Origin of the sequence: Microbispora sp. NPDC046933 (genome assembly GCF_040644635.1) — a bacterium.
GTDB lineage: Bacteria > Actinomycetota > Actinomycetes > Streptosporangiales > Streptosporangiaceae > Microbispora.
This window is the reverse complement of the sequence record NZ_JBEYWW010000018.1, coordinates 115,387-172,917: the sequence shown is the minus strand read 5'-3', so window position 1 is coordinate 172,917 and position 57,531 is coordinate 115,387. Positions and strand designations below refer to the sequence as shown.

Sequence of the window (57,531 nt, the reverse complement as noted above, 5' to 3'; positions counted from 1 at the left end):
GTCTTCCTCAAGGAACTGCGGGCCACGCTGCGGCCCGGGGACACCCTGTTGCTCGGCACCGACCTGGTGAAGGACAGGGGACGGCTGGTCGCGGCGTACGACGACCCGCAGGGTGTCACGGCCGCCTTCAACCGGAACGTGCTGCACGTGCTCAACCGGGAGCTGGACGCCGGCTTCGAGCCGGAGGCGTTCGAGCACGTCGCCCTGTACGACGAGGACAACGACTGGATCGAGATGCGGCTGCGGGCGACCCGCCCCATGGAGGTCCCGATCAGGGCGCTCGGCCTCACGGTCGTCTTCGCCGAGGGCGAGCAGATGCGCACGGAGATCAGCGCCAAGTTCCGCAGGGAGGGCGTGCTCGACGAGCTGTCCCGTGCCGGGTTCGCGGTCTGCCGCTGGTACACCGACAGCTCGGGCGACTTCGCGCTGACCCTGGCCGCGGTGCTCGCGTCCGCCGGGAGGTTCGCCAACGGTTAACCGGACAGGCCGGAGGATGTCGTCGTCCTGCCACCGCGAGGGGCTGAGATCGCCTCGCTACGGTCACCGCACTCGGGTGGCCACGGAGAAAGGACCACGATGTCCCAGGGTCTGTCCCGCCGCGGGTTCCTCGCCGCCGGCGCCGGCGCCGCCGCCACGTCGCTGCTGCCTGCCTCGGTGCACCGGGCGATGGCCATGCCGGTGCCGCGCGGAGGCCTGTCCGCGATCAAGCACGTCGTCTTCCTCATGCAGGAGAACCGGTCGTTCGACCACTACTTCGGCAGTCTGCGGGGCGTGCGCGGCTACGGCGACCGCAACGCCGTCAGGCTGCCCGACGGCAGGCCGGTGTTCGAGCAGCCGGACGGCGCGGGCCGGGTGCTGCCGTTCCCGGTGCGCGAGGCCGCCGACCTGGTGGGCAGGGACCTGCAGTGGATCTCGGCGCTCGCGCACGGCTGGAGCGACGGGCAGGCGGCCGCGGCGGACGGCTGGCACAACGGCTGGATCGCGGCCAAGAGCCCGGCCACCATGACGTACTACCGGCGTGAGGACGTCCCCCTGCAGTACGAGCTGGCCGACACCTTCACGATCTGCGACCACTACTTCTGCTCGGTGCTGTCGTCCACCAGCCCCAACCGGAACTACCACGTGAGCGGGCACACGGGCTACGAGCCGGGGACGACGAAGCGGGCGATCGACAACTCCGCCTACAACGAGGACTCCCACGCCGGCTACACCTGGGCGAACGCCGGGGAGATCCTGGAGGCCGCCGGGCGCTCCTGGAAGGTCTACCAGGAGTGGGACAACTACGAGGACAACAACCTCGAGTTCTTCGCCGAGTTCCGCCGGATCGCGCGCAAGGCGCTGCGCGGCGACCACCTCAGCATGGACTCCTTCTACTCCGCGCTGTTCCGGGCGCCGGAGGCGCAGCGGGAGCAGATGCTGGCGCGGCTGGAGGAGGGGGTGGCGGCGCTGACGCCGAAGGAGCGCTCGCTGTACGACCGGGCGCTGCGCCGCCTGCGGCCCGACACGCTCGCCGCCGAGTTCCGCGCCGACATCGAGGCCGGGCGGCTGCCCGAGGTCAGCTATCTCGTCCCGTCGGCGGCCGACTCCGAGCACCCCAGCGCGTCCTCGCCGATCCAGAGCGCGCAGATCACCTACGACATCCTCGACGCGATCGCGTCGAACCCCGAGGTGTGGCGCTCGACGGCGCTGTTCATCACCTACGACGAGAACGACGGCTTCTTCGACCACGTGCCGCCGCCGCGGCCCCCGGCCGAGCAGGCCGACGAGTTCTACGACGGCAAGCCGATCGGCCTCGGCATCCGGGTGCCGATGATCGTGGTCTCGCCGTGGACGATCGGCGGGCACGTCTGCTCCCAGATCTTCGACCATTCCTCCACGGTCCGCTTCCTGGAGACCTGGCTGGGGGTGCGCTTCCCCGACATCTCCGCCTGGCGGCGCACCGTCTCCGGCGACCTCACTTCCGCGTTCGACTTCACCTCTGCCGGTCCCCGGCCCACCCCCGCGCATCCGGGCCCGGTGCCGGCGTTTACCGGCCGCTGGCGGCCCTCCCCGCCGGCCGACCAGCGCATGCCGGTGCAGGAGGAGGGCGTGCGCCCGGCGCGGCCCCTGCCGTACCAGCCGGACGCCTCGGCCGTGCTCAGGGGGCAGACGCTGCGGCTGACGGTCGCCAACGACGGCGCGCAGAGCGTGCACCTCGCGCTCTACCCGTACGCCGGGGAGCTGCCCGCGCCGCTCCACCTGGACGTGCGCGGCTCGGCCACCAGGCTGGTCCAGGTGCCGGGTGACCACTACGACCTGGTGCTCACGGGCCCGAACGGCTTCCGCCGCGAGTTCGGCGGCTCGCTCGCGGGCGGTGCGGCCGGGGTCGAGGTGTCGAGCGCCGTCCACGGCGAGGCGCTGCGGCTGGACATCGAGATCGCCAACAACGGCCGCCGGGAGGTGCGCCTGCACGTCCGCGCGCTGGCCTACGACGACAGGGAGACGGAGGTCGTGCTGCGGCCGGGCGCGCGGCGGCACCTGCCCTGGCCCGCCCGCCGGGCCAGGGGCTGGTACGACATCCAGATCTCCTGTGCGGACGACCCGTCCTTCAACCGCCGCCTGATGGGCCACATCGAGAACGGGCGGCCGAGCGTCACCGGCTGAGCCGCGGTGCGCTGCCCGCGAGCGAGGAGCCCGCGGGCAGCGGCAGGCGCAGGACGAAGCGGGCGCCGCGCGGGGAGTCCTCGACCCGCAGCGTCCCGTGGTGCGCGTCCGCCGTGATGCGGCACAGGGCGAGGCCCAGCCCGGTGCCCTTGGGGTCGCGGCGGCGCCCGTCCTTCAGACGGACGAACGGCTCGAAGACCCGCTCGCGGTCCTCCGGCGCGATGCCGTCGCCGTCGTCGAGCACGGTGACGACCGCCTCGTCCCCGGCCCGCCCGACCGTGACGTCGACCCTGCTGTGCGCGTGGCGCTGGGCGTTGACCAGCAGGTTGGTCAGCACGCCGCACAGCTGGACCCGGTTGCCGAGGACGGTCACCTCGTCCTCGACCTCGACGTGCACCGGCACGCCGTCCGTGCGGGCGGCGGCCTCCTCCCGAGCGAGGACCCCGAGGTCGACCGGCTCGGGCTCGGCCGTCGCGGCCGTGCGGACGCGGGCGACCGTGAGCATCTCGTCGATGATCGCCTGGCAGCGCTCGGTGGTCCGCACCGCCGTCCGGATCGTCTCGTACGGATCGGTCTCCTCGCGGTAGAGCAGGGCCTCCTCCAGTTGCGTGCGCAGCCCGGCGAGCGGGGTCCGCAGCTCGTGGGAGACCATCGAGGCGAAGTGCCGCTGCTGGCGCACGGAGGAGTCGAGGCGTTCGAGAAAGTTGTTGGAGGCCCGCGCGAGCTCGGCGATCTCGTCGCGCCCGGGCGGCTGGGGGACGCGCAGGCTCAGGTCGCGCACGCTGATCTCGGTCACCCTCTCGCGAATCTCCCTGACCGGGCGCAGCGTGCGGCCCGCGGCGCGCCAGCTCGCCCAGGTCCATCCGGCGGTCATCAGCAGCACTCCGATCACGATGAAGAGTTCCAGCCGCCGCGTGGCCAGGAGACCGGGCTCGGTCCTGCCCGCGTACACGGCGTGCGGCTCGCCGTCCCAGAACAGCCGGGACTGCACCGGCAGGACCCGTACGGCGGTGAGCACGACGCATCGGCCCTCGTCCGGGCACTCGATCCGGTACTGCAGGCGGTCCTGGCCCGTGGGGAAGGGAGAGGTCAGCGGGGCCCGGCCGCTCGCCGCCCGGCTGGCGGTGATCACCCGGTTCCGGGAGTCGACGAGCTGCACCAGGTCCTCGTGCGTGGCCGGCGGCTCGGGGATGCCGTTGGGGCCCATCGAGGCGATCCAGTCGGTGGCCACCCGCTGGGTGTCCATGAAGAGATGGCTGTGGATCCGGTTCCGGACGGCGATGTCCAGGCCGAACCCGATCACCGTGAGGACGACGAGGGAGAGGACCGCGCTCATCAGGGCGGTCCGCGCCTGGATCGAGCGCGGGCGTAAAAAGAAAGGCATGTGCCGGCCCGCCATGACCCCTCCATCCGTGTCCGTAATGCAATGCTCAGGAAAAAAATGTTAATAAGGGCTATCCGGAAACCGGGCCGCCTGAACACGTCGGACCGCAACCCTTGCGATAACAAGGCGAAGTGTTGACCCTTCCTTTGCCTGATCAAGCATTTGTGCTGGTAGGGAGCCTGGATGACGCATTTTTGGAAGGGGAAGAAGTTTCTCCTGTGAAAATCGTGGCGGCTCCGGCCGCGAAAACGAGACAGGCGGCGACGACGGCCGCGACCGTCGGCCAGGGGACGACCAGGGGAACGGCCGCGCCGGACGTCTGCGCCAGCCCGGCGCGCATTCCGAGCAGCGCGGGGACGGCCACGGCGAGGCCGAGCACGGTGCCGATGCCGGTGACGAGCGCCGCCTCGGCCGCGGCCGCCGCGGTCACCTGCCGCCGCGTCGCGCCGGACAGGCGCAGGACCGCGAACTCGCGTGCGCGCGCCGACGCCGCCATGACCTGCGTGTTGACGATCGCCAGACCCGAGTAACCGGCCGAGACCCCGACCAGCAGGAGCGTGAACAGCCAGACGAGCCGGTCCTCCTCCGCCTGGTCACCGGCCGCGCGGTCGGCGACGCTCACCGTCTTCGCCCCGGGGAAGACCATCCCGGCCGGCCGGGACACGTACGCCTCGGGGGTCAGCGCCGACGGGTCGTGCGCCCGGACCGTGTCCCGGGCGAGCAGCACCTCCGCGGGCGCGCCGGGCAGGACCGCCGCGATCCGCAGGCGCACGGCCCGGCCGTCCTCGAAGGTGAGGGGCACGACGTCGCCCTTCCGCCAGCCGTGCTCCCGGGCGACCCACTCCGCGACCGCCGCCTCGCCCCCGGTGAGCCGATCGCCGCCGAGCGCGGCGAGCGGCCGGTCGCCGTAGACGGTGGTGGGCAGGGGGGCCGTGATCTGCGTGGAAGCCGACGCCGCCGCGAGCGCCGCGTCCGACAGGCCGGGGGCGCCGTCGGGCACGAGCACCGACGCCGCGGGGGTGCCCGCCGCCCGCCCCGCCGTGTACGCCGCGGCGGTCGTGCGCACCATGCCGGTGACGAGCACGGCGAAGCCCACCGTCAGCAGCACCGGGGCCGCCGTGGCGGCGGTGCGCCGCACGGCCGTCATCGCGCTCCGCCCGGCCAGCATGCCCACGGCCGACCGGGAGACCGGCCATGCGAGGACACGCAGGAGCGGCGGGAGGACGACCGGCGCGAGCAGGGTGAGCCCGGCGATCAGCGCCATCGCGGCGAGCAGGACGTCGTTCACCAGGGCGTCCTCCCGGGCGGACCCGCTCGCCACCGCCAGGGCCAGGCCGCCCGCGACCGACACCACGCCCGCGATCCACCGCACGCGGGTCATCGGCGTGCCGCCCGCCGCGTGGTCGCGAAGGGCCTCCAGCGGGCGGACCCGGGCGGCCCGGCCCGAGGCCGACCACGCGCCGAGCAGGCCCGCCGCGATCCCGGCCGCGACCGCTCCGGCCACGGGCAGCGGGGCGAACCGCACGCCGAACGACTCGGGCTCGAAGCCCGCCGTGACGAGCACCCCGCCCACGGCGGGCGCGACGGCCGCGCCCAGCAGCGCCCCCGCCGCGGCGGCGACGGCTCCCACGGCGAGCGCCTCGCCGTACACGACCAGCCGCACCTGGCGCGGGGTCGCGCCGACCGCCCGCAGCAGGCCGAACTCCCGGCGCCGCTGGGTGACCCGGAACGCGAACGTGGAGGCCACCACGAACACCGACACGAACCCGCCGAGCAGCGCCATCGCGGTGAGCACCTGCATGCCGATCCATCGGGTCCGCGCGTCGGCGGCGGGCTCGGCCGCCGCACGGTCCGGTCCGGCGAGCACCCGCGCGGACCCGCCGACGACACCGCGTACGGCACGCTCGGCCGCCGCCCGTACGGCGGACGGTTCGGCCCCCGGCCGGGTGAGCAGGCCGATGACGCGGACCCCACCCCCGAGGCGCGCGGCCTCACCGTCCGAGACGTACGGCCCGGGGCCGTCGGTGAGTCCGCTGACCGTGTAGGGCACCGGGCCACGCGCCGTCAGCACGGTGACGGGCGAGCCCGGCGTGAGCCCGAGCGTGTGGTCGAGCACCACTTCTCCGGCGTGAACCGGCGGCCTGCCCGCCACCAGCCGGTGCGGCGCCAGCGCCGCGGTGCTCCAGCCCCGTGCCTCGTGCCCGCCGGCCGGCCTGCCCCGGACGACGGCCTGGGCGTAGAAGGCGCGGTCGGGAACGGCCGCCGCGACGCCGGGCACCGACGTCAGCGCGCGCACCAGCGCCTCTGCCGTCTCCGGGGACCAGGGCCGGTTCTCGGCGAAGGCGTTCTCGTCCCCCGGCACGCCAGGGGTGCGTACGAGCAGCGGCGCGGCGGCGTATCGGGTGGGCACCCGCGGGCCCGCGGACGTCAGCAGCAGCGCGCTCGCGGTGAGGACCGCGGCGCCGAGGCAGAGCGCGACGAAGGTGCCCGCGAGCCCGGTCCACCGGCCCCGGAGGAGAGGACAGAGCAGAGAACGGAGCAGAGACAGGCTCAGCACGCCTCCTCCAGAAGGGCCATGCGGGCGGCGATCTCGGCGGCGCTCGACCGGCCCAGCTCCCCGGCGAGCCGGCCGTCGGCCAGCAGCACGACCCGGTCCGCGTACGCCGCGGCGGCGGGGTCGTGCGTGACCATGACGACGGTCTGCCCGTGGGCGTCGACGAGCGCGCGGAGGAGGTCCATGACCACGCGGGACGCGGCGCTGTCGAGCGCGCCGGTCGGCTCGTCGGCGAAGAGCACGGCGGGCTCGGTGCTCCTTGACCGGGTGATCAGCGTGCGGGCGATCGCCACCCGCTGCCGCTCTCCGCCGGAGAGCTCGGCGGGCCGGTGCCCGGCCCGCCGGTCCAGGCCGACCTCGGCGAGCGCGTCACGCACCTCGTCAGGCCCGGGGCGGCGCCCGGCCAGGCGCAGGGGGAGCGCCACGTTCTCCTCGGCGGTGAGCGCGTCGACCAGGTTGTACTCCTGGAAGACGAAGCCGATCCGTTCCCGGCGCAGCAGGGTGAGCGCCTTCTCGTTCAGCGGGCCGAGGTCGGTGCCGCCGACCAGCACGGTGCCGGACGTCGGCCGGTCGAGCCCGGCGGCGCAGTGCAGCAGTGTGGACTTGCCGGAGCCCGAGGGCCCCATCACGGCGGTGAAGGTCCCCTGGCCGAAGCCGAGGGTCACGCCGTCGAGAGCGGTCACCGCGCCGGGCCCGGTGCCGTACACCACGCGGACCGTGTCGAGCAGGACCGCCTGCCCGGTTGATTGGGTGATGCCGGTCTGTGTCATGCCGGTTCGTGTCATGTCGCTGAGCCAACCGGCGGCGGGCCCGCGAGGCACTGGCACTGGGGCGAGAACCAGGGGTATCCCCAGCACTACCGACACCGGCGCGCCCAGCGGTTAGCGTCGGTGCCGTGGCCGCCCCACTCCTCGCCCCCGCCCCCGTAACCCTTGTGCCCCGGACCGCGCTGGACGCGCTCGGCGGGCCGCCCCAGCGCTTCCTGGCCTCGGCCTGGCCGTGGAGGTCTCTGGCGTACCTGCTGGCCGGGGTCGTCCCCGGCCTCGCGTTCGCCGCCGTGCTGGTGCCCGCCCGTGCGGTGGGCGGCCCGGCGGCCGCACCGGTGTCTCTCCTGGTGGCCGCCGTGCTGCTGCCGCCCGTGGCCCGGTTCGAACGGTGGCGGCTGCGCCTCGCGGACCGGCAGCCCGTACGCGGACTGCCGGACGGCTGGTGGCCGGGGTGGCGGGAGGCGGGGCACGCCCTCGTGGCGCTGGTCGCGCTCTGGTGGGTCGACCTGCTGGTGGCGGCGGCCGCGATCGCCGGGCCGGTGGTGCTGATCCTCTCCCCGGTCGTGCAGCCGACCGCTCCCGAGGGCGAGGCCATGCTGGGGGAGACCTTCGTCGGCTCGGCGGTCGGGCTGCTGCTGGTGCCCGTCGCGGCGTACACGATCAGTGCCTGGGCGGGCGCCCGCGCGGCGATGGCGCGGGCGATGCTCGTCCCGCAGGAGGCCGAGACGCGGGAGATCGCGCGGTCCCGGGCGCGGCTGGTGGACGCCTTCGAGGCCGAGCGCCGCCGCATCGAGCGCGACCTGCACGACGGCGCGCAGCAGCGGCTCGTCGCGCTGTCGATGAAGCTCGGCCTGGCCGGGCTCGACCTTCCGCCCGGCTCGCCCGCGGCCCTGAAACTGGACGAGGCGCGCGAGCTGGCCGGGCAGGCGCTCGCGGAGTTGCGCGAGCTGATCCGCGGCGTCCATCCGCAGGTGCTCGCCGATCGTGGGCTGCCCGCCGCCGTACGCGACGTGGCCGGGAGGTCGCCGGTGCCCGCGCGGGTGGACGTCGCGCTGGACCGGCGGCTGCCCGAGCGGGTGGAGGCGGCGGCCTACTACGTCGCCTGCGAGGCGCTGGCGAACGTGGCCAAGCACAGCGGGGCCGGCTCCTGTGCGGTACGCGGGCGGCTGCGCGGGGGGAGGCTCGTGCTGGAGATCGCCGACGACGGGCGCGGGGGAGCGGACCCGGCGCGCGGCACCGGCCTGACCGGGCTCGCCGACCGGGTGGCGGCTGTCGGAGGCACGCTCACCGTCGAGAGCCCGTACGGCGGCCCGACCACGGTCAGGGCGGAGATCCCGTGCGCGTGGTGATCGCCGAAGACTCGGTGTTGCTCCGGGAGGGCCTCGCCGGCCTGCTGGAACGGTTCGGGCACAGCGTCGTCGCGGCCGTCGGCGACGCCCCCGCGCTGATCGCCGCCGTCGCCGCGCAGGACCCCGACGTCGTGGTCGCCGACGTGCGCATGCCGCCCGGCTTCAGCGACGAGGGCCTGCGGGCCGTGCTGGAGCTGCGGGCGGCGCGGCCGGCCCTCGCGGTGCTGGTGCTCAGCCAGTACGTCGAGCAGACCTACGCCGCCGAACTGCTCGACCAGACCCGCTCCTTCGGTGGGGGCGGCGTCGGCTACCTGCTGAAGGACCGGATCGGCGACGTCGCGCAGTTCGCCGACGCGGTGACGACGGTCGCGGGCGGCGGCACGGTGATCGACGCCGAGGTCGTCCGGCAGCTGCTGCGCGGGCGCCGCGACCCGCTGGCCCGGCTCACGCCGCGCGAGCGCGAGGTGCTCGCCCTCGTCGCGGAGGGACGGTCGAACGCCGCGATCGCCCGCGCGCTGTTCGTCTCAGAGGCGGCCGTCGCCAAGCACATCGCGAGCATCCTGGCCAAGCTCGACCTGCCTCCGGCCGCCGACGACCACCGCCGGGTGCTCGCCGTGCTCACCTACCTGCGCGCCGCCGTGTGAGCGGTTCGAGACGCCGGAGCCGGACCGGCTGCCGGTGGGAGGAAAGCGGCATCAACTCAGAAGCCCAGGGACGGCGGTGCCGAGAGGATGAAATGCCTGCGAGCCGCCACAAGTGAGTAAGCCAGGCCTACTGCCCAGCCGATGACGGCAGCCGACATGACACCGCTGATGCCGAAGGGCCCGCTGAGGAGATAAGCAACCGGAACCTGGACGAGAACGAACGCCACGATCGTACACACCAGGGGGACTGTGGTCCGCTGATAGCCGTTCAGGCAACCATGCACGATTACCATGATCGCGTACAGGGCGAAGAATGGATACGTAATCACGATATAGCGCTCGATGAGCTGCCGGACCAGCGCATCATCGCTGAAAATCGCCGCAATCCCGGTTCTGCCCAGGAGTAAAACCAGGGACACGAGAATGGAGAGTGCCAGCCCGAGGACCACAAGCTTCCGTAGCGCGCGTGTGATCCGTTCGTGCTGCTCCGCCCCCAGGTTCTGCGCGACGAAGGCGGCGAGCGCTCCCGAGAGGTCGAGGAAGGCCATCGAGGTGAACAGCTCGATACGGCCCACCACGGTGAAGGCTGCCAGGGCCGACGGCCCGAAGGGCTGGATCACCCAGACAAGGACCATGATCCCCAGGGACAGTGCGACGTGCTGGGTGGCGAGCGGCATTCCCAGCCGCAGTGCTGCTGTCAGTTCCCTTCGCGGACTGCTGCCTTCCGCTGGAAGTGCGAGGGCATGGCGCCGCCTGGCATAGACGATGCCGCCCGCTCCGGCCATGGACGCACTGGCGGCCGTGGCAAGGGCCACTCCCCGAAGCCCCATATCGGCGGGACCGACGAGCAACCAGGCCAGCCCGACATTCAGGACGCTGCTCAGGCCAAGGATCCAGAACGCTCCCCTGGAATCTCCCAGGCCTCTCAGGTAAGCGCTGATCGCGGCGATCCCGAAGACTGCCGGGAATCCCAGTGAGAGAAATTGGAAATAGCGCTCGGCTTCACCCGCGACGGGATTCTGGATGCCCATCGCGGAGAACAGCAGGCCCGCGCCGGCCATGGCGAAGACCAGGCATCCGGCCGACCAGACCACAGTGAAAAGGAGGAGTGCTCGGGCGACGGAGCGCACCTCGCCAGATCGCTCCGCGCCCGTGAGGTGGGCGAGTCGTATGGTGAAGGCCATGCTGACCCCGATGAACATCGCGTTCATCAGATAGAAAACAGGTTGCGTCGCGCCCACGGCGGCGAGCGCTTGCGTCCCCACGTACCTTCCCACGAGGAGACTGTCCACCAGCAGATAGCCTTGCTGGAGTGCGTTCGCCAGTGTCAGCGGCACGGCGAATCCGATGATTCCCCGGAGAACCGGCCCCCTGGTCATTGTGCCCATAACCCGCCCACCCCTCTTGTCCAGGCTCGCGGACTATGCCTCGAGGACCGACATCGAATCGATCATCGACTCGATGTTGTACGCGATCTCGGAGATGGTTCGATCGGAGATCAGGTCCGCCACGTCATACTGCACGTTCAAATAGGTTGAGATGTCGCCGGCAAGGGAAGCAGCCATGATGGAGTCCCCGCCCATGTCGAAGAAGTCGTCGTCGACGCCTATGCCGGGAAATCCGAGAGCACGCGCCATGCATTGGGCCACTTGGCGTTCGAGCAGCGTGTATTGCCCGTCAGGACGGCCGGTGACATCTACCTGAACCTCACTTATCGCTTGCTTGACGCGTGCTGCGCTCCGCTGGCGCCGCTCCTCGGCTGCGAGCACCGCGGAGTCGACCTTGGCTGTGATCCCGGGGTCGAGCGTGATGTCGAAAGATCGGAGCAGATGAACGAGTTCGCCCCTGTAGTGCACCTCGCCGGCGAAGACACGCGTTCGCGCGGACTTCAGGCTCGCGTCCAGGACAGCCAGGGCCTGGGCCGTTGGAAGTGCCTTGAACGTCGTGTCGCCGTTGGTTCCGAAGTCGGCCGCCATGCCGATTTCCTTCCAGGCGACCCAGTCCAGGGCACGCACACGGCATTCATCGCCGGTGGTGGCGCACGCGAGGTTGTCCAAATAGTAATTGGCCGCGGCGTAGTCGCCTTGCCCAGGCGCCGGGAACACGGCGGCTACCGATGAGAAGTGAACGATGAAGTCGGGTCGATCGTCACGTGTCAGCTGGTCGAGAACGAAGGCGGCGTGGACCTTGGGCCGGATGACGGCCTCGAAGTCCTCCAGGCCGCGGAACATGATCGTGTTCCGACCCGGTATGCCTGCCGCGTGGACGATGCCGTCCACGCGTCCATAGGTTCGCTGGACATCGGCTAACGCGTCGGCCAGCGCATCGGGATCGCCGACATCACAGGAGCGCACCTCGACCCTCGCCCCCAAGGCGGCGAGGTCGGTCAGCGCCCGGACGCGTGTGACGAGCTTGGGATCATTCCCTTCGGCCAGCACAGCCGGCCACATCTCGGGCGACGGCGCTCCCGAGCGGCTGAGAAGGATCAGGGTGATGTCACGCTGCCGGTCGGCGAACGCGCGGGCCACCGCCAGTCCCAGCGCGCCGGTTCCACCGGTGATGAGGTACGTCCCCCTGGGCTTCAGATAATCGGCCGCGCTGTCCGGGGCGAGATCGTGAACCTCCACGAACGTTTCACGGAGCCGCTCGCGGCCTCGGAGGACGAACAGGCCGTACTCAGGACTTTGAAGCTCTGCCGCGAGAAGGGATGCCGGCACCTCCCTGTCGATATCGACATGCTTGGCCCTGATGTAGGGATACTCCCGCGTAATGACTTTGCCGAATCCCACGAGTGAGGCGTTCTCGACGACGACCGGGCGTGCCCCCTGCTGCACGGCGAGCGCCTCATGGGTGACCACGACGAGACTCGTCTTCGCACCTGCGGCCATCAGCGCTTTCGACAGCAGGAAAAGACCGTACAGATTCTTGCGGAGGCGGCGGTCGAGCTCTCCGATTTCCTGCGCCGCCTCTTCCTCGAAGGCCAGGGCATGGACAACATGGGTGTATCCGCCCTCCACGACTATCTGGGCGACGCGTTCGTAGGATGCCGGGTCGCCGGACGACCAGGCCTTCCCATCACGACCTGGCTCGTCGAACCGGGCGAAATTCACCTCCGCCAGACCCAGGCCGGCGATGAGGTCCTCTGCCCGCGTGCCCGCGCCCACGAGCACCAGCGCCTTGACCGGCGTATCGGAGGGCAGAGCAGGGCTCGTCGGCTGGAACTCGATCCCATGCGTGACGGGATGCTGCTCCACGGGCGCCCCCTCGAGAGAGATCCGGAAGCGCCAATCGGCGGGGAAGCCGATGAACGAGCGACTTTCGTCGAAGACATACCCGGGGAGATCGACGATGGTCCGGCTCTGCCCTTCGTACAGCCGAGACCAATCAGGCTCTTCACCGGAGAGATAAGCCTGGGCCACTTCGGCCAGTTCATGTTCAGGAAACTGCTCGGGCCCGTCCGTCAACTGCCGGCGGAGATCCGAGACACTGTGCACGATGAGCGCCAGCCGATGACGGTGACCACTACGCGAGACGTTCGTCGTGAAGCAGATGTCGGCGAGTGCGTCGTCGAGAAGACGGCCCTGGTCGATAAGCCGGAGGTACTGATCCACGATACGCGTGAGGGACTTCTTCGTCGCCGCGCTCAGAGTGAAGAGGAATGGGCCCTCAGGCACCGTCCTGTTGATCTCCGGCTGGACGTATTCTTCGAGGATCACGTGTGCGTTCGTGCCGCCCAACCCGAAAGCGCTGACACCACAGCGACGTGGGTGGCGGTCAACGATCCACGCACGAGGCGTGGTGGGAATGAAGGCTGGTCCTGTCTCCAGGTCGAGTTTCGGATTCGGTGTCGTGAAGTTGACCTGGGGTGGAATGACGCGGTGATGCAGCATGAGCACGGCTTTGATCAGTCCCACCACGCCGGAGCATTCGAAAAGGTGCCCGATGTTCGCCTTCACGGTGCCGATCGCGCAGAACCCCGTATCGCTGGTGTGCCGGCTGAATGCGCGCCGTATTGCCTCGAACTCAATGGGGTCTCCGACGCGGGTGCCCGTGCCGTGCGCCTCAATGTAGGTGATCGTGCGCGGGTCGATCCCCGCGTCACGCCACGCGGCGAGCATGAGCGCCGCCTGGGAGTCCGCGTCGGGGTTGGTGATCCCATCGGTGTTGCCGTCGTGGTTGACAGCGCTGCCCTTGATGACGGCGTAGATCCTGTCCCCGTCCGACACCGCTTCGTCGAGTCGTTTCAGGACGACCGCTCCTGAGCCCTCGCCCAGGCCGGTTCCATCGGCGGACGCGTCGAAGGTCCGGGTGACCCCGTCAGGCGCTTCGATGCCGATCGTGGCGTGCGGGTGCCGGACCGGGGCGAACGCGATCCTGGCACCACCGACTACGGCAAGGTCGCAATCACCGAGCAGAAGGGCGTTCTTGGCCTGGTGCACGGCCACCAGGGAGGCCGAACACGCGCTGTCCACCACGACACTGGGTCCTCTCAGGTCCAGGAAGTGGGACAGCCTGTTGGCCATCATCGTCGGCACATTGCCGGTGAGCGCGACTTGCGCAAGGCTGGGATCGATTCGGAGCAAGTACTCAAGGTAGGTAGAGCCCGGGTTGGACGCATATCCAACGAAAACGCCGGTCCGGCTGCCCCGCACCCGCTGGCCCCCGTACCCCGCATGCTCCAGGGCCAGGTACATGGTCCGCAGCGCCAGTCGCTGATGAGGCTCCATAGCGCTGGCTTGTTTCGGATTCATACCGAAGAAGGCGTAATCGAACTCGTCAACGCTGTCGAGGAAGTAGCCGTCATAGAACTCGACGTCAGGGTCGAGAACAGGCTCGGTAGCGGTTTCGCGAGTGTATCGGACGAATTCCTCGACAGCGGCGCGCCGCTCCGCCGGGAACGGCCGACTCAGACTCCTGCCCGTTCGAATGACGTCCCAGTAGCCGGCTACATCCTGGGCGCCGGGAGCCTTGACTGCAATGCCGACGATGGCGATGTCCGATGACATGATGTCAACTGATCCCTTCGATCATGGACGTCAGCGTGGTCCCGTTGATCTCAACGAACTGAGCGACGCCCGCCGTTCGCAGAAAGCGGATCGCCCGCACCCATTGCACAGGGCCGGTGAGTTGGCGGCTCAGGAGGCCTGCCCCGCAGTGTTGGGGAAACGGCTCACCTGTCACACTGGATACGACGATCCCATTTCCGGGCTTGAACATGTGATTCCGCAGATAGTCGGAAAACGCCGCGGCTGCGGGTTCCATGAGCGGTGAATGAAAGGGGCCGCTCACGTTGATCGGAACCACTCGGACGCCGGGGAAAGTGGCCAGCGCACTGGTGGCTTTCGCGAGTTGCTTGCGGTCTCCCGCAATGGTGGTCTGCCTGTCGGAATTGTAGTTGGCGACGTGCACGTCAGTCTGCCCCGTTTCCTGGATAACCCGCTCGATGACTTGCGCGGGAAGTCCGATAACCGCGGCCATCCCGCCTCCTGTGACATTTGCCATCAATTCTGCGCGCTTCTTGACGAGCGCAAGGCCTTCGAGGACATCCAGGCAGCCGGCTGCGGCGAGTGCGTTGTACTCGCCCAGACTGTGTCCGGCGAAATACTCGTAAGGCTCGTCATGTCGAGCGAGATGCCGGAGGGCGTGTAAGGCGTTGACGAAAAAGACGGCAGGCTGGACGTATCTGGTGTCGCGCAGTCGCCGCCGTTCGTCACGCAGGCAGAGTTCTTCAATCGAGTAGCCCAGGATCTCGTCTGCGGCCGCCGTGAGTTCTTGGAACTCCTCGAATACGTCCCCGCCCATCCCCCTTCGCTGGACTCCTTGCCCAGGAAACAAGAGACACCGCATGGCATTCCTTTCTAGACGGATCTCTGGAGATGCTCCGCTGACCGGTAGCGAAGGTGACGCGGGTGACCCCGCAGGCAGTGCCTGGTGAACGCGCGAGCACCAGGACCCGGGCCCACGTCCATCACCTGCGTGGGAGAGGCGGTGGAGACGGCGAAGTCCACCGCTGTGGGCCAGTCGAGGAGCTGGACCATGGACATACGCGCGATCTCGTCAAGCAGATCGTGTGAGTCCTGGAGGTTGCTCCGCCCATTTGTGCCAAAGACTGGGAATCTAAGCTGATCGCTACGGGACTCGAAACCGATGAAGTTACGGTCCTGACGCACCTGAATGAATGCCGGCTCCAGGATCGAACTATGGAAGGGGGCCGTGCTGGGAAGAAACGACCAAACGCCACCCGCTGCCCGAAGCTGCTGCTCAATGCGGCTGTATAACGCCATCAATGCGGCGGGGCGACCGCTGAGAACGTGGAATCGATTGGAGTTGATCAGGCTGAGGCTCACTCCGGACGACGCGTGCCCGCCAGGTGCTTCTTGCTCCGGACAGTTCATCAGCAGCAGAAGATCAGAGGTGCTGACGCCACTCACCGAAGCCATGGCCGAGGGCGGTCTCTGGCCATCGCGCCAGTCGGTGAATCTCACCGTCGATGCTTGATCTGATTGTTCGCCGGCGACCTGATGTGCTCGAATGAGACACAGAGCGACGAGCTTGAGCGAAGCCGCGCACTGTGCGAAATATTCGTCGGTTCTCCGCAGGTGCAAGCCGGCCACCACGGCGGAGTGTAGGCCGAGACTGTGGCCGAGAGCCCCCACCGGCTTTTCGACGGTCAGCACCGCCGGGGCGGCCGGCTGGAGATGACATAGCTGGTATGCGATGCCGAATATCCCCCCCAGAATAGAGTTTGCCCGTCCGATCGGCGCGGCGGGAGTTCCGCCGCGCAACCAGCTTCTCAACGGCAGACCCTCTGGCAGGACCTGGCGGCAGACGTCGGGCCCCACGTAGTCAAGCGTCTGTTCCAGTGCTCGGCACAGGACATCGAAATAGGCGGAATTTTGGGGTCGGAAGCATAGGGCACGTAGCTTGGTCAGAAGTCTCTCGTTGTCCAGACCAATTCCATCGAACAGGTAGAGCGTGGACACGGACTCATTCCTATCTGCATGGGTAGCCACGACAAATACCGTTTGAGCACGGGCCGGGATCAAGGTTGCCCCGTCAGCGGAGAATCTCATCCCGAATCTCGCCAGGAGCGTTCAACCTCGGCCCGGCCAGAGATCGGGATCGTGCGTCGAGCGACATGTCGAGCCGGTTCCGTCCTGCTCACACGCAGCGACGGATGCGGGCGGAACATCGCCCGCGGCCCAGCGTCGGCCCTCCCCGTCCCACACGTCGCCCCATCGAGTCACGACATGTCACTGAACAGCGACAGATTCGTGTAACGGCCTTCCCCCAAAGGTCAAATCGATGGTATGGCACTCCCCTTGTTATCGATATCACAGTGATGATCGCAGATCGGGACGGATTGAGTGTTAACGATGCCAATTGCGGCTGTCAAGAGGCTCCATGTGTAGCCAAACGGCCACGAGAGGGGTGTTATATGCCTATGTATCCGTCTGTGCCCAAATTTTCTGGAGGATGGAAGTGGGATCTGCCCAGGTGGCAGCGACGTCGACTTCGGCGACACCGCCCCTGCTCGCCATCCCGTGAGATCGTTAACATCGGCGCCACGGAGTGGGCGTACCTAAGGCCTGCCGGCATGCCGCAGACGCCACCTTCCGGAAGGGCCGCGTCGCTCAGAGCATCCATCACTGCCGTGCGCAACTGGAACAGGATGCGGCGGTGGACAGGTGAGGTGATGGCGGGGTAAAACAGCGCTCTGGGGTGCAGATCGGGGTCATCGGGCGTTCATCGGCTACCGCCCTGCCGAGCGCTCTTCGCCTTCTCCAGAGAGTTCTCCACGAGCCGTCCTTGGCGCGCGGCATCAGGGCGAAAAATTCACTTCACGGCTTGACGTCGCCCGCTCGCAAATGCTAGCTGTACCCTGTTTTCCAGTTGTCTGCGCACAAATTCCGGGCTGATGTTTGACCACCAAATCGTTCGGCCCACACGCCTTCTCGCCGCTCGCCCTGAATCCATGGATCAAATATGAACATCGCGACAGCCGAAATCCGGTTCTCTACTCTCCGATCTGGCGCGGGTCCCATGACATGGGGACAGGAATACATGTGGAACCTTGTTCGGAAACGGTCTCCAGACGACGCCGGACTCAATCTTGGGGTCATCTTGAACGTGCCCGAAGGCACTGGTCTGCCGGACGTGCTTCGGGCGATACAGCGACTGATCGAATGCCACGACTCTCTGCGCACGATTTATAGAGGCTCAGCGGGTGGCGAGCGGATGCAACTTGTTCTGGGCACCGGACAGTTGGTGGCCGTGATCAAGGATTCTTCGACGGAAGATCCGAACGGCGTGGCCAGGGAGATGCTGGAGCAACTGACGGGTGTTCGGTTCGAAGTCGAGCACGAGTTGCCGATCCGAGTCGGCATCGTCTCGTCCCGAGGAAGACCGCTGTTCGTTGTCCTGGCGCTCTCACACATGGCGACGGATGCCCACGGGCTCGGCCTGCTGATCGATCGCCTGTATCAATGGCCTACCCTGCATCCCGCGGAATGGCAGGCTCTCCAGCAGGCCGCCCTTGAGACTTCGAACAGCGGATTGGCCGTTTCCCGACGATCTCTACGTCACTGGTCTTACGAGCTTGAGAGGTTCTCCCCCTTTTTCGCGGGCATTGAATTTCGAGCCGAGTCTCCTCGCTATTGGGTCGGAAGGCTGGTCGCCCCTGCGATTCCGGCAGCCTTGGCCGGCATCTCCAGGAGATTCAAGGTCACGAGAGCGTCTGTCGCTCTTGCTGCCGTATCCGTCGGGCTCGCCCACTATACCGGGAAGAACTCGTTCAGCATCCTGGTTCATTCGGCTAACCGCTTCACTCCCGAGGCCGCCTGCGTGGTTGCCCAATATTCTCAGGAAGTGCCGCTTCGGATCGACACAGACCCTACCTCTTTCAAGAAGACGGTGATGGCATTGAATCGGGAAGCCACGCGTGCTTACACACATGCGAGATGCTCCCCCGAGGACATCGCGAAGTTATGTGAAAGGATGGCGGCGGAGCGGGATTCAGAACTCGATCTGGCAGCCTCCCTGAACATCGTGTCCCAGGCGGCAACCGGGCGCGAGCGTACGGCGGACATTGATGATCTTCCGCTTGAGGAACTCGAGACGACGTCGCGATATGAGGTCGTCGATGCACGGGACCACGACTGGGCCAAGTTCTATATGGTGTTCGACATGAACGGGTCAATCAACATGATGGTCGACACCACAATATTTAAAAGCAGCGATATGGAAGGATTTCTGCGTGGAGTTCAGAGAGTGCTCGTACGGGTCGCGCAGGGTGACGATGATATAGCGGATATTGAGCACTTTCCAACCTGCGGTGGCAGGTTGAAAGCATAGAGCCTTTTTCGGCGAGAGAGCGTGGTTCGAGATTGAATCGCCCTGGTCGCATCGCTTTGGTGTAGACGCCGGCGCAGACGCTCGTGCGGACGTCGGAGCGCCGGGCCAGGGGCCGGTGAGGGCGTGCGGGGAAGGCGTGCCGGGCGGCTACGCGTGCTCGCCCGGCGAACGCCCCGTCAGCGGCCGGCGCTGGAGATGACCTTCTCGGGAACGACGCGCACGGTGATGCGCTGCTCTCCCGGCTGCCGGTAGGGGTAGGTGTCCACCCCGAGATACTTCTTCGCCAGGCCGTCGATGGCGGCGTCGGCGCCTTCGAGCTCCAGCTTCGCCGTGCCCGAGACGCTGACGAAGCGGAAGGCGTTCCCCGGGTCGAGCACGCTGACCGACACCCGCGGGTTGTCGCGCAGGTGCCGCTCCTTCGCCCGCCCCACGGCGGTGTTGAAGATCACTTCGTCTCCGTCGTAGTCGACCCACACGACGGTGTTGTGCAGCGATCCGTCGGGGCGGATGGTCGTGACCCAGGCGTGGACCGGTTCCTTCAGCAGAGATACGGCGTTCTCATCGAGCTTGCTCATCTGGCTCCTCCTCGTTCGTCGGCGCTGACGCAGATCGGCAGCACGACGGGACAAGACCATATTCTCTCCCAGAAAAGCGGGACATGATCCGATCCTCGCGGTCCCATCAGAAGCTCGGTAGGGGACCGTCGTCTTCAGGCGATGGGGGGAATGCCGTCCCTGGCTGGTTTTCTCTCCGGGCTCATCGCGGGTTCCTTTCCCTGGTGGATTGGAGGGGCGGTGCTTTCGTGGTGATCGTGTGACTGGTCAGGTGCGCGCCTCCCCCAGTGCGGCGTATGACCTCGGGTACCACGTGGTGTGGTGTCCGAAGGTGCCGCCGTCCCGTTCTGGGTGGCCGGGTGAAGGCCGGCCTTGAGGAGCTGATCTGTGGTCTGCTTTGGCTGACCGGTGATTCCGTGCTTCTTGCCTCCGGGTTTTGTCGGCGCCTTCCGGTAGCGTGGTGGTCTGGTTACTGAACGTAGGAATGAAGGTGGGGGTGGGTGTGCGCCGGTCGTTCAAATTTCTGCTGCGCCCCACCGGCAAGCAGGCCGCCTCGCTCGCCGCCTGCCTTGAGGATCACCGGCAGCTTTACAACGCCGCCCTTGAGCACCGGCGGACGGCCTACCGCAAGGCTGGCGTCACGATTCGCTACGGGGACCAGTCTGGGGAGTTGAAGGGCATCCGGGCCGATGACCCCGCCGGTCAGGGCCGGTGGTCGTTCTCCTCCCAGCAGGCCACCTTGCGCCGGTTGGACAAGGCATTCGGTTCGTTCTTCACCCGCCTCCGTGAGGGCCGTACACCGGGTTTCCCGCGTTTCAAGGGGCGCGGCTGGTTCGACACCGTGACCTGGCCCAGGGATGGGGACGGTTGCCGGTGGGACTGTCAGCCCGAGCACCCGGCCACGACCTACGTCCGGTTGCAGGGCATCGGGCACGTTCGGGTGCATCAGCACCGCCCGGTGCAGGGCAGGGTGAAGACGATCAGCGTGAAGCGTGAAGGCAACCGCTGGTATGTGATCCTGTCGTGTGATGACGTCCCCGCGCAGCCGCTGCCCGCGACCGGCGCGGTGGCCGGTATCGACATGGGCGTGGCGTCGCTGGTCACCACCAGCGACGGGGACCCCCTGGCCAACCCGCGCCACCTGAAGGCGTCCGCGGGACGTCTGGCGGCGGCCCAGCGGGCTCTCACCCGGAAGAAGCGGGGGTCCAGGCGTCGCCGTAAGGCGGTGGCGAGGGTGGCGGCGCTGTATGCGAAGGTCCGCCGTCAACGTCGTGATACCGCGCACAAGGCGGCGCTGACCCTGGTTCGCGGCTATGACGTGATCGTGCATGAGGACCTGCGGATTGCGAACATGACCCGCTCGGCCGCCGGCACGATCGCCCAGCCTGGGCGGAACGTCGCGGCCAAGTCCGGGCTGAACCGGAGCATCCTGGACGCGGGTTGGGGGGTGTTCCTGCGTGTGCTCGCGCACAAGGCTGAAAGCGCCGGTCGCGAGCTGATCGCGGTTGATCCCCGCAACACCTCCCGCACCTGCGCCCGCTGCGGGCACTGCGCGAAGGACAACCGCGTCACCCAAGCCCGGTTCCGATGCCAGGCGTGTGGCCACGAGGCGCACGCCGACGTGAACGCGGCCAAGAACATTCTCAGGGCAGGGCTTGCCCTTCGCGACGCTGCGGAAGCGGCCTAGCGAGAAGCCGCTCCCTTCAGGGAGAGGAGGAGTCACGTTCCCAGCCGGCGCGAGGGCAGATCACCGGACTGGGTCACGCGGACGTGCGCGCGGGAAGAGGCTCAGGGGAGAGCCGGGTGGCGCGTCGTTTCCTGAGCCACCTCACCAGTTCGACGACCACGGTGATCGACAGCACGATGCCGAGGCCGAGGAGCAGGCCCTTGATCGGGTCGTTCTCGAACGCCATCCCGCCGAAGAATCCGATCAGCCCGGAGTAGACCGCCCACGAGCCCGCCGCGATCGCGTCGAAGAACGTGAACGAGCGCAGCGGATGCCGTACGGCGCCCATGGTGAGCGTGGTCGCGGTGCGCCCGCCGGGGATGTACCTGGCCACGACCAGGACGAGACCTCCCCGCTCGGCCAGTGCGTTCCGCGCCCAGACGAACGGCTTCTTGTCCCGGAGCCTGCCCGCCGACCTGTTGCCGATCAGGTAGGAGACGTGGTCACCCGCGCACGCGCCGAGAGCCGCGACCAGGATGACCAGGGCCAGGTTGGTCTCGCCCGACGCGGCGAACACCGCGGCGGTGATCACTGAGGTCTCGGCCGGCACGATCGGGAAGAACCCGTCGAGCAGCGCCAGGACGAAGAGCGCCACGTATAACCAGGGTGATGACATCACCTGCTGGACCAGGTCGAGGATGGCGTGCGACATGAGCGTGACTCCGATCGTTGGGCACCCGTCCACCCTGTCGGCCGCGGAGCATCGGGGACATCCGGGAGATCCCGGATCGGACACCGGGACCCTCCCTCACCGCGGGTCAGGGCCGACACGCCATGAAGCCGGACATTCCGCAGGTCACGGCACATCGAACGATCGGCAGGCTCATCCCCTGCGTGCGTAGCCAGGCCCCCTGGTCATCTCGCCTGCACGCGTATCGCCGTTCCCGCCTACCCGCGCACCTGGGCCGAGACGGGCTCGGGGGTGGGGATGGTGGGACGCCGGACCTCCTCCCGCAGCCGGGGGGCGAGTTCGGCGGTCAGCGGCGCCTTCTCGGTGCGAAGCCGGTTGAGCGCGAAGGCGAGCGCGGTGCCCCACAGCAGGTGTCCCGCCAGCAGCGCGGCCTGGCGTCCCGGGCGGTCCTTCGGGACGGGCGGGTACGCGCCGATGCTCGGGGCCAGGCCCTGGTAGCCGAAGTACCACACCAGCAGCCCGTACGCCGTGCCGATCGGGACGGGCACGCGCTGCCCGGCCGACAGCAGGCCGAGCACCGAACCACAGGAGGAGCCGAACGCGAAGTGCGCGATCGTCCCGAGCACGTTCTCGCCCTTCCTGGGCTTGTCGCGCCCGGGAAGGGCCATTCGCACGAACCGCCGCGGCGGCGGCTCCTCCAGCAGGCCGGCCCTGTCCGCCGCCATCAGCATCGCGCTGTACACGGCCGTCGCGAGCGCGCCGCCGACGGCGCCGTTCACCAGGTTGCGCATCATGAGGACCCTTTTCCCACCCGGACCGGATCGCCTGCCCTTGCGGTGCTCCGTTCTCGGTAAACAATCAAGGCCCGGCCTCGACCAGCGCGGACGCGGCGCGATCAGGCGTGCCCCGGGGATGACGGGCGCCTCCGGCTCCGGGACCGGCTCACGTGGCCGCGTCCTCGCGAAATTCGTTTGACCGGCACGCACCCTGCTGATCACGATCAGGCGATGGACATCGAATTTCTGAGGTTCTCACCCGACGACGGAGAAGCGCTCGCCGATTTCCTGACGCAGGAAGAGTGGCCGTACCACGCGGGAACGCAGGAACGGGCGACGGTCAAGCAGCGGGTCGCCGACGGCTTCTACGACAGCGAAGAGACAAGAACGTTCTGGGTGCTCGTGGACGGTGAGCGCGCCGGGCTGGTCACGCTCCAGGATCTCACCGATGACACGCCCATCTTCGACCTGCGCATAGGGCAGGCATGGCGGGGACGCGGCATCGGCACGAAGGCGGTGCACTGGCTGACCGGCTACCTGTTCACGGAGCTGCCCGAGATCTCGAGGATCGAGGGCACCACTCGCCAGGACAACCATGCGATGCGGGCGATCTTCCGCAAGAGCGGCTACGCGAAGGAGGCGCACTACCGGGACGCCTGGCCGGCTCCGGATGGCACGTGTTACGACGCGATCGGCTACGGAATCCTTCGGCGCGACTGGCTTTCCGGCACCGTCACACCTCCCGACTGGCACGACGAACCGGCAAGTTCCGACAGGTGATCAGCCGCGGAACACGAGAATCATCGGGCTTCTCGCCAGGTGAGCCGCAGAGCTCGTGGTATGCCTCTTGATTCGCCGGATGTTTGGCTGATCGCCTTCTCGGGCGGTACTGCTGGAAACGTTTACACGATTTCCTACGGGTGCTCTTGGAGAGACCTGTGAGGAACATGTGAACAGTTGTTGCGAGTCTGGCTCGCCCATCTCCCGTCGTTCGCTGCTGATCGGGGCCGGCGCGGCGGCCACGGCGTTCGCCCTGGGCACGCCGGCCTACGCGTCGGAGCGGGCAGCTGACCAAGCGACGGGCGATCTCATCGACGTCCAGCTGCTGAACATCACCGACTTCCACGGCAACCTGCGCACCCCGACCTCGTCGGCGGACGGCTACCTGCCGGACGCCGGCGGAAACCTCACCCTGCACGTCGGCGGCGCCGCCTACCTCGCCACGCACCTGCGGCGGTTGCGGGCCGCGCAGAACTCGTTCTTCTTCTCCATCGGGGACAACTACTGCGGCGGCGAACCCCTGGACAACAAGATGCTCTCCGACGAGGGCCCGGTCGAGGTGTTGAACAAGCTCGGCCTGCAGTTCTCCACGCTGGGCAACCACGAGCTGGACTACGGCATCGACTATTTCCAGCGGCACATGGTCAAGGGCATCCCCATTGGCGTGCCCGGCCGGGACTCCAGTTTCCGTGACTCGACCGGGCGTCGGTACAAGGGGCTGGGCTTTCCGTACTACTCCGCCAACATGGTGTGGCGGAAGACGGGGCAGCCCGTGCTGCAGCCGTACAACATCGAATACGTGACGGGGCCGGGTGGTCGCCGCTACCCCATTGGGTTCATCCACCTCACGCTCGCGCACAGCCCGACAGGTTCGAGTTCCTACAACCCCGATCTTGACGGGCTGGACCCGATCGAGACGGCGAACCGGTACGCGCGGCTGCTCAAGGACAGAGGGGTCAACGCCCTGGTCCTGTGCGTGCACGACGGCGCGCAGCAGGTGGACAACTGGCACGCGCCGATCAACGGCTCCACCATGGCGGCGGGCGGTCCGGCACTCGAACTGGCGGCCAAGGCCGACCCGGACATCTGCGCGATCATCACCGGCCACTGGCACTGGTGGTTCAACGCGATGCTGCCCGACCCGGAGGGCAACCTCCGGCCGTTCGTCGAGGCGGGCCACGCCGGACAAATCATCAACGAGATCAACCTGAAGCTGGACCCGGCCACCGGCAAGGTGGTCAGAGACCTGACCAAGGCGACCAACCACCCGGTCACCCTCGACGTGCCCCCGGACCCGGAGATGCAGCGGATCGTCGACTACTGGACCGACCTGGGCAACCAGCGGTATGCCACCGTCGCGGGCCGGCTCACCGGTGATTTCACGCCAACGCTGAACGCGAGCGGCGAGTCCACCATGGGCGACCTCGGCGCGGACCTGATGCTCTGGTCGGCGAACCGGAACCGCCAGGGCCGCGCCGACTTCGGCATGGTGGCGGCCAAGCCCGTCAGCGGCTCCAACGCGGTGGCGGGAAGGCTGCTGTACGCGAAGGGCGCCAACTCCGCCGACCAGGATGGCGTGATCCTGTACGGGGAGGCGTACTCGCAGCTCGGCTACGAGAACCCGATCCTCACCGTCACGCTCACCGGCGAGCAGCTCCGGCAGGCGTTCGAACAGCAGTGGCAGCGACGCTCCAACGGGACGATCGTGTACGGCCCGCTCGCGTTCTCCGCCAACGTGCGCGCCACCTTCGATTCGACCAAGCCGATCGGCCAGCGTGTCGACCCCGCCAAGTTCCTCATCGACGGCCTGCCCCTCGACCTGGGCAGGTCCTACCGCGTCGCCGGGCTGGCCTACACCCTCATCGGGGCCGACGGGTACGGCGCTCTCGCATCCTTCACCGACCCGTACCGGAACGGGCGTGATCACGAGGAGTTCATCGCCTACCTGCGCGAGCACGAGGAGATCAGCCCGTCCCGCCAGGACCGGGTGACCGTGATCACCTGACCGCCGCCAGTCGGCCGCGCCCGTCGGGTGTGCAGGCGGGCCGTGTCGCGGGGACGGTCACCTGCCGAAGATCCTGCGGAGAAGCCGGCGGATGGAGGTGGAGCGCGGCTCGGCCCGGGTCTCCTGGTCGCGCGGATGCGCGACGGGCACGGGCCGGGCCTCCCGGTCAGGGGTGGCGGCCGCGGAGCCGGGCTTGTTCTGTGCGAGCCGGCAGCCCAACGACAGGTAAGCACCCAACTGGTCGTAGTAGACGCGCCCGGTGACGAACCTGCCGTCTTCCACCGTCCACATTCCACACCCCGTCCAGGAGACGGGGCAGCCGGTGCCGGGGATCACGGTGCCGTCCGGGAGCAGCATCTCTCCCGTCTGGGTTCCCGACGTGACCCATTCGGCAGCGACGGTGTCATCGTGGACCAGCAGCGTGGTGACCCTGGACGTCAGGTCGGGCACGGTGGAGAAGAACTGGCCGAAATACCACTCGATCTGTTCGTGCCCCTCCACCATGCCGGCAGGGGTCACGAGAACGGCGTCCGGGTGGAAGCAGTCCAGAAGGCGCCTCGTGTCGTGTGCGCGGAACGCCTCCGCGAAAGCGTCATGGATCTCCCGAGGATCGGGCATGGCTCCCCCTCGCCTCCCTGAAGCGTACTCCGGGAGGGAGACCGGCCGGTCTCACCGAGGGGTAAGGCCTCGCCCAAGACGAGCCGGCGGCGCGGGCGGCCGCTTGTGTCCGGGTCGCTGTCCTCTTCACGCGAGTGAGCCGCGGAGCTCATGGTATGCCTCACGGAGTTCGGTCGCTTGTGGAGCCTGCCGTGCGTCCAGTGCTCTGATCACCTCGGCGGCCCGCCAGTGGTGGGAAGGCACGAGGTGTGGGTCGGTGAGCGCGGCGAGCGTCATGTGCCCGGCCTCGTCGGGCTGGTCGGCGGCCATGAGCGCGAGCGCCAGGTCGAGCCGCGCGGCCAGGGCCCGGCGTGGCCGTCTCGGGCCGGCGGACTCCAGCCGGGCGAGCAGCCCGCGAGCGTACGACTCGGCTGCGGGATCGCCGAGCCAGGACAACGTCGTCGCGACGTAGCCGTCACACTTGGCGGGGTCGTAGCGGTAGTGGTGCTCGGGCCGGTCCGGGGCCGGAAGCGGCGCGACGAGCCGTGCCACCCGGTTGAGCGCTTCACGGGTTTCCCGGGCGGCGCCCAGACGCGCCCAGGCCCGGCCCTCCTGCGCGGTCGCCTGGATGTACGCCGAGCTGCCTCGCGGCGCGATCCGTCGTGCCGCCTGGGAGAGGGACAGGGCCCGCCGGTAGTCGCCCTCGATCAGGACCTGCCACGCCTCCGTCTCCAGGCACCACGCGGCGATCTCGCGATGCTCCGTCTCCCTTGCGAGCTGAGTGGCCGTACGGAGCCGTGCGTCGGCGGCCGGGAACCGGCGCAGGTCGATGAGGCAGGTCGCGGCGAGGAGCGACAGCCAGCCTCCTGTCACCAGAAGCCGCCGGTGCTCGGCGAGCGTCTTCCTGCCATCCAGGAGCTGTGAGACGTAGCCGAGGTGACGGCGTACGCGGATCAGCAGTTCGCGGGGCGGCGTCCCGTGGTAGGCCATGGCCAGCTCGTCGACAGCGAGCTCCAGCCGTTCGAGGGTGTCTCTCCCTACCTCGGTGGCCGAGGCCCGGCGAGCCAGCTCCAGGGCGTCCCATTCGTCGTCATCGTGCGAGGCGGTGCTCCCACCCCCGACTTCGAACAGCTCGTCCTCTTCGAGGCCGAAGGCGCGGGCGTACAGAAGCCGGTAGGGATCGCCGGGCTGGTTGTGCCCGGCTTCGTACGCTTTGATCCGGCGGACGATGGTCTCGCGGGAGGGGAGGCGGGCACGCACGTCGTCGTCGGCGGCCTCGACGAGGCGGCGCGCCATGTCCTTCTGGCTCCACAGCCGGTTGCGCCGCTCGGCGCGCAGCCGTACGGCCCACGCGGGAAGTCCGGTGACCATCATGAGCACCTCACTGTCAGGTCCGGCCATGTTCTGACCACTCTCAGTGTCCCCTGATCACACCTGTGATCGCCGGTGAAGGAGCCGCGGGGGCTCTCCTCCGAAGGCCGTCAGGAAGAGATCGGCCTGATTCGAGAGTGCGGCGCCTCGAGCCAGTCGGCGGCCATGTCTGTCCCGGTGACCCGTCCGATCAGCGCCAAGGCCGAGCTGATGCTCTCGTCCGGCTCCACGGGATTCTCGTGGACGTCTGGACCGCTGATCTCGAAGCGCAGCCCCTCCATCAGATCTAGCGAGGGGACTGCCGGATTCATCCGGCAGGGAAATCGCTTCCCTGATACCGTCTTCGCGTGCCCAGAAGGGGCATCGGTCAGGGCTTGGCCGCCGCCTACTCCGGCTACCTCAGCCGGGGAAAGCGAGAAGCCGTCCTCTTCAGGGGACGGAGGAGTCACCATGTGATCGAGCGCGTGTGGGTCGTCGCCGAACGCCTGGTAGGGGTTCATGGGATCGAAGGCGACGGCCGCACGTTGAGCACGTTGTGGAACGCCGTGAACCACCGAGACGACCGTCGCAGGTCATCGCGGTGGTTCAATGGTTGGCCGGGTCTTGTGGAAAGGTCATCCGGGGACGATCGAGCCGAGCAGTCTGTCCCAGTCGGCGAGGAAGCGGTCGAGGTTGTAGCGGGCCAGGGCGGCCGCGCGGGCGGCCTTGCCCGCCTGTACGGCGAGCTCGGGTTCGTTGGCGAACCGGTCGAGCGCCCGTAGCAGCGTGGGCAGCTTGGTCGAGACGACCCCGGCCTCCGGCGGCACCGCTTCCACGGCCTCGGTGGTGGCGAGCGCGACCACCGGCATGCCGATCATCATGGCCTCGATCAGCGACAGGCCGAGCGAGGTCCAGCGGTAGGGGTGCAGGTAGACACGCCGCCGGGCCAGCTCGGCGTGCATGGCGGCCTGCGGCAGGTCCTCGAACGCCTCCATCTCCCCGTCCAGGCCCAGCTTGGACGGCAGGTTCGTCACCTTCATGCCGAACACGTCGAGCGGGGCGGTCGCGGCGAACGTGGGCAGCAGGTCGGTGCCCGCCACGCGCCAGCGCCTGATCGGCTCGTTGACGACCACGCCGGCTCGGGCCAGCTCGCCCGTGTAGAGGTAGCCGGGGTCGAGCACGCCGTGCTCGATCACGTGGGTGGGGGCGCGGCCGGAGTCCCAGAACAGGTCGTTGAAGTGGGTGACGTGGACGAGCGGGATGTCGGCGCGGTCGGCGAGCGGATGGCGGGTCTTGGGCACGTCCCCCGCCGGGGTGTTGTGCTCGACGTAGACGCCCGGCACGTCGCGCCCCAGCCACTCGCGGGCCAGGCCGATCTCGTGCGGCCGCTGGTAGACGACCACGTCGACGTCCTCGCCGGCCAGCCGGTCGTACGGGACCTCCCGTACGCTGTCGGGCCAGGGATAGGTGTCGGCCCGGCCCCGCCCGTCGGGACCGCGGTCGGGGGTGAGCGGCACCAGATAGTCGTGCCCCCCGTGCACGAAAGAGGTGGTCCACGAGCCGTGGACATGCCACACCATGATCTTCATCGCATCGCTCCCCGTCCGTCGTTTCGTGGGCCTCGGAACACCGTGCCTCCCCCCGCCGGTCGCCTCACCCACCTGCCCTGGTCATGCCCTCTTCATCCTCTGCTGTGAGCTGAATTCCCCCGAGCACCAGATCGAGCGCCGCGGCGAGGTCGGGCGCCACCTCGGAAGCGGCCTCCACCTCCTCCGGCAGCGTCACCGGGGTCGGCACGAGGATGCCCCGGGCGCCGGCGGCGCGGGCCGCCTCCACGTCCCGGCCGATGTCGCCGATCACCACGCAGTCCTGCGGACGGACGCCGAGCCGCCGGGCGGCGCGCAGCACGAGGCCGGGCGCCGGCTTGCGGCAGTCGCAGCGGTCGCCGTCGTCGTGCGGGCAGATCTCCCACACGTCGAACGGGCCGAGCAGGGCGTCCACCCGATCGTTCACGGCGCGCAGGGCCTCGGGGGCGATCACGCCTCTGGCCACCCCGGACTGGTTGGTCACGATCCCGACCGGGATGCCCTCCGCGCGCAGCCGGTCGAGCGCCTTCCGGGCCCCGGCGACGGGCTCCACCCGTTCAGGATCGCTGTTGTAAGGAACGTCGTGAATGAGCGTTCCGTCACGGTCGAAAAGCACCGCGGCGGGTGGGCGGGCGGACTGTGGCACGGGCGACCTCCTGCACGAATCGCCCGCCCGGGCTACCCGGGGGACAGATCGGCAAACACCGGCCGTCAGTTACGCAGAGTAGCAGTTATTGAGTGCATCCCCCACTCACGTCGACTTCTCTACAAAGGAGTGTTTAGAGGCGCTTCTCTCGGTAACCAGACCTCCACTGTGCCACGGAGGGAAACCGATGCGGTTCTTGGGGATAAATGCGATTTTTCATGATCCAGCTGCCGCGCTGGTCGTGGATGGTGAGGTGGTCGCCGCAGCAGAAGAAGAGCGCTTCAGCCGCCGCAAGCACGGCAAGCGCCCGCTTCCGTTCTCCGCCTGGGAACTGCCCGAGCTCGCCGCCGCGTGGTGCCTTGAACAGGCCGGCTTGCGGCCCGAGGACCTCGACGGCGTCGCCTACTCCTACGACCCCGAGCTCGTGGTCCCCGGAGGGCCGGGGCAGGACGAGCACTGGGAGGACCTGCGCACCACCTACGCGCGCCGCGCCCCCAACTTCCTGGCCACGGCGCTGCCCGGGCTCGACGCCGCCCAGGTGCGGTTCGTCCCCCACCACATCGCGCACGCCGCGTCGGCGGGGCTGGCCGCGCCCTACCGCGAGTCGGCGGTGCTGGTCTGCGACGGCCGGGGCGAGGCCGTCTCGCACCTGGCCGGGCACTACCGGGACGGCGAGCTGACCGTCCTGGCGAGCCAGGCGCTGCCGCACTCCCTCGGGCTGATGTACGAGGACCTCACCCAGCACCTCGGCTTCCTCCGGTCGAGCGACGAGTACAAGGTGATGGCCCTCGCCTCCTACGGCGAGCCGCGCTTCCTGCGCGAGATGCGCGAGCTCGTCTACGCCACGGGTGACGGCGGCTTCCGGGTCGAGCCGATCGACTGGAGCGTCTACGCCAAGGCGCTCGGCAAGGGCGAGAAGTGGACGGCCGACCACGCCGACCTCGCCGCGAGCGTGCAGGCCCGCCTGGAGGAGGTGCTGCTCGACCTCGCCACGTGGCTGCACGAGCGGACCGGGGCGCGTCACCTCACGATGGCCGGGGGAGTGGCGCTCAACTGCGTGGCCAACACCCGCCTGTTCGCCGAGGGCCCGTTCGAGGAGGTGTGGGTGCAGCCCGCGGCGGGCGACTCGGGCACCGCGCTCGGGGGAGCGCTGCACCTCGCGCAGGCCGGCGGCGACCCCGTCACGCCGATGCCCGGCGCCGACCTCGGGCGGGGCTGGAGCGACGAGGAGCTGGGCGCCTGGCTCGACGTGGCGCGGGTGCCGTACGAGCGCCCGGCCGACCTCGCCGCCACCGTCGCCGCCGAGCTCGCGGCCGACCGCGTGATCGCCTGGTTCCAGGGACGCGCCGAGTACGGCCCCCGGGCGCTCGGCCGCCGGTCCCTGCTCGCCCACCCCGGCGACCCCCGCAACACCGAGCGGCTCAACGACGTGAAGGGCCGCGAGCAGTTCCGCCCCATCGCCCCGATGGTGCTGGCGGAACACGCCCCCATGATCTTCGGCAGGGGCCCGATGTCGAGCCCGTACATGCTGTTCGTCCACGACGTGCGGACGGAGTGGCGCGACCGCATCCCCGCGGTGGTGCACGTCGACGGCACGGCCCGGATCCAGACCGTCGAGCGCGGACGCGACCCGCTGCTCGCCCGGCTGCTCGAGGAGTTCGAGGCGCGCACCGGGCTGCCTGTGGTGGTCAACACGAGCCTCAACACGGCCGGCCGCCCGATGGTGGACGACCCCCGCGACGCGCTGGAGTGCTTCGGCTCGGCCCCGGTGGACGTGCTCGTCCTCGGTCCGTACGTCGTGCGCAGAGGGGCGGTGTTCGCCGGATGACGACTGAGATGACCCGGGAGACGAACACGACCCCCGCTGGGGAGCCGCACCGGGAAACGGGGCCGGCGGTCACGGTGGTGATCCCGACGGTCGGGCGGCCGAGCCTGGCCGCCACGCTCGCCGCGGTCGGCTCCGGTCCTGAGGTGATCGTGGTGGACGACCGGCCGGGGGAGGGCAGGGGCGACGACTGGGAGCCGTTGCCGGTGCCCGATCGCGCACGCGTGCTCAGGTCGGGCGGGCGCGGCCCGGCCGCCGCGCGCAACGCCGGATGGCGGGCCGCGACGACGCCGTGGGTGGTGTTCCTCGACGACGACGTGGTGCCGGGCCCGGGCTGGGTGCGCGCGCTGACGGAGGACCTCGCCCGCCTGCCTCAGGACGTCGGCGGCAGCCAGGGACGGCTGGAGGTGCCGCTGCCGGCGGGCCGCCGCCCGACCGACGCCGAGCGCAACACCGCCGGGCTGGCCGGCGCCGACTGGATCACCGCCGACATGGCCTACCGCAGGACGGCCCTGGAGGCGGCGGGCGGGTTCGACGAACGTTTCCCCGGGGCGTACCGGGAGGACGCCGACCTCGCGCTGCGGGTCGAGCAGGCCGGGTTCGCCCTGGTGAAGGGCGAACGCCTGACCCGTCACCCGGTGCGCGACGACGGCTTCTGGTCCAGCGTGCGCTTCCAGCGCGGCAACGCGTCCGACGCGCTCATGCGGCACGTGCACGGCCGTGACTGGCGGGCGGCCATCGGCGGACACCCGGGCAGGCTCAAGCGGCACGCCCTCACCACCGGCGCGGGCCTGCTCGCGATCACGCTCGCCGCCGCCGGCGCGCGGAAGGGCCGCCTGAGGCGGCTGGCGGCGGGGGCCGCCGGGCTCGCCTGGCTCGGCCTCACGGCCGAGTTCGCCTGGGCGCGCGTCGCCCCGGGCCCGCGTACGCCGGAGGAGATCGTGCGCATGGCCGTGACCAGCGTGGTCATCCCTCCTGCGGCCTGCGCGCACCGGATCAGAGGCGAGGTGAAGGTACGAACGAACGAGGTGCGGAGGGGGAGGCGCTCGTGATCGGGACCGCTCTGGTGGTGCGGCCCGACAACGCGGGCGACGTGCTGCTCGCGGGGCCCGCCGTGCGCGCCGTCGCCGCCGGGGCGCGGGAGGTCGCGATGCTCGCCGGCCCGTACGGCAGGGCCGCGGCCGAGCTGCTGCCCGGCGTCGACCGCGTCCTGGAGTGGCGCGCCCCGTGGATCGACCCCGACCGGGTGCCGATGACCTCCGAGCACGCGGCCCGCCTGGTGGAGCAGGTCCGCGCCGTGGGCCCGGACGTGGCCGTGATCTTCACGTCCTTCCACCAGTCGGCGCTGCCGACGGCCCTGCTGCTGCGGCTGGCCGGAGTGCCGCGCATCGCCGCGATCAGCGAGGACTACCCCGGCTCCCTGCTCGACGTGCGTCACGTCGTGGACGAGAGCGTGCACGTCCCCGAGCCGGAGCGGATGCTCGGCCTCGCCCGCGCGGCCGGCTTCGACCTCCCGCCGGGCGACGACGGGCGGCTCGCCGTGCGCGGTCCGCTGCCTGACGTGGAGCACCTCACCGGCCCGCCGGGCTACGTCGTGGTGCATCCCGGCACGACCGCGCCGGCCAGGGCCTGGCCCGCCGAGCGCTGGGCGGAGGCGGTCGAGGCGCTGCTGGCCGCGGGCGAGCGGGTCGTCGTCACCGGCAGCCCGGGCGAGCGGGCGCTGACCGCGATCGTCTCCGGTCCCGCGCTCGATCTGGGCGGGGCGACCACGTTCGCCGAGCTCGCCGCGGTGCTCGCCGGGGCCTCGGCGGTGGTCGCCGCCAACACCGGCCCCGCCCATCTCGCGGCGGCCGTCGGCACGCCCGTGGTCAGCCTGTTCGCGCCGGTCGTGCCCGCCGCCCGCTGGGCGCCGTACGGCGTGCCCACGGTGGTCCTCGGCGACCAGGACGCCCCCTGCCGGGGGAGCAGGGCGCGAATCTGCCCTGTTCCCGGCCATCCGTGCCTGTCCTCGGTCGGCGGCGAGCAGGTGGTCAGCGCGGTGCGCCGCCTCATGCCGGCCGAAGAGGCGGTGAAGGAGAGGGTGCCATGAGGATCGCCCTGGTGTCGGAGCACGCGAGCCCGCTGGCGACCCTCGGCGGCGTGGACGCCGGCGGGCAGAACGTGCACGTCGCGGCCCTGGCCCTGGCCCTGGCCGAGCGAGGCAACGAGGTCGTCGTGCACACGCGGCGGACCTCTCCCGACCAGCCGGACGCCGTGCCGATGGCCCGAGGCGTCACCGTCGAGCACGTGCCCGCCGGGCCCGCGGAGCCGCTGCCCAAGGACGAGCTGCTGCCGTACATGCCGGAGTTCGGGGCGCACCTGGCCCGCAGGTGGAAGGCCGAGCCGCCCGACCTGGCGCACGCCCACTTCTGGATGAGCGGGCTGGCCACGCTGACGGCCGCGGAGCCCCTCCACATCCCGGTCGTGCAGACCTACCACGCGCTCGGCACCGTGAAGCGGCGCTGGCAGGGCGAGGCGGACACCAGCCCGCCGAGCCGGATCGCGATCGAGCGCGACATCGGCCGCCGGGCGGTCGCGGTCATCGCCACCTGCTCCGACGAGGTGCGGGAGCTGGTCGCGATGGGCGTGCCACGCGAGCGGATCAGGGTCGTGCCGTGCGGCGTCGACCTCGGCCTGTTCCGCCCCGACGGTCCTGCCGCCCCGCGCCGTGACCGGCCCCGGGTGCTGAGCATCGGGCGCATGGTGCCGCGCAAGGGGGTGGACACCTCCGTCCGCGCCATGCGGCAGGTGCCCGGCGCCGAGCTGGTGATCGCGGGCGGGGACCCGGGGGACGAGGAGAGCACGCGGCTGCGCGCGCTGGCCGACGGTCTCGGCCTCGGCGACCGGGTCCGGCTGATCGGCAGCGTGAGCCGGTCCGAGGTGCCCGCCCTCATGCGCTCCGCCGACATCCTGGTGACCGTCCCGTGGTACGAGCCGTTCGGCATGGTGCCCCTGGAGGCCCTGGCCTGCGGGGTGCCGGTGGTCGCCTCGGCGGTCGGCGGCCACCTCGACACCGTCGCGGGATGCGGCGTGCTCGTGCCGCCCCGGCGGCCGCGTGCGCTGTCCCGCGCGCTCGGCGACCTGCTGGCCCGGCCGGAGCTGCGGGCGGCGCTGTCGGCCGCCGGGGCCCGGCGGGCCCGGGCCCGCTACGGCTGGCCCAGGATCGCCGAGCAGACCGAGTCCGTGTACCGAAACCTGGCAGGCGGGTGCCTGGGCACCCTCGCCGCCGCGGGAGGCTGAGCGATGCATCCTCATCTGGCCCGGCTGAGCACCGCGCTGACGGCGGTGGACCCGGAGACGCCCAAGATCCACGCCTGGGGCTACAAGCTCGCGGCCGTGCTGAGCGGCGGCGGCAGGCTGCTCGCCTGCGGCAACGGCGGTTCCGCCGCCGAGGCGCAGCACCTGACCGCGGAACTGGTCGGGCGCTACCGCGCCGACCGGCGGCCGTACGCCGCGATCCCGCTGCACGGCGACACCTCGTCCCTGACCGCCATCGGCAACGACTTCGGCATGGCCGAACTGTACGCGCGGCAGGTGCGGGCGCACGGCCGCCCCGGCGACGTGCTGATGTGCCTGTCGACCAGCGGGACGAGCCGCAACGTGACCGAGGCGGCCGAGGCCGGCCGCGAGTGCGGCCTGACGACCTGGGCGCTGACCGGCCCCGGGCCGAACCCGCTCGCCGAGCTGTGCGACGAGGCCCTGACCGTGCCCGCGGACGACACCGCGACCATCCAGGAGGTGCACCTCACGGTGATCCACATGCTCTGTGACGTGATCGAGAAGGCGGTGGCGTGAGCGGACCACTCGTCATCGTCGGAGACTCCCTGCTCGACGTCGACGTCGAGGGCACGGCCGACCGGCTGTGCCCCGACGCCCCCGTCCCCGTCGTGGAGGGGCAGGCGGAGCACCACCGGCCGGGCGGCGCGGGGCTCGCGGCGCTGCTGGCCGCCCGCGACGGCACGCGGGTGGTGCTGATCACCGCCATGGGCGACGACCCCTCCGGCCGCTGCCTGGAGGGCCTGCTGTCGCCTTCTGTCGAGATCGTGCGGCTGCCGCTGCGCGGCACGACCGTGCGCAAGACGCGGGTCCGCGCCCGCGGGCAGACGCTGGTCAGGATCGACACCGGAGACGGCCGGGCGATGGGACGGCCCGGCCAGGTCGCCTCCGCCTCGGCGTTCGGCCGCGCGGCCGACGCCCTCGCCGCGGCGAGCGCGGTCCTGGTCGCCGACTACGGGCGCGGCGTGGCCGACCTGCTGCGCGAGCCGCTGCGCGCGCTCGACGTGCCGCTGGTCTGGGACCCCCATCCCCGGGGGTCGCTGCCCGTGCCGGGATGCGCGCTGGTCACGCCCAGCGAGGCCGAGGCCCGCGGCATGTGCGAGGAGCCGTACGTCTCGCCGGAGCGCACCGCCCGCAGGCTGGTGCGCGACCTCGACGCCGAGGCCGTCGCGATCACGCTCGGCGAGCGCGGGGCGATGCTGGCCCGCCGCGGCGGCAGGTTCGGGCCGGTCCCCGTTCCGCACGTGGCGGCCGGTACGGACGCCTGCGGCGCGGGCGACCGCTTCGCCGCGGCGGCGGCGCTCGCCCTGGCGGACGGCGCGTCCACCGAGGACGCCGTCGCCCGCGCGGTCGGCGAGGCCACCAGATTCGTGGAGGAGGGCGGGGCCGCCGCGCTGCGCCTGCCGCGCCCTGCCGCCGAGTCGCCGGTGCCGTTCCCGCCCGGCGCGTCCGCCTTCGAGGTGGCCGCCGCCGTACGCGCCGCCGGGGGCCGCCTGATCGCGACCGGCGGGTGTTTCGACCTGTTGCACGCCGGGCATGTGAGCCTGTTGCGGCGGGCCCGGGCGTTAGGCGACGCCCTGGTGGTCTGCGTGAACTCCGATGACTCGATCCGGCGGCTCAAGGGACCGAGCAGGCCGCTGGTGAGCGAGCGCGACCGGGTCGAGGTGCTGCGCGCGCTCGGCTGCGTGGACGCCGTGACGGTCTTCGGCGAGGACACGCCGTCGCAGGTCATCGAGCGCCTGTGCCCGGACGTGTGGGTGAAGGGCGGGGACTACGACGAGCGGTCGATGCCGGAGGCCGAGGCCGTACGCCGGGCCGGCGGGGAGGTCGTCATCCTGCCGACCGTGCCCGGCTACTCCACCACCGGCCTGATCGCCGCGGCCCGAGCCGCCTCGTGACTTCGGCCGCCTATCGAAAGGGATCTACCTCAATGGTGGGAAACGTACTGATCACCGGAGGCGCGTCCGGCCTGGGCCGGGCCACCGCCATGGCGGTCGCCAAGGCCGGCGGACGGCCGCTGGTCGTGGACGTGAACGAGCCGGACGGCGAGTTCGACTGCGTGCGGGCCGACCTGGCCGACCGCGAGCAGGCCGAGCGGGCCGTGCGCGAGCTCGCCGACCGGGCGGGCGGGCTCGACGGCGTCGTGACGGCGGCGGGCGTCGACGCCTGCGGCCGGCTGGAGGACGTGGCCGCCGAGCAGTGGGAACGGGTGATCGGGGTCAACCTGCTCGGGACCGCCGCGGTGGTCCGGGCGGCCCTGCCCTACCTGCGCCAATCGGGAGGCAAGGTCGTCACCGTCGCCTCCACGCTCGGGGTGCGCGCGCTCAGCGACGCGACGGCCTACTGCGCGTCGAAGTTCGGCGTCGTGGGCTTCACCCGGGCCCTGGCGGCCGAGCTGGCCGGGCAGGTGGGAGTGACCCTGCTGATCCCCGGCGGCATGCGGACGAACTTCTTCAACGACCGTCCCGACCAGTACAAGCCCGGCCCCGACGCCCGGCTGAACCAGCCGGAGGACGTCGCCTCGGCGATCCTGTTCGCGCTCGGCCAGCCGCCGGGCTGCGAGGTCAGGGAGCTGGTCGTGTGCGCCTCCACGGAGACGTCATGGCCCTAGAAGATCCGCGAAGACCGGTGCTGCTCGCCCTGCGCGGGCTCGGGCTCGGCGACCTGCTGACGTCGGTGCCCGCGCTGCGGGCGCTGCGGCGGGCGCACCCGGAGCACCATTTCGTGCTGGCCACCCCGGCCTACCTCGGCGGGCTGCTGCCGCTGATCGGCGGCATCGACGAGGTGCTCGACGTGTCCGGCCCCGGGCCGGTGCCGTACGAGTCGCCGGACGTCGCGGTCAACCTGCACGGCAGCGGCCCGGAGAGCATCCAGGCGCTGCGCCGCACCCGGCCGGGCCGCCTGCTCACACACGCCCACCGCCTGGTGCCGGGCCCGGACGGGCCGCCCTGGGAGCCGGAGACGCACGAGAGGCGGCGCTGGTGCTCGCTGCTGGAGTGGTACGGCATCCCGGCCGACCCGGAGGACCTCGCGCTGGGCGACCCGGGGCCGAGCCCGCTCGCCGGCGGCGAGGTGATCATCCATCCGGGGGCGGCGTTCCGGGCGCGGCAGTGGCCGCCGGACCGCTTCGCCCAGGTGGCGGCCGAGCTGGCAGGCCAGGGCCACCGGGTCGTCGTCACCGGCGGCGTGACCGAGATCGCCCTCGCCCGCCATGTCGCCCAGCTCGCCGGACTGCCGGAGGAGTCCGTGCTGGCCGGCCGTACGAACCTGCCCGAGCTGGCCGCGCTCACGGCGCACGCGGCGCTCGTCGTCTGCGGCGACACGGGCATGTCGCACCTGGCCACCGCCGTCGGCACGCCCTCGGTCATCCTGTACGGCCCGGTGCCGCCCGCGCTGTGGGGACCGCCGCCGGGCCGCCCGCACATCGCGCTGTGGGCGGGGCGCAGGGGCGATCCGCACGGTGACCGGCCGTCGGAGGGGCTGCTCGAAATCGGTGTGCCCGAGGTGCTCGACGCGGTCAGGAGGTTGCGAGGAGTGGGAGTGCGGTGAAGGGATCCCGTGTCGTGGTCACCGGGGGAGCCGGGTTCCTCGGCTCCTACCTCTGCGAGCGGTTGGTGGAGCGCGGTGCGGCGGTCGTCTGCCTGGACAACTTCCTCACCGGGTCGCCGCGCAACGTGGAGCACCTGATCGGGCGGCCGGCGTTCCGGCTCGTGGAGTGCGACCTCACCGGGTTCGTCCACGTGCCGGGCCAGGTCGACCTGGTGCTGCACTTCGCCTCGGCCGCGTCCCCCGCCGACTACCTGCGTCATCCGATCGAGACGCTGAAGGTCGGCAGCATGGGGACGCTGCACGCCCTGGGGCTCGCCACCGAGAAGGGCGCGCGGTTCGTCCTCGCCTCCACCAGTGAGGTGTACGGCGACCCGCTGGAACACCCGCAGAAGGAGACGTACTGGGGCAACGTCAACCCGGTCGGGCCGCGCAGCGTGTACGACGAGGCCAAGCGGTTCGCCGAGTCGCTGACCACGGCCTACCGCAACTCGCGGGGGACCGACACGGCGATCGTGCGGATCTTCAACACGTACGGCCCGCGGATGCGGCCCCATGACGGCCGGGCGATTCCCACGTTCATCCGTCAGGCGCTGCTCGGCGAGCCGATCACCGTGACCGGCGACGGCAGCCAGACGCGGTCGATCTGCTACGCGGACGACACGATCGACGGCGTGCTCGCACTGGCGGAGAGCGACTTCGCCGGGCCGGTCAACGTCGGCAACCCGGCGGAGATGTCCATGGCGGAGCTGGCGGAGACGATCCGCGACCTCGCGGGCTCCTCCTCCCCGATCCGGTTCGTCGAGCGGCCCGTGGACGACCCCGCCGTCCGCCGTCCCGACACCACGCTCGCCGAGCAGCGGCTCGACTGGCGGCCGCGCGTCGACCCCGCCACCGGCCTGCGCCGTACGATCGACTGGTTCGAGAAGGAGCTGAACGCCTACTCCGCCGCCTCCTGACCCGGCCGCCCCGGACCCCGGGGCGGCGACAGGCGTCTTGTTGGGGGCTCAGTTCATCCTGTCCCCTCAGGGGCGGCGCTGACGCTCTGCTCCTGGAACAACTTGTACAGGTGCCGGATGGAGATTCGGCGTGCCGCAGCGATCATCCCGCGTCCAGGCCCGGATCGCCGAGCCGCTGCTCGCGGTTCGGGCATGCCAGTCAACCAAGGGACTTCACGAAAGCCGGTGAACGTCAGTCACGAGGGACCCGTGAATGGACACGCTGGCGGCACCGAATGTGATGCGCGGCCACACGGACGGCCACCTTGTACCTGAACGGAGCACAGGCCGGAACCGCCCAGCTGTCCTTCCCCATCTGGGACGCCCAGGCCCCGCTGCGGATCGGCGCGGCGATGGCCGGGAGCATGGACGAGACCGTGGCCTATCAGCGTCCGCTGCCAGCGGCCGGAGTCGCTGACCTGTTCACGCAGGCTCAGGCGGCCGCGGCTCCGGCAGCGCCGTACGCGAAGGCGAGCCCGGCCCTTACGTCGCCCAGCATCACGACGAGCGCCTCTACCGCCGCGGAGGACGGCAGCTTCTACAAGCGAATCAACCTGGAAGATTGCCAGACGCTCGACAACAACTACGATGGAGACACAGCGGACTCCTACGAGACCTGGATGAAGGGGAGATTTGCCTACGGCCAGTCTCGTATTCACGAATCCAGCTACAATTATTGCTGGTCATCCTACATCTATATCCTGGAATTCGCCGAGAACCCGTTCGCGGGTGTGATGAAGAGGTCCGCGACGCGGTCGGCGCAGCTTCAGAACGCAAGGCGGAGGAACGGGCAAAAGGTTGAGATCGAGGATGATGACGCCTTCCGGTTCCGCGCCACCTGGGTCATGCACTCCTACCTCGGCAACACCAAGGGACACGAGTTCTCCGCACCGCAGCTGGAGCTGCCGCCCCAGAAATTCAAGATCTTCGCGCGCCTTGATCATCTTGCGATCGTGGACGATGTGAGGACCTGGGCACAGGCGTGACTATTCCGCTCTGGAACCGCACACTCGTCGACAGCCGTAACATCGTCGAGGAGAATCTGGTCCTCCGGCACGGCTCGGGGATTCCCATCAGCCCCTTGGACGGTAAGCCGTACACGCAACTGGTGCCCAAGGTGCAGTGCGACTGGGAGAAAGCCGGCTGGGGAAAGCGCCAACGAAGGGGTGGGTGCATCAACCTCGGCGTCTCCCGGGTGTTTGTGATGTCCAAGAGCAAGAACGCCAACTTCCTCGAGGTCATCAAGCACATCGAGAAAGCGCTCAACCCCGCGGTCAACGCGGGCACTGCCCCGCCGAAGCGCCCCGGCCACAACTGGGCCGACCCGTTGCATCCGCCTGCGAAGACCAGCACGGTGACCCCCATGAGCAAGGCGATCCCCGGAAACTGGGCCGCGGGTGGTGCCGCGCTGACGAAGGTCAACGATGAAGGCGCGACCGAGAACCGTAAGTTCTTCCAGAACATCGAGTTCATCACGGACCAAGGTACAGCGGACGAGAAACACTGGCCGGATCTTCCTCTGAATTCTGACGGCACCAGGCCCAAGCCGACCAGTAGCCAGCTCATAGGGGTGAACCTATGCAAGTACTACTTCTGGGATGAGTACAAGACGGCGAAGAAATGGACCTACGGGGTTCCCCAGGCGGGATGGCTCCATTGTGACGAGTATCCATTCGCGTCGACGCTGGAAGGCGCTGCCCAGAAGAAGGGGAACTACTCCATCCAAGCGGTTCCTAAGCAGCACAACCTGGATCATGGGGCCGCCCTGGATAGCTTCTACGCCGACTATCGTGTCGTTCCCGGCAATAATTTCTGGGTCAAGATCGTGAGCTAAGCCGGACAAAATTCAGGTAGCCTAGGCGAACGTCTGTGAGTGGAGCCGGTCATCCGTCTCCACTCACAGACTTGCACGAACTGGGAGAGGAACTGTCGGTTGAACCTGTCACGAGCGATGCCCGCGGAGAGCCAGTGGGATCTTCTGGAGGAGTACCTCCTGAACAACCGATTCGATGTGGCATGGATTGACACAGAGAGAATCGATGAAGCCGCAGAGCGTTTCCGGGTGGATCCGGGCTCTGGAGTTCTCTGCGGTCTGGATACCGCATTCAATTTGATCGACAATGACGAGCAGGAAACTCTGGTCTGGATCGGGGCGCACTCTCCGGGCTGGTCTGTCTCAGTCACCATGAACAGGGGCTTTACACTGTCCGAAGAAGCGAGCGCGGGAGGAAGAAGCATCCTCGCTCATTGGCACATGGCCGGCTTGTACGAGCTTGCCGACGAGGGGATGGTCTACTACCACGACGGAGAGTATGTGGGCAGGGTGGGAGAGGAGGCGTTCCAGGATTACGCGCGGGACCTGGACCTGGATGACGCCGGGTTTCGGGAGCTGGTGGAGTATTACCTCATCCTGGCGGGGCGGATCACGGGCCGGTTTCTCGACCGGGACTGGTTCGAGACGGCACGCGTCCTCTACCGCGTCCCCCGCAACGCCTGGCCGTGCTGAGCGAGCCCGCCCCTGAGCCTCGCAGAAGAGCGCCGGCGGTGACGATCGTGCGCGGGGCGAGGGGTGGAGCATGGTCCCCGCACACAGGGTCCCAACGGGCATTCTGTCGACGCCCATCACCACTGAACAGCCCGATCCACAGCCGGGATCTTCGGCTGAGCAAACGGGCCCGCCGGACGAAGCGGGTGGAGAGATGGACATCCCGGAATATCTTCCCTACGTGGCAGGGCTGGAGCTCGGCACGAAACGGGACCACGAGCGGGACATCCACCTCATGTTCTGCATGATGGGCCGTATCACGGGACGTTTCGCCGACCGGGACTGGTGGACGGCGACCCGCACCTTCTATCGCATACCCGACAGTCGTGGGAGACGTGATGACGCTCCCGGATGTCACGCATGACGTCGCCCGAGCACAGGTCATCCGTGTCCACCGGCCGTGGCGGCCCGGACGGAGCCACATGCTCCGCCTCGGCGGACTCTGCCTCGTCCCGGTCCGCTGTGCGCTCGCGCTGGACCCTCGGGGGATATGAGGGCATGGAATGACGCACACCGAGCAGGCGCTCCCCGCGGAGAACCAGTGGGATCTGATGGTCGAGCACGGGCACGGTCTCCACAGCGGATTCCATGGGCTCTGGGTCGAGGGCGACGATTCCGAAGAACTCTCCCGGCTGCTCCGGGTGGATCCGGACTCCCGCCTGGAGTGCGACCTCGAAATCGCGACAGAGGTGTACGGAAGCACCCGGGAGCGAGGCGCCGTGTGGATCGGCCCGCACGCCCCCGGCTGGACGCATGTCCTCGTCTTCGGTCTGCATCCGTACCATCCCGCCATCCTGAACCTTGGGAAGCGCCGTGTCTTCGAGATCTTCTGCCGCGAAGAGCTGGGCGAGCTGGATCCCCTGAACCTCTACTACGACGGAGCACAGCTCGGAGACGTCACCCCGCCGTACGACCAGGGGGGCGACATGGATCTCCCTGAGTACCTGCCGTACACGCCTGGACTGGAGCTGGGGGAGACAAGGAACCTCAAGCGGGACATGCATCTCATGGCGAGCATGGTGGGTCGCATCACGGGACGCTTCGCCGACCGGAATTGGTGGACGGCTACCCGCACCTTCTACCGCATACCCGAGAGGGCTTGGGAGACGCGATGACGGTCCCGGGTGTCACCGCCGCGGGCGGGGCCCCGGCTCTTTTCCGCATACTTGGCCGTCGCTTGGCCGCTCGGCTCGGGTAGTGCACCCTGCCAGGGGTAACGCGCCCGTATGAGCTTCGCGAAGTATCAGGACGAGCTGTACGCCCAGGGGCAGAGCGGCCATCAACCGCCGTATCCCATGACCTTCGCGGAGCTCGAAGACAGGGCGTCGGCCGCCATGCGGCCCAAGGTCTGGGGGTATGTGGCCGGCGGCGCCGGTGACGAGCACACCCAGCGGGCCAACTGCGAGGCGTTCACGCACTGGGGCCTGTATCCGCGCATGTTCGTCGCTCCCGCCGAGCGTGACATGTCGATCGAGCTGTTCGGGACGAGGCTGCCCTCGCCGGTGTTCATGGCGCCCATCGGGGTGATCGGGGTGTGCGCTCAGGACGACCACGGCGACCTCGCTTGCGCGCGTGCGTCCGCGCGCACGCACGTCCCGTTCTTCGCGGCGACGCTTTCTGCGGATCCGATGGAGGACGTGGCAGCGGAGCTCGGCGACACGCCCGGCTTCTTCCAGCTCTACACGCCGTCCGACCGGGACCTCGCCGCGAGCCTGGTGCACCGTGCCGAGGCCGCGGGTTTCAAGGGCATCGCCGTCACCCTGGGCACGTGGGTCACCGGCTGGCGGCCCCGGGACCTGCGCGGCTCGAACTATCCACAGGTGCCGAGCGGATGCCTGAGCAATTACACCAGCGACCCCGTGTTCCGTGAGGGGCTGCGACCCGGCGAGGACGCCGCCGAGGCGTTCGTGCGCAGGCTGCCGATCTTCGGTGGGCCGTTCAGGTGGGACGACCTGGACTGGCTGCGCTCGCAGACCAGGCTGCCGCTGATGCTCAAAGGCATCTGTCACCCGGAGGACGTCCGGCGCGCCAGGGACCACGGCGCGGACGCCGTTTACTGCTCCAACCACGGGGGACGGCAGGCCAACGGAGGACTGCCCGCCCTGGAGTGCCTGCCCGGCGTGATCGAGGCCGCCGACGGGCTGCCGGTCCTGTTCGACTCGGGTGTGCGCAGTGGGGCCGACGTCATCAAGGCGCTGGCGCTGGGCGCCACGGCGGTGGGAATCGGCCGTCCGTACGCATACGCGCTCGCGGTCGGCGGTGTCGACGCCGTCGTGCACGTGCTGCGCTCCATACTGGCCGAAGCGGACCTCATCATGGCCGTCGACGGATATCCCACCCTCAAGGACCTCACGCCCGAGGGGCTGCGCCGCGTGGGAGGCGGGGTCGCGACATCGGCATCGTGAGGGGTCAGGGGGCGACGGGCCGGGATTCTTCGTCCAACGGCGCAAGCCGCAGCGCGGCCGTCGGCGACAGGCGCTCCCCTTGACCGTGGGCGCTGTCGAAGGAGGCGGTGCCCAGGACCCGTACGAGGGTGTGGCGCAACTCCTGGTCGGGCGGCTGCAGGGGGCGCATGTGCGCACCGGCCGCCTCGCGCACGCTGTGTGCCGTGCCGAGAAGCACGGCCGCGCTGCGGGGGCGGTGCTGCGCGGCGTACACGGCGGCCAGGGCCTCGAGCGCCGACACGAGCACGAACGACTGGCCGGCGAGTGCGATCGCCTCGACACTGGCGCGTAGCAGCTCTTCGGCCCTGGCCTGCTCCTGGTTCTCGTACGCCCGCCGGCCGAGCATGCACAGCGCCCGGCCGGTGCAGCGGCGGTCGCCGAGCCGGCGCAGGGTGGGCAGGCACTCGGTCATGAGCTCGGCGGCGCGGTCGTGGTCGCCGCGCAGCCACGCCAACTGCCCGAAGCCGACCGCCGCGTGGGCCATGTCCGCCTCGCTGCCGGCGGCCTCGGCCAAGGCGCGGCTATCGGTGAGCCATCCGTGCACCTCGTCGTCGGTGACGCCGGCGAACAAGGATCCGGTCAGGCACGCGAGCCGTGGACCGTGATTCAGGCACCCACGCCGGACAGGGTCTCGCGGATGGTCTCGCGGAGTGCGGCCCAGTCGTCACCCATGGCCAGACGGGCATGGTGGTAGGCGTCGAACCCCATCGGAGCGCCTCCCGGCCCCCGGGCGGCGATGTCCAGGGCTATCCCCGCCTGCATCCGCTGCCACGCCGGGTTCTCCTCGAACGACGCGTCGTCCACGTCGTCATCGTCATCGTCGTCATCGGTTTCGTGGAACCGCTGGGCCAAGGGCATCACGAGCTGTTCCCGCAGCTCCACGATTCGCTGCTCCCCGGCCCGCCGTCCGGCCGCGAGGTCGGCCTGGACGTCCCGTACGACGGGAAACTCGTCGAGCCGGAACCGCGTGGCGAGCAGTTCCGCCACGTGTGCGAGAGCGGCGAACTGCTGCGACTGCGACGCAGCCTCCACCGCGACCCTCAGCTTCACCTCCGGGTCGTTCCGGTGTTCGGCGAGTTCCTCCGGCGAGGGCGGCTCCGTCGCGACGGGCCACTGGAAGGTGAGGTAGGGATGCGCGCCGGACAGCCATTCGCCGGTGAGCCGCACCCCCGTCACCAGCTCGACCACGGTCATCGCGGCGGCCTGCCACTCGTCCTCGTCCTCGGCCAGCAACCCGGTCATGACGCGCAGCTCCGGCTCCAGCGCCGCGAAGTCGTCGTCGTCCCATTCCTCGGAGAACATCGCGTCGAGGGAGACCAGCACCCGTCCGTCGGCCGCGTAGCTCAGCTTGTTGTCACCCTCGACGTTCCAGTAGACGCCGCACACCCTGCCGTCACGGCTGAGCCGCCGCAGAACTTCGGGCAGGCTTCCCAGGAACCCGTTGTTCTCGAACAGCACTGCGGCTGAGCCCGCCGGCGCCACCGACATCGGATAAACCCGGTCGAAGAAGGGAAGCGCCTCCAGCGGGGCGGCCTCGTGTGTTTCGTGCGGGGTTCCGCCGCTCACCCGGGCTCCGACGTCGGCGACGGAGAACGGCCGGTGGTCGTGCGGGACGACGACCGTCCAGCAGATGGCCGTCTCCAGCCACGGTTCGTCCCGCAGCAGCTTCCGGTAGTGAGAGAAGATCCCAGCGAAGGCAGGGCGGTCGTCGTACACGGGACGCTCCGGAGCAGGCGGAAGATCTGTCGGCGTGATCTTGCCAGAGGGCGCCGACAGAATGCTCCCTCATCGGTCAGAACGGGCTCTCAGCGCGTCGACGAACCAGGTGAGGGCCGGGGTCAGCGGGGCCGGGGGCGGCCAGCCGTTGACCACGGCGAGCAGCCGGAGGTACGTCTGACGGCGCGGGTCGTTCGCGGCCTCCAGCAGGGTCAGCAGGCGACGCCGTAGCACGGCGTCGTCCGGGTGGCCGACGAGGTCGGCGTACCGCGCGGTCACGGCGGCGACGATCGCGTCGGCCTGAGGGGAGGCGCTGTCGACGCCCGCGGCCAGCGCGGGGGCGACGTGGTCGCGGACCATCGCCACCGCGTCAGGACGCGGGCCGTCTCCCCGGACGCGGTCGGCCACGTGCTGCTCCGCGACGCGCCGCATGAGCGCCCCGAACTCCGGGTCCCGGGCCAGCTCGGCCAGCTCGACCCACGCCTCGACCTGCTCGTCATCGGGATCCTCGGGCAGCTCGGGGGTCATCGTGCGCCTGATCCCCGTCAGGTCGGCGTCCAGTCCGCCGAAGGCGGTGTCGAGAAAGCGGTCGACCAGGCGCCGTCGCTCGTCCTCGGAAAGCCTGGCAAGTCTGTGCATGAGATCCATCTCCTCAGGGGTGGAGCCGCGCCGTGCCACCGCCGTCGCCACCGCACGCCGCAGGCGCAGCACCCGGATCTGCGTCGCCAGCGCCTCGGCGTGCGCCGCCGCGACCTGAGCCAGCGTGGTCTCCCGGTCCAGGACTTTCCGGATCGTGGGAAGGCCGATTCCCAGGTCGCGCAGCGTCCGTACGAGGTCCAGCCGGGCGACGGCGTCGATGTCGTAGAGGCGGTAGCCGGCCGGGCTGCGGCCGGTGGGCGGCACGATCCCGCGGTCGGAGTAGAACCGGACGGCCTTGACCGTCAGCCCGGTCCGCCTGGCCAGTTCGCCGATCGAGTAGAGCGTGTCGCCGTCCATGCCCCTACCCTCGTGCCTCCCCCTACTGGAGACTCAACCTCAGGTGAGAGGTCCGTCGGCATGGGGGACCCGCTCGGCGGGGATGACGCCCAGACGCCCCGCCTGGTAGTCCTCCATCGCCTGGATGATCTCGGCGCGGGTGTTCATCACGAACGGGCCGTAGTGCACGACCGGCTCGCGGATCGGCTGCCCGCCCAGCAGCAGCACCTCCAGATTGGGCTCGGCCTGGGGCTGGGCGGTGTCCGCCGCGAGGGTCAGCGACCCGCCCGGGCCGAAGAGGGCGAGCTGCCCCTTGCGGACCGGCCGCCGCTCGGCGCCCACGGAGCCCTGGCCGGCCAGCACGTAGGCGAGGGCGTTGAAGTCCGGGTTCCACGGCACGTCCAGCCGGGCGCCCGGGCTGACGGTCGCGTGCACCATCGTGATCGGGGTGAACGTGACACCCGGGCCGGCCTGCCCGTCCAGCTCCCCGGCGATCACCCGCAGCAGCGCGCCCCCGTCGGCCGAGGCGAGCAGCGCCGCCTCCCGCCCCCGGATGTCCTGATAACGGGGCAGATGGAACTTGTGCGCGCGAGGAAGGTTGACCCACAGCTGGATGCCGTGGAAGAGCCCGCCCGAGACCACCAGGTGCTCCGGGGGCTTCTCGATGTGCAGCAGGCCGGCCCCGGCGGTCATCCACTGGGTGTCGCCGTTGGTGATGGTGCCGCCGCCTCCGTTGGAGTCCTGGTGCTCGAAGACGCCGTCGATGATGTAGGTGACGGTCTCGAAGCCACGGTGCGGGTGCCAGGGCGTGCCCTTCGGCTCGCCCGGTGCGTACTCGACCTCGCCCATCTGGTCCATGTGGATGAACGGGTCCAGCGCGGACTGCGGCACACCGGCGAACGCGCGCCGTACGGGGAAGCCCTCGCCCTCGAAGCCGCTGGGCGCGGTCGTCACCGACCGGACGGGGCGCGGTCCGGCGATGGCCGGATCCGGTACGGCGACGCGTGGCAGCGTCAGGGTGTCGGCGGTGACGGCGGGCATGGCCCCTCCTAATTGAAAGTTCAACTGCTGTCGCCTGAAACCACCGGCGGACGCCGGGCATTCCCTCCCGGCCGAGACGGCGGGCGGGGCTCACGTCCCGGAGACGGCCCGGCCCCGTCGGCGCAGCAGGCGGAGGGAGAGCAGCGTGACCCAGCCCAGATCGACGGCGATCAGGATGCGCTGGATCAGGCCCGCGTTCGCGGCTCCGGCCTCCCAGGCGCTGCCGAACCAGATCATCAGGACGAGCCCGGCCACGCCTGTCAGCAGCAGGTACGCGCGCCAGCCGCCCCGGAGGCGGCGGGAGATCACGAAGCAGGCGGCCGGGATGGCGAGGAAGAGCACCCCACCGGCCACGTCGTGCACCTGATGGTGCGGGCTCGTCGTGATCGGGTCCGCGCTGCCCGGTGGATACCCGTGCATCGGATCCATCGTGAACAGGCCGGAGACGACCAGGGCCAGCCCGGCCACGCCGACGAGCAGGGCACCCACAGGGGACCGCAGCACATGGCGCACCGCGGCGGCGAAGCCGAGCAGCGACAGCCCCGTGAGCAGGAAGTTGGCGATCTGGATCCAGCCCCGGTCGCCGAGGCTCAGTGCGCTGCCCGGATGGCGCAACGGGTCGTAGCCCGAGCGGAGGGCTCCCTCCACCAGGATCACGCCCAGGAAGAGCGGGCCGCTGACGGCACCGCACAGCAGCGTCGCGGGCCGTGCCCCGCGAGACTCCGTGATGGCGTTCATGCCGGCATCCCACGCCGGACGCCCGGTCTCCCGCACTGGCCGACCGGCCACGTGGCATGGCCGTCCGGCCAGAGCCGCGTCCGGCGAGGCGCACGTAGGCTCGGGCCATGACCGCCAGGCCACGCCGGCTCCTGCTGCCGGCCGAGCTCGCCGCGCTCGACGGATGGCCCGCACCTCGCCGCACCGTGCGCGACTGGGCGGCGGACGCCGTGCTGTTCGGTTTCTCGGCGGTCATGTGGGCGGAGAACCTGGACTTCCCACCGGAGGGCGTCGACTTCGTGCCCGGCTGGATGGCCGCGGTCAACCCGTGGGCCGGCGCCCTCGCCTGCCTGGCGCTGTGGTGGCGGCGCCGCCTGCCGGTGCTCCTGGCCGTCGCCATGGTGCCCGCGCTGCTGGTCTCGGGATCGGCGCTGGGCGCGGCCATGGCCATCACGCTCACGGTGGCCGTGCACCGTCCGTGGCCGCGCGCCGCGACGGTCACCGTGGCGTACCTGATGGTCGTCGGCCACTACGCGCTGTTCGGCCGGCCCCCCGGCGTGGACCGGCCGGTGATCGTGGCGACGACGCTGCTGCTGTTCGTCGTCCCGTTCTGCCTGGGGACGGCCGTGCGGGCGCGCCGCCTGCTCGTCGTGAGCCTGTGGCACGACGCCCAGGTGCAGCGGCGCGAACACCTGCTCGGGGTGAAGGAGGCGCGCAGAGCCGAGCGCGAGCGCCTGGCCCGGGAGATGCACGACGTGCTGGCCCACCGGATGTCGCTGCTCAGCGTGCACGCGGGCGCGCTCGCCTACCGTACGGCGCGGGCCGCCTCCGGCGACGGGCCGCCGCTCGGCGCGGCCGAGGTCGGCCAGGCCGCGGAGGTCATCCGGGACAACGCCAGGCGGGCGCTCGACGAGCTCGCCGAGGTGCTCGCGGTGCTGCGCTCCGACGAGGCGGCGACCGGCGAAACCGGGCCGCACCACCGGCTGGCCGACATCCCCGCACTGGTCGCCGAAGCCGAGGCGGCGGGGCAGCGCGTCCTGCTGCGGGCGGGCGCCGGGACCGGCGCGTCCCCGCCGCGGCACGTGGAGCAGGCCGCCTATCGGGTGGTGCAGGAGGGCCTGACCAACGCCCGCAAGCACGCCCCGGGCGTCCCGGTGACCGTACGTATCGAGGGCGAGCCGGGCGGCGTGCTCACGGTGAGCGTGGAGAACCCGCTGGAGGGCGTTCGCGACTCCGCCGGGACCGGGGGGAACGGCCTGGCCGGGCTGGCCGAGCGGGTGGCGCTCACCGGCGGCACCCTGGAGCACGAGCGGCTGGACCGTTCATTCCGGCTGACCGCCCGGCTACCGTGGCAGGCATGACCGGCCCGATCCGGGTGCTGCTCGTCGACGACGATCCGCTGGTCCGCGCGGGCCTGCGGCTGATGCTGCGCGGCGCGCCCGAGCTGGAGATCGTCGGTGAGGCCGCCGACGGTGCGGAGGTGCCCGGCGCCGTGGCCCGCTTCGCCCCGGACGTGATCCTGATGGACGTCCGCATGCCGTACCTCGACGGCATCGCCGCGACCCGCTCGCTCGTGGCGCGGTCGGGACGCACGCCGGAGGTGATCGTCCTGACGACCTTCGGCGGCGACACCACGGTCGTCGAGGCGCTGCGCGCCGGCGCGGCCGGATTCCTGGTCAAGCACACGTCGCCGGAGCGGATCGTCGAGGCGGTGCGCAGGGCCGCCGCGGGGGAGCCGGTGCTGTCTCCCGAGGTGACGCGCAGCCTCATCGCCCAGGTGACCGGGGGCGGGGGCACCCGCGCCCAGCAGGCGCGCGACCGGCTCTCCAGGCTGTCGGACCGGGAACGCGAGGTGGCGTACGCCGTCGCGGACGGGTTGTCCAACGCGGAGATAGCCCAGCGGCTGTACATGTCGGTGGGCGCGGTCAAGGCCCACATCTCCGGCTCGCTGGCCAAGCTCGGCCTGGTCAACCGGATCCAGCTCGCCCTGCTCGCCCACGACGCGCGGGAGTGACCGCGTGGAGGGCGCGGTCGACGACGGCCGCCAGGCTGCCGCTGTGGGCGCCGCGCCAGTAGATCCGGCCGCAGGAGAGGCAGCGGGCGAACTCCTCGTAGCTGCGCCGGGTGCCGGGCTCCAGAGACTCCTCCACCTCGGCCTTGCCGACCGGCGCGAGCCGCCCGTTGCAGGCCGTGCAGCGGGTCCACGGGCTCAGCGGCGGCCGGAAGCGGTCGAGCACGTCGAGGAACTGGTCGTCCGGCCGGGCCCCGCGCACGTACGCGCCGCGCCGCAGCGACCGGCGCCGCAGGATGCCCCTGTCCTGTGTGAGGAGCACGCGGTCCTCGGCGTTGGCCTGCTCGATCAGGGCGTCGTCGTCCATGTCGTTGCGGTAGGCCGTGTCCAGCCCGACCAGGCGCAGCCGCCGCGCCAGCGTCCCCAGGTGGACGTCGAGGACGAACCGGCAGTCCGGCACGGCCTGCGGCCTGCGCGCGGCCGGCACCTCCACCACCTCGTCCGGGCGCGGCCGGTACGACGGATCGACCGGTCGGCCCCCGGCGGCCGGCTCGCCGATCTCGGTCAGCGGAACGCCCGCCGACTCGATCACGTGGCCGAGCGAGGACGTCCCGTCGTACGGCAGGAGCACCTCCGGCCGCCGGTTGCGCGGTGCGAGGAAGATCCACAGCTCGGGCGAGAAGCGTACGGACACGTGCATGCAGTCCAGCATGCCCTGCCGTCCTCGCAGAGGCCCGCGGCGACCGTCGGCCGTCAGGGTCCCAGGAACCGCCCACTCATTGGGGACGATGCCACTGATAACGGCGTTCCGGGCGTCCCGCGGCCCCGTACTTCAGGGAGACGCGGACGTGTCCCAGGGCGGCCAGGTGTTCGAGGTAGCGGCGGGCGCTGACCCGGGAGATGCCCACGCGGGAGGCGCACTCGCTGGCCGACAGCGTGCCCTCCGCGGCGGACAACTCCCGCCGGACCAGCTCGGCCGTCTCCACGCTCATCCCCTTGGGGAGGGCGGGGGAAGGCGGCGCCACGGCCCCGGCGAGGACCTTGTCCACGTCGGCCTGGCTGCTGATGACCACGCTGCCCAGCTCGGCCCGCTGGGCGGCGTACCGCTCCAGCCGTACGCGCAGGTCGTCGAAGTCGAACGGCTTGAGCAGGTAGTTGCCCACCCCGTGCCGGGCGGCGCCCCGCACCGCCTCGATCTCGCGGGCCGCGCTGATCACGATGATGTCGCAGTCGTGACCCCCGGCGCGGATCCGGCTGATGACGTCCAGGCCGAAGACGTCGGGCAGATACAGATCGAGCAGCACGAGGTCGGGGCGTAGTTCGCCGACACGGGCGAGGGCCTGCTCCCCGGTGCCGGCCGTGCCCACCACACGGAATCCGTCCACCCTGCGGACGAATCCGCTGTTGATTTTCGCGACCATGAAATCGTCGTCGACCACCAGCACGTCGATCACCGGCGCGCCTCCAGCAGCTCGCGGCGGCCCACCGACAGCCGGGCGGTGAACATCGCCCCGTCAGCGGTGTTCGTGACGGCCACCTCGCCGCCGCGCCGCCGGCAGACGAGCTGCGTGAGCGCCAGGCCGATCCCCCGCTCGCCGCCCTGGGCCGCCTTGGTGGTGAAGCCCCGGGTGAACACTTCCCTGGCGAGTTCGGGGGCGACGCCGGGGCCGGAGTCCCGCACCACGATCTCGACGCAGGAGGCGTCCTGGCGCAGCTCGACCTCCACCCACGCCTCCGATTCGCCGCCCACGGCGTTCGCGGCGTCGACCGCGGCGTCGATGGCGTTGTCGACGAGGTTGCCCGTCACCGTCGCCACGTCGGCCGCGTCCATCGGGTCCAGCCGGTCAAGGGCGGTACGGCCGGACAGGCGAAGCTCCACCCGGCGTTCGGCCGCGAGCGCGGATTTCGCCATCAGCAGCGCGGCGACCGCGTTGTCGCGGACCTGGGTGGTCAGGGCCAGGTCGAGGGACTCGCGGTGCTTTCTCAGGGCGCGGATGTAACGGACGACCTCGTCGTGCTCGTTCACCTGGATCAGGCCCGATATGACATGGAGCTGGTTGGCGAACTCGTGGGCCTGGGCGCGCAGCAACTCGGTGGAACTACGGAATGATCCCAGCTCGCGTTCCAACTGGGCCAGTTCGGTCCGGTCGCGCAAGGTGGTCACCGAGCCCAGGCGCCGGCCGTCCTTGACGACGCTCATGCGGTTCATGACCAGCACCCGTCCGCGGTGGATGACGATCTCGTCGCGCGCCTCCTCGCCGCCCGCCAGCACGTCGTAGAGGCGTCCTTCGATGCCAAGCGCCGTCAGCGTCATCCCCACGCAGTGGCCGGGGAGGTCCAGCAGCATCCGGCCCATGTCGTTGACCAGCGTCAGCCGCAGCTGCGGGTCGAGCGCGACGACGCCTTCGGCGATCCCGTGGAGCATCGCCTCCCGGTGCTCGGCGAGGCCCGTGATCTCGCGCGGCTCCATGCCCAGGGTCTGCCGTTTGATGCGCCGGGCCAGCAGCCAGGAGCCGAGAACGCCCAGCGCGCTGGCGACCCCCAGGTGGACCAGCAGGTAGGACGACGCGCCGGCCAGGCGTTCCCAGGCGGTCGGAGCGGCCACCCCGATCATCACGGTCCCGAGGTGGCGGCCGTGGTTCTGCGGCGTGGCCCCCAGCACGGGGACCTGGGCGACCAGATGGCGGGTCCCGCCGACCGGGAGATAGCCGGACCAGCCCCGTGCCCGGGCGACACCCGGGATGCCGAGCGGCAGGGGAGTCCCGAGCAGGGTGGTGTCCGTGGAACCGATGATCTTGCCGCTGACGTCGGCGATCGTGACGGAGGTGACGCCCGAATCCGTCAGTGTCGACTGCATCAGCGGGGCGAGCACCTCGGCGGGTGCCGGCTGGTCGATCTGGCTGCGGACCAGAGGGTTCCACGACAGTTGCTCGGCCAGCGCCGTCACCCGGCGTCCCTCGACCCGATCGAAGGTCGCCTCGGACTGGGCCAGCGAGATGGCGGCGACGGCGCACAACACCACTACGACGATGACGAGCTGCAGGGCCAGCAGCTCGCCCGCCAGGGTCGGGCCACGAGATCTCACGACCACAATGAACTCAATCTCCGCTGCTCACAGAAGGAAGACGGCCCGTTGCCGGGTTCGCATAATCATGGCCCCGAGACCTTTCGCCAGGAAAGAGACGATTGTGAGAAACCGGATCAGAACTGTCATCGCCGCTCTGGCGACGCTGTCGCTCCTGGGAACCGGGGCCTGCGGCGCGACGGCTGAGAAGGGGACCGGCGGGGCAACGGACGGCGGCCCGGTCGCCGGCCTGCGCATCATGGTGCCGAACACGCCGGGCGGGGGATACGACACCACCGCGAGAACGGCGGCCAAGGTCATGGAGGACGCCGGGATGGCTTCGGGCATCCAGGTGTTCAACCTTCCCGGCGCGGGCGGCACGGTCGGACTGCAGCGGATGATCAACGAGAAGGGCAACGGCAAGCTGGCCATGCAGATGGGCCTGGGCGTGGTGGGCGCGTCGTACACGTCCAAATCGAAGGCCACACTGTCCCAGACCACCCCCCTCGCCAAGCTCATCGAGGAAGCGGGCGCGATCGTCGTGTCGAAGGACTCGCCGTACCAGACGATCGGAGACCTCGTCGCGGCGTGGAAGAAGGACCCGAAGAAGATCGCGGTCGGCGGCGGCTCGTCGCCGGGAGGGCCCGATCACCTGCTGCCGATGCAGCTTGCCAAGGTGGTGGGGATCGACCCCAAGCAGGTCAACTTCGTCTCCTACGACGGGGGCGGCGAACTGCTGCCCGCGATCCTCGGCAACAAGGTCGGCTTCGGCGCGAGCGGATACAGCGAGTTCCTCGACCAGGTGACCGCCGGCCAGCTGAGGGTGCTCGCGGTGACCAGCACCGAGCCGGTCGCGGTGTTGAAGGACGTCCCCACCCTCAAAGCGTCGGGCATCGACCTGGTCTTCACGAACTGGCGCGGGATCGTCGCCCCGCCCGGCATCGGCGACGCCGACAAGCGGATGTGGATCGACGTGCTCACCCGGATGCACGACTCGCAGCAGTGGAGGGCCGAGCTGGTCAAGCGCGGCTGGACCGACTCCTTCGTCACCGGTGACCAGTTCGCCGCCTATATGGCCGAGCAGGACAAGAGTGTCGCCTCCATCCTCGCCGAGCTCGGTCTGGCATGAGTCTCCGGACCACCGACACGAGGACGGTGCGGCAGTGAGCGAGCGAAGCGAGCCGGTCGGTGAGCACGGCACGAGTCGCGGAGGCGGCCCCATGAGCGTGCGGGACGAGCGGCTCTCCCGCGACGGTGGGGCTCGGGGCGGAGACCGCGCGCAGTACGGCGTGTGCGCGTTCCTCGCCCTGCTGGGCGCGCTGGTGATCGTCGACGCCCTGCGGATCGCGCCTCTGACCAGTAGCAACGACCCCATCGGCCCCCGTCCCGTGCCGGTGCTCCTGGGAGTGGCCCTCCTGGCGGTCGCGGTCGTCTACGGCGTGGACGTCGCCAGGGGAGGCCGCGGCGAACCGGAGGGCGGCGAGGACGTCGACCTGTCCACCGCGGTGGACTGGCGGACGGTCCTGCTGCTGGCGGGCGCCTTCGCCGCCAACGCCGTGCTGATCGAGCCCTTCGGCTGGGTCGTCAGCGGGACCGTCCTGTTCTGGGGGGCGGCCTTCGCCCTGGGCAACCGGCATCACGTGCGCGGCCTGGCGATCGCGATCGCGCTGTCGTTGATCACTTTCTACGCGTTCGCGATCGGCCTCGGGGTCAACCTGCCGGCCGGCGTGCTGCAGGGGATCCTGTGATGGACAACCTCACCCACCTGCTCGACGGGTTCGTCAACGTGCTGTCGCCGGGCAACCTGCTGATGGCGCTGCTCGGCGTGGTCGCCGGCACCGCCGTCGGAGTGCTTCCCGGCATCGGCCCGGCCATGACGGTGGCGCTGCTGCTTCCGGTCACCTACGGAATGGACCCGACGCAGGCGTTCATCCTGTTCGCCGGCATCTACTACGGCGGCATGTACGGCGGCTCGACGACATCCATCCTGCTCAACACGCCCGGCGAGTCGTCCTCGGTCATCACGTCCATCGAGGGCAACAAGATGGCCAAGGCGGGGAGGGCGGCGCAGGCCCTCGCGACCGCGGCCATCGGCTCGTTCGTCGCCGGCACCATCGCCACCCTGCTGCTCGTGCTGGTGACGCCGTTGGTGGTCACGTTCGCCATCAGCCTCGGCGCGCCCGACTACTTCGCGATCATGCTGCTGGCCTTTGTCGCGGTGTCGGTGACGCTCGGCTCCTCGCGCGTGCGCGGCTTCGCCTCGCTGCTGCTGGGGCTGGTGATCGGCTTGATCGGCATCGACGGGGTCACCGGCCGGCAGCGGCTCACGTTGGGCATCCCGCAACTCGCCGACGGCATCGACGTGGTCGTCGTCGCCGTCGGGATCTTCGCCGTGGGAGAGGCCCTGTGGGTGGCCGCGCACATGCGCCGGACGGCCGCGCCGGTCATCCCGGTCGGCAGGCCCTGGATGGGCGCCGAGGACTGGCGCAGATCCTGGAGGCCGTGGCTGCGCGGCACCGCGCTCGGTTTTCCTTTCGGGGCGCTGCCCGGCGCCGGGGCGGAGATCCCGACCTTCCTTTCGTACGTCACGGAGAAGAGGCTCGCCAGGCGTTCCGAGGAGTTCGGCCACGGGGCCATCGAAGGCGTCGCCGGGCCCGAGGCGGCCAACAACGCCTCCGCCGCGGGGACGCTCGTGCCGATGCTGGCCATCGGCCTGCCGACCACGGCGACCGCGGCGGTCATGCTCGCGGCCTTCGAGTCGTACGGCATCCAGCCCGGGCCGCTGCTGCTCGAACGGCAGCCGGCTCTGGTCTGGACGCTGATCGCGAGCCTGTTCCTCGGCAACCTGCTGCTGCTCGTCCTCAATCTGCCGCTCGCACCGGCCTGGGCGAAGCTGCTGCGCATCCCCAGGCCCTACCTGTACGCGGGCATCCTGTTCTTCGCCTCGATGGGGGCCTACGCGGTCAACTCCCAGCCGCTGGACCTGGTCCTGCTGCTGCTCCTGGGGCTGCTCGGGTTCGTGATGCGGCGCTTCGGGCTGCCCGTGCTGCCGTTGATCGTCGGTGTGATCCTCGGTCCGCGTGCGGAACTCCAGGGCCGCCGGTCGTTGCAACTGTCCGGTGGCGACCTGTCGGGCCTGCTCGGCGGTCCGGTGTCCATCGCGATCTATGCCGTCATCGCGATGCTTTTGGTTTGGCCATTTATCAAGCGCTACGTCGCCAGGAGTGCGCCATGACGGTTCCGGTGGGATCCGGGGCGAGCTGATAGACCGCGAAAGGCGGGGAAAGGCGTACGGCCCCGCCGCCGGTCGCCTGGAGGGGCGACGGGCGGCGGGGCCGTACGCGGAGGTGGGGCGCCGGGCCGGACCGGGTCCGGCCGGGGCGGGGTCGGTGGGGATCAGGCGGCGACGGTCGTCCGGCCGCGCACCTGCAGGACGGTCAGCAGACCGACGATGACGGTGACGGCGCCGGTGATCCAGGCGGTCCACGCCGAGGCGGAGTCGCCGTCGAAGCCGAACGCCCAGGGGGAGACGAACAGCAGGGCGCCGAACGCCGCGGTCACCCAGGAACTGGCGCCGCCCGCGCCCAGGATGGACCACAGGGCAGAGACGACGAGCAGTGCGCCGAGGACGAGCAGCGGCTGCGTGGCCGCCTGGGTGTCGGCCCAGAAGAAGTGCGCGAGCACTGCGACCAGCCCGGCGACGAGGGCGACGATGTCGGAGAACGATCTCGTGAGATCCATCCGTGCCTCCGTACGGGGAGAGGTGACCTATGACCCGACGGTCCGCCTGATTGACCGGCCGGTCAACAATCCGCTACGTCAGGATTTCCTAACCCTGTGTCACCTCGTCCTGGACAGAGCGGGTTCGGAGGGGAACATGCTGGTGGCCGCCGGCCGGGAGAACTCCCCGGCCGGCGGGCCCCGCGGGACCCGGGGTAACCCGCGGGAGGCCGACCATAAAGGCGGCGGGGTTTTTGTTATTGGGATT

At 70.2% G+C, this 57,531-nt stretch carries 52 protein-coding genes (1 of these 52 only partly in view); 28 read left to right on the top strand and 24 right to left on the bottom strand.

Features of this window, described 5'->3' with window-relative positions:
* Positions 1-477, top strand: the final stretch of a protein-coding gene (egtD, locus tag ABZ857_RS24320; protein ID WP_357046465.1) for an L-histidine N(alpha)-methyltransferase. The gene continues 510 nt to the left of window position 1, outside the view; 477 of the gene's 987 nt are visible here — the last part of the coding sequence; its start codon lies off the left edge, out of view; it ends in the stop codon at positions 475-477.
* Positions 478-576: 99 nt separating this feature from the next.
* A complete protein-coding gene (locus ABZ857_RS24315; RefSeq protein ID WP_357046463.1) occupies positions 577-2,643 on the top strand; it encodes a phosphocholine-specific phospholipase C in 2,067 nt (688 codons plus the stop codon).
* Here the strand turns inward: ABZ857_RS24315 and ABZ857_RS24310 are convergent.
* From ABZ857_RS24310 to ABZ857_RS24300, 3 genes are all read right to left on the bottom strand, one after another.
* Entirely contained in the window at positions 2,633-3,979 is a 1,347-nt protein-coding gene (locus tag ABZ857_RS24310; protein ID WP_357046461.1) for a HAMP domain-containing sensor histidine kinase, read from the bottom strand. The genes ABZ857_RS24315 and ABZ857_RS24310 overlap by 11 nt on opposite strands.
* Before the next feature lie 202 nt (positions 3,980-4,181).
* Complete coding sequence (locus tag ABZ857_RS24305; protein WP_357046459.1) at positions 4,182-6,584, bottom strand: ABC transporter permease; 2,403 nt, start codon at positions 6,582-6,584, stop codon at positions 4,182-4,184.
* Positions 6,578-7,366, bottom strand: a complete 789-nt coding sequence (locus tag ABZ857_RS24300; protein WP_357046457.1) for an ABC transporter ATP-binding protein — start codon at positions 7,364-7,366, stop codon at positions 6,578-6,580. The genes ABZ857_RS24305 and ABZ857_RS24300 overlap by 7 nt, the downstream gene beginning before the upstream one ends.
* A 110-nt stretch (positions 7,367-7,476) precedes the next feature.
* On the opposite strand from ABZ857_RS24300, the gene ABZ857_RS24295 reads away from it, so the two are divergent.
* Positions 7,477-8,697, top strand: a complete 1,221-nt coding sequence (locus ABZ857_RS24295; RefSeq protein WP_357046455.1) for a sensor histidine kinase — start codon at positions 7,477-7,479, stop codon at positions 8,695-8,697.
* Positions 8,685-9,341: a response regulator transcription factor gene (locus ABZ857_RS24290; RefSeq protein ID WP_357046453.1), complete on the top strand. Its 657-nt coding sequence runs from the start codon at positions 8,685-8,687 to the stop codon at positions 9,339-9,341. The genes ABZ857_RS24295 and ABZ857_RS24290 overlap by 13 nt, the downstream gene beginning before the upstream one ends.
* A gap of 56 nt (positions 9,342-9,397) precedes the next feature.
* On the opposite strand, the gene ABZ857_RS24285 is transcribed toward ABZ857_RS24290, so the two are convergent.
* From ABZ857_RS24285 to ABZ857_RS24270, 4 genes are all read right to left on the bottom strand, one after another.
* Positions 9,398-10,678, bottom strand: a complete 1,281-nt coding sequence (locus tag ABZ857_RS24285; RefSeq protein ID WP_357046451.1) for an MATE family efflux transporter — start codon at positions 10,676-10,678, stop codon at positions 9,398-9,400.
* 84 nt (positions 10,679-10,762) lie between these two features.
* Positions 10,763-14,347 (bottom strand): SDR family NAD(P)-dependent oxidoreductase, encoded by a 3,585-nt coding sequence (locus tag ABZ857_RS24280; protein ID WP_357046450.1) that lies wholly within the window; start codon positions 14,345-14,347, stop codon positions 10,763-10,765.
* Between the two features lie 4 nt (positions 14,348-14,351).
* Positions 14,352-15,188, bottom strand: coding sequence for an ACP S-malonyltransferase (locus tag ABZ857_RS24275; RefSeq protein ID WP_357046448.1), 837 nt, complete (start codon positions 15,186-15,188; stop codon positions 14,352-14,354).
* Between the two features lie 11 nt (positions 15,189-15,199).
* Positions 15,200-16,324 (bottom strand): hypothetical protein, encoded by a 1,125-nt coding sequence (locus ABZ857_RS24270; RefSeq protein ID WP_357046446.1) that lies wholly within the window; start codon positions 16,322-16,324, stop codon positions 15,200-15,202.
* Between the two features lie 1,003 nt (positions 16,325-17,327).
* On the opposite strand from ABZ857_RS24270, the gene ABZ857_RS24265 reads away from it, so the two are divergent.
* Entirely contained in the window at positions 17,328-18,695 is a 1,368-nt protein-coding gene (locus tag ABZ857_RS24265; protein WP_357046444.1) for a condensation domain-containing protein, read from the top strand.
* A gap of 176 nt (positions 18,696-18,871) precedes the next feature.
* On the opposite strand, the gene ABZ857_RS24260 is transcribed toward ABZ857_RS24265, so the two are convergent.
* Positions 18,872-19,270, bottom strand: a complete 399-nt coding sequence (locus ABZ857_RS24260) for a PPOX class F420-dependent oxidoreductase (protein WP_357046442.1) — start codon at positions 19,268-19,270, stop codon at positions 18,872-18,874.
* A gap of 439 nt (positions 19,271-19,709) precedes the next feature.
* Between ABZ857_RS24260 and ABZ857_RS24255 the strand changes: the two genes are divergently transcribed.
* Entirely contained in the window at positions 19,710-20,936 is a 1,227-nt protein-coding gene (locus ABZ857_RS24255) for a transposase (RefSeq protein WP_357046440.1), read from the top strand.
* Positions 20,937-21,009: 73 nt separating this feature from the next.
* Here the strand turns inward: ABZ857_RS24255 and ABZ857_RS24250 are convergent, their stop codons facing one another.
* Together ABZ857_RS24250 and ABZ857_RS24245 are read right to left on the bottom strand one after the other, a co-directional pair.
* A complete protein-coding gene (locus tag ABZ857_RS24250; RefSeq protein ID WP_357046438.1) occupies positions 21,010-21,627 on the bottom strand; it encodes a DedA family protein in 618 nt (205 codons plus the stop codon).
* Positions 21,628-21,863: 236 nt separating this feature from the next.
* Positions 21,864-22,400, bottom strand: a complete 537-nt coding sequence (locus ABZ857_RS24245) for a DUF6789 family protein (protein ID WP_357046436.1) — start codon at positions 22,398-22,400, stop codon at positions 21,864-21,866.
* Positions 22,401-22,577: 177 nt separating this feature from the next.
* On the opposite strand from ABZ857_RS24245, the gene ABZ857_RS24240 reads away from it, so the two are divergent.
* Positions 22,578-23,162 (top strand): GNAT family N-acetyltransferase, encoded by a 585-nt coding sequence (locus ABZ857_RS24240; protein WP_357046435.1) that lies wholly within the window; start codon positions 22,578-22,580, stop codon positions 23,160-23,162.
* A gap of 169 nt (positions 23,163-23,331) precedes the next feature.
* A complete protein-coding gene (locus ABZ857_RS24235) occupies positions 23,332-25,167 on the top strand; it encodes a bifunctional metallophosphatase/5'-nucleotidase (RefSeq protein ID WP_357046433.1) in 1,836 nt (611 codons plus the stop codon).
* Between the two features lie 57 nt (positions 25,168-25,224).
* On the opposite strand, the gene ABZ857_RS24230 is transcribed toward ABZ857_RS24235, so the two are convergent.
* The 5 genes from ABZ857_RS24230 to ABZ857_RS24210 all read right to left on the bottom strand — a co-directional run bounded on the left by ABZ857_RS24230 (position 25,225) and on the right by ABZ857_RS24210 (position 29,316).
* Entirely contained in the window at positions 25,225-25,785 is a 561-nt protein-coding gene (locus ABZ857_RS24230; protein ID WP_357046431.1) for a nuclear transport factor 2 family protein, read from the bottom strand.
* Between the two features lie 126 nt (positions 25,786-25,911).
* Positions 25,912-27,165 carry a hypothetical protein gene (locus tag ABZ857_RS24225; RefSeq protein WP_357046429.1) on the bottom strand — a complete coding sequence of 418 codons (1,254 nt, stop codon included), beginning with the start codon at positions 27,163-27,165 and terminating at the stop codon, positions 25,912-25,914.
* Between the two features lie 80 nt (positions 27,166-27,245).
* Positions 27,246-27,635, bottom strand: coding sequence for a hypothetical protein (locus tag ABZ857_RS24220; protein ID WP_357046427.1), 390 nt, complete (start codon positions 27,633-27,635; stop codon positions 27,246-27,248).
* Between the two features lie 114 nt (positions 27,636-27,749).
* Positions 27,750-28,703, bottom strand: a complete 954-nt coding sequence (locus ABZ857_RS24215) for a glycosyltransferase (RefSeq protein ID WP_357046425.1) — start codon at positions 28,701-28,703, stop codon at positions 27,750-27,752.
* 64 nt (positions 28,704-28,767) lie between these two features.
* On the bottom strand, positions 28,768-29,316 hold the full coding sequence (locus ABZ857_RS24210) for an HAD family hydrolase (RefSeq protein WP_357046494.1): 549 nt from the start codon (positions 29,314-29,316) through the stop codon (positions 28,768-28,770).
* 217 nt (positions 29,317-29,533) lie between these two features.
* Here ABZ857_RS24210 and ABZ857_RS24205 point away from each other — a divergent pair, with 217 nt between their 5' ends.
* The 14 genes from ABZ857_RS24205 to ABZ857_RS24140 all read left to right on the top strand — a co-directional run bounded on the left by ABZ857_RS24205 (position 29,534) and on the right by ABZ857_RS24140 (position 43,980).
* A complete protein-coding gene (locus tag ABZ857_RS24205) occupies positions 29,534-31,174 on the top strand; it encodes a carbamoyltransferase C-terminal domain-containing protein (RefSeq protein WP_357046423.1) in 1,641 nt (546 codons plus the stop codon).
* The gene (locus ABZ857_RS24200; RefSeq protein WP_357046421.1) at positions 31,171-32,223 is read left to right on the top strand and encodes a glycosyltransferase; all 1,053 of its coding nucleotides are present in this window, start codon (positions 31,171-31,173) and stop codon (positions 32,221-32,223) included. Before ABZ857_RS24205 ends, ABZ857_RS24200 begins: the two co-directional genes overlap by 4 nt.
* Positions 32,220-33,260 carry a glycosyltransferase family 9 protein gene (locus ABZ857_RS24195; RefSeq protein WP_357046419.1) on the top strand — a complete coding sequence of 347 codons (1,041 nt, stop codon included), beginning with the start codon at positions 32,220-32,222 and terminating at the stop codon, positions 33,258-33,260. Before ABZ857_RS24200 ends, ABZ857_RS24195 begins: the two co-directional genes overlap by 4 nt.
* On the top strand, positions 33,257-34,450 hold the full coding sequence (locus ABZ857_RS24190; RefSeq protein WP_357046417.1) for a glycosyltransferase: 1,194 nt from the start codon (positions 33,257-33,259) through the stop codon (positions 34,448-34,450). Before ABZ857_RS24195 ends, ABZ857_RS24190 begins: the two co-directional genes overlap by 4 nt.
* Before the next feature lie 3 nt (positions 34,451-34,453).
* Complete coding sequence (locus tag ABZ857_RS24185; RefSeq protein ID WP_030512289.1) at positions 34,454-35,005, top strand: SIS domain-containing protein; 552 nt, start codon at positions 34,454-34,456, stop codon at positions 35,003-35,005.
* On the top strand, positions 35,002-36,384 hold the full coding sequence (locus ABZ857_RS24180) for a PfkB family carbohydrate kinase (RefSeq protein ID WP_357046415.1): 1,383 nt from the start codon (positions 35,002-35,004) through the stop codon (positions 36,382-36,384). The genes ABZ857_RS24185 and ABZ857_RS24180 overlap by 4 nt, the downstream gene beginning before the upstream one ends.
* A gap of 32 nt (positions 36,385-36,416) precedes the next feature.
* Positions 36,417-37,097: an SDR family oxidoreductase gene (locus tag ABZ857_RS24175; protein ID WP_357046413.1), complete on the top strand. Its 681-nt coding sequence runs from the start codon at positions 36,417-36,419 to the stop codon at positions 37,095-37,097.
* A complete protein-coding gene (locus ABZ857_RS24170; protein ID WP_357046411.1) occupies positions 37,088-38,035 on the top strand; it encodes a glycosyltransferase family 9 protein in 948 nt (315 codons plus the stop codon). Before ABZ857_RS24175 ends, ABZ857_RS24170 begins: the two co-directional genes overlap by 10 nt.
* Positions 38,032-38,991: a UDP-glucuronic acid decarboxylase family protein gene (locus ABZ857_RS24165; RefSeq protein ID WP_357046409.1), complete on the top strand. Its 960-nt coding sequence runs from the start codon at positions 38,032-38,034 to the stop codon at positions 38,989-38,991. The genes ABZ857_RS24170 and ABZ857_RS24165 overlap by 4 nt, the downstream gene beginning before the upstream one ends.
* A 305-nt stretch (positions 38,992-39,296) precedes the next feature.
* A complete protein-coding gene (locus ABZ857_RS24160; protein WP_357046407.1) occupies positions 39,297-40,016 on the top strand; it encodes a hypothetical protein in 720 nt (239 codons plus the stop codon).
* Entirely contained in the window at positions 40,013-40,864 is an 852-nt protein-coding gene (locus ABZ857_RS24155; RefSeq protein ID WP_357046405.1) for a NucA/NucB deoxyribonuclease domain-containing protein, read from the top strand. Before ABZ857_RS24160 ends, ABZ857_RS24155 begins: the two co-directional genes overlap by 4 nt.
* 39 nt (positions 40,865-40,903) lie before the next feature.
* Entirely contained in the window at positions 40,904-41,536 is a 633-nt protein-coding gene (locus tag ABZ857_RS24150; protein ID WP_357046403.1) for a hypothetical protein, read from the top strand.
* Positions 41,537-42,078: 542 nt separating this feature from the next.
* Complete coding sequence (locus tag ABZ857_RS24145; protein ID WP_357046401.1) at positions 42,079-42,690, top strand: hypothetical protein; 612 nt, start codon at positions 42,079-42,081, stop codon at positions 42,688-42,690.
* 111 nt (positions 42,691-42,801) lie between these two features.
* Positions 42,802-43,980 (top strand): alpha-hydroxy-acid oxidizing protein, encoded by a 1,179-nt coding sequence (locus ABZ857_RS24140; protein ID WP_357046399.1) that lies wholly within the window; start codon positions 42,802-42,804, stop codon positions 43,978-43,980.
* Positions 43,981-43,984: 4 nt separating this feature from the next.
* Here the strand turns inward: ABZ857_RS24140 and ABZ857_RS24135 are convergent, their stop codons facing one another.
* The 5 genes from ABZ857_RS24135 to ABZ857_RS24115 form a co-directional block, all read right to left on the bottom strand.
* A complete protein-coding gene (locus tag ABZ857_RS24135; RefSeq protein ID WP_357046397.1) occupies positions 43,985-44,590 on the bottom strand; it encodes a hypothetical protein in 606 nt (201 codons plus the stop codon).
* 35 nt (positions 44,591-44,625) lie between these two features.
* On the bottom strand, positions 44,626-45,735 hold the full coding sequence (locus tag ABZ857_RS24130; protein WP_357046395.1) for a DUF6461 domain-containing protein: 1,110 nt from the start codon (positions 45,733-45,735) through the stop codon (positions 44,626-44,628).
* A gap of 69 nt (positions 45,736-45,804) precedes the next feature.
* Positions 45,805-46,731, bottom strand: a complete 927-nt coding sequence (locus ABZ857_RS24125) for a MerR family transcriptional regulator (RefSeq protein WP_357046393.1) — start codon at positions 46,729-46,731, stop codon at positions 45,805-45,807.
* Positions 46,732-46,770: 39 nt separating this feature from the next.
* Positions 46,771-47,751: a pirin family protein gene (locus tag ABZ857_RS24120; protein WP_357046391.1), complete on the bottom strand. Its 981-nt coding sequence runs from the start codon at positions 47,749-47,751 to the stop codon at positions 46,771-46,773.
* Positions 47,752-47,841: 90 nt separating this feature from the next.
* On the bottom strand, positions 47,842-48,489 hold the full coding sequence (locus tag ABZ857_RS24115; protein WP_357046389.1) for a DUF998 domain-containing protein: 648 nt from the start codon (positions 48,487-48,489) through the stop codon (positions 47,842-47,844).
* A gap of 107 nt (positions 48,490-48,596) precedes the next feature.
* On the opposite strand from ABZ857_RS24115, the gene ABZ857_RS24110 reads away from it, so the two are divergent.
* Both ABZ857_RS24110 and ABZ857_RS24105 read left to right on the top strand, forming a co-directional pair.
* Positions 48,597-49,829 carry a histidine kinase gene (locus tag ABZ857_RS24110; RefSeq protein WP_357046387.1) on the top strand — a complete coding sequence of 411 codons (1,233 nt, stop codon included), beginning with the start codon at positions 48,597-48,599 and terminating at the stop codon, positions 49,827-49,829.
* Positions 49,826-50,482: a response regulator transcription factor gene (locus ABZ857_RS24105; RefSeq protein ID WP_357046385.1), complete on the top strand. Its 657-nt coding sequence runs from the start codon at positions 49,826-49,828 to the stop codon at positions 50,480-50,482. Before ABZ857_RS24110 ends, ABZ857_RS24105 begins: the two co-directional genes overlap by 4 nt.
* Here ABZ857_RS24105 and ABZ857_RS24100 read toward each other — a convergent pair.
* From ABZ857_RS24100 to ABZ857_RS24090, 3 genes are all read right to left on the bottom strand, one after another.
* Positions 50,436-51,191, bottom strand: a complete 756-nt coding sequence (locus ABZ857_RS24100) for a Mut7-C RNAse domain-containing protein (protein ID WP_357046383.1) — start codon at positions 51,189-51,191, stop codon at positions 50,436-50,438. The genes ABZ857_RS24105 and ABZ857_RS24100 overlap by 47 nt on opposite strands.
* 64 nt (positions 51,192-51,255) lie before the next feature.
* Positions 51,256-51,933, bottom strand: coding sequence for a response regulator (locus ABZ857_RS24095; protein ID WP_357046381.1), 678 nt, complete (start codon positions 51,931-51,933; stop codon positions 51,256-51,258).
* Entirely contained in the window at positions 51,930-53,564 is a 1,635-nt protein-coding gene (locus tag ABZ857_RS24090) for an ATP-binding protein (protein ID WP_357046379.1), read from the bottom strand. Before ABZ857_RS24090 ends, ABZ857_RS24095 begins: the two co-directional genes overlap by 4 nt.
* Before the next feature lie 103 nt (positions 53,565-53,667).
* Between ABZ857_RS24090 and ABZ857_RS24085 the strand changes: the two genes are divergently transcribed.
* From ABZ857_RS24085 to ABZ857_RS24075, 3 genes are all read left to right on the top strand, one after another.
* A complete protein-coding gene (locus ABZ857_RS24085) occupies positions 53,668-54,672 on the top strand; it encodes a tripartite tricarboxylate transporter substrate-binding protein (RefSeq protein ID WP_357046377.1) in 1,005 nt (334 codons plus the stop codon).
* 91 nt (positions 54,673-54,763) lie between these two features.
* Entirely contained in the window at positions 54,764-55,291 is a 528-nt protein-coding gene (locus ABZ857_RS24080) for a tripartite tricarboxylate transporter TctB family protein (RefSeq protein ID WP_357046375.1), read from the top strand.
* Entirely contained in the window at positions 55,291-56,778 is a 1,488-nt protein-coding gene (locus ABZ857_RS24075) for a tripartite tricarboxylate transporter permease (RefSeq protein WP_357046373.1), read from the top strand. The genes ABZ857_RS24080 and ABZ857_RS24075 overlap by 1 nt, the downstream gene beginning before the upstream one ends.
* 161 nt (positions 56,779-56,939) lie before the next feature.
* On the opposite strand, the gene ABZ857_RS24070 is transcribed toward ABZ857_RS24075, so the two are convergent.
* A complete protein-coding gene (locus tag ABZ857_RS24070; protein ID WP_357046371.1) occupies positions 56,940-57,284 on the bottom strand; it encodes an SPW repeat protein in 345 nt (114 codons plus the stop codon).
* A 22-nt stretch (positions 57,285-57,306) separates the two neighbouring features.
* Between ABZ857_RS24070 and ABZ857_RS24065 the strand changes: the two genes are divergently transcribed.
* The coding region (locus tag ABZ857_RS24065; protein WP_357046370.1) for a hypothetical protein at positions 57,307-57,531 on the top strand (225 nt) is incomplete at its 3' end.

Bases quoted from the DNA above. Each gene is read 5' to 3' on its own strand.
- ABZ857_RS24200 (WP_357046421.1), top strand. From the start codon at position 31,171: ATGACGACTGAGATGACCCGGGAGACGAACACGACCCCCGCTGGGGAG.
- ABZ857_RS24140 (WP_357046399.1), top strand. From the start codon at position 42,802: ATGAGCTTCGCGAAGTATCAGGACGAGCTGTACGCCCAGGGGCAGAGC.
- ABZ857_RS24105 (WP_357046385.1), top strand. From the start codon at position 49,826: ATGACCGGCCCGATCCGGGTGCTGCTCGTCGACGACGATCCGCTGGTC.
- ABZ857_RS24215 (WP_357046425.1), bottom strand. From the start codon at position 28,703: ATGAAGATCATGGTGTGGCATGTCCACGGCTCGTGGACCACCTCTTTC.
- ABZ857_RS24145 (WP_357046401.1), top strand. From the start codon at position 42,079: ATGACGCACACCGAGCAGGCGCTCCCCGCGGAGAACCAGTGGGATCTG.
- ABZ857_RS24230 (WP_357046431.1), bottom strand. From the start codon at position 25,785: ATGCCCGATCCTCGGGAGATCCATGACGCTTTCGCGGAGGCGTTCCGC.
- ABZ857_RS24205 (WP_357046423.1), top strand. From the start codon at position 29,534: ATGCGGTTCTTGGGGATAAATGCGATTTTTCATGATCCAGCTGCCGCG.
- ABZ857_RS24080 (WP_357046375.1), top strand. From the start codon at position 54,764: ATGAGCGTGCGGGACGAGCGGCTCTCCCGCGACGGTGGGGCTCGGGGC.
- ABZ857_RS24185 (WP_030512289.1), top strand. From the start codon at position 34,454: ATGCATCCTCATCTGGCCCGGCTGAGCACCGCGCTGACGGCGGTGGAC.
- ABZ857_RS24125 (WP_357046393.1), bottom strand. From the start codon at position 46,731: ATGGACGGCGACACGCTCTACTCGATCGGCGAACTGGCCAGGCGGACC.
- ABZ857_RS24310 (WP_357046461.1), bottom strand. From the start codon at position 3,979: ATGAGCGCGGTCCTCTCCCTCGTCGTCCTCACGGTGATCGGGTTCGGC.
- ABZ857_RS24170 (WP_357046411.1), top strand. From the start codon at position 37,088: ATGGCCCTAGAAGATCCGCGAAGACCGGTGCTGCTCGCCCTGCGCGGG.
- ABZ857_RS24070 (WP_357046371.1), bottom strand. From the start codon at position 57,284: ATGGATCTCACGAGATCGTTCTCCGACATCGTCGCCCTCGTCGCCGGG.
- ABZ857_RS24175 (WP_357046413.1), top strand. From the start codon at position 36,417: ATGGTGGGAAACGTACTGATCACCGGAGGCGCGTCCGGCCTGGGCCGG.
- ABZ857_RS24300 (WP_357046457.1), bottom strand. From the start codon at position 7,366: ATGACACGAACCGGCATGACACAGACCGGCATCACCCAATCAACCGGG.
- ABZ857_RS24075 (WP_357046373.1), top strand. From the start codon at position 55,291: ATGGACAACCTCACCCACCTGCTCGACGGGTTCGTCAACGTGCTGTCG.
- ABZ857_RS24275 (WP_357046448.1), bottom strand. From the start codon at position 15,188: ATGCGGTGTCTCTTGTTTCCTGGGCAAGGAGTCCAGCGAAGGGGGATG.
- ABZ857_RS24110 (WP_357046387.1), top strand. From the start codon at position 48,597: ATGACCGCCAGGCCACGCCGGCTCCTGCTGCCGGCCGAGCTCGCCGCG.
- ABZ857_RS24115 (WP_357046389.1), bottom strand. From the start codon at position 48,489: ATGAACGCCATCACGGAGTCTCGCGGGGCACGGCCCGCGACGCTGCTG.
- ABZ857_RS24190 (WP_357046417.1), top strand. From the start codon at position 33,257: ATGAGGATCGCCCTGGTGTCGGAGCACGCGAGCCCGCTGGCGACCCTC.
- ABZ857_RS24265 (WP_357046444.1), top strand. From the start codon at position 17,328: ATGAACATCGCGACAGCCGAAATCCGGTTCTCTACTCTCCGATCTGGC.
- ABZ857_RS24315 (WP_357046463.1), top strand. From the start codon at position 577: ATGTCCCAGGGTCTGTCCCGCCGCGGGTTCCTCGCCGCCGGCGCCGGC.
- ABZ857_RS24220 (WP_357046427.1), bottom strand. From the start codon at position 27,635: ATGAACCCCTACCAGGCGTTCGGCGACGACCCACACGCGCTCGATCAC.
- ABZ857_RS24250 (WP_357046438.1), bottom strand. From the start codon at position 21,627: ATGTCGCACGCCATCCTCGACCTGGTCCAGCAGGTGATGTCATCACCC.
- ABZ857_RS24260 (WP_357046442.1), bottom strand. From the start codon at position 19,270: ATGAGCAAGCTCGATGAGAACGCCGTATCTCTGCTGAAGGAACCGGTC.
- ABZ857_RS24245 (WP_357046436.1), bottom strand. From the start codon at position 22,400: ATGATGCGCAACCTGGTGAACGGCGCCGTCGGCGGCGCGCTCGCGACG.
- ABZ857_RS24280 (WP_357046450.1), bottom strand. From the start codon at position 14,347: ATGTCATCGGACATCGCCATCGTCGGCATTGCAGTCAAGGCTCCCGGC.
- ABZ857_RS24225 (WP_357046429.1), bottom strand. From the start codon at position 27,165: ATGGCCGGACCTGACAGTGAGGTGCTCATGATGGTCACCGGACTTCCC.
- ABZ857_RS24100 (WP_357046383.1), bottom strand. From the start codon at position 51,191: ATGCTGGACTGCATGCACGTGTCCGTACGCTTCTCGCCCGAGCTGTGG.
- ABZ857_RS24120 (WP_357046391.1), bottom strand. From the start codon at position 47,751: ATGCCCGCCGTCACCGCCGACACCCTGACGCTGCCACGCGTCGCCGTA.